This window comes from Bacillus sp. FSL R9-9492 (assembly GCF_038007365.1).
Classification (GTDB): domain Bacteria; phylum Bacillota; class Bacilli; order Bacillales; family Bacillaceae_G; genus Bacillus_A; species Bacillus_A mycoides.
The window spans coordinates 57,672-115,342 of the sequence record NZ_JBBOXC010000002.1 but is presented as its reverse complement, the minus strand read 5'-3'; the positions used below and the strand labels follow the sequence as shown (position 1 = coordinate 115,342).

General features: G+C 31.3%; 47 protein-coding genes and 7 pseudogenes (2 of these 54 cut by a window edge). 42 read left to right on the top strand and 12 right to left on the bottom strand.

Annotation, left to right across the window (positions count from 1 at the left end):
- The 10 genes and pseudogenes from MKY70_RS28955 to MKY70_RS28910 form a co-directional block, all read left to right on the top strand.
- A protein-coding gene (locus MKY70_RS28955) for a nucleotide sugar dehydrogenase (RefSeq protein WP_215589363.1) crosses the window boundary here: on the top strand, window positions 1–1,142 show its 3' portion. 187 nt of this gene lie to the left of the window's left edge; 1,142 of the gene's 1,329 nt are visible here — the last part of the coding sequence; its start codon lies beyond the left edge, outside the window; the stop codon is at window positions 1,140–1,142.
- 8 nt (window positions 1,143–1,150) lie between these two features.
- Window positions 1,151–2,308, top strand: a complete 1,158-nt coding sequence (locus tag MKY70_RS28950) for a DegT/DnrJ/EryC1/StrS family aminotransferase (RefSeq protein ID WP_215601356.1) — start codon at window positions 1,151–1,153, stop codon at window positions 2,306–2,308.
- A gap of 6 nt (window positions 2,309–2,314) precedes the next feature.
- Window positions 2,315–3,238, top strand: coding sequence for an NAD-dependent epimerase/dehydratase family protein (locus tag MKY70_RS28945; protein ID WP_341026605.1), 924 nt, complete (start codon window positions 2,315–2,317; stop codon window positions 3,236–3,238).
- Window positions 3,213–4,454, top strand: a complete 1,242-nt coding sequence (locus MKY70_RS28940) for an aminotransferase class V-fold PLP-dependent enzyme (protein WP_215601349.1) — start codon at window positions 3,213–3,215, stop codon at window positions 4,452–4,454. Before MKY70_RS28945 ends, MKY70_RS28940 begins: the two co-directional genes overlap by 26 nt.
- Before the next feature lie 11 nt (window positions 4,455–4,465).
- Window positions 4,466–5,347 carry a peptidoglycan bridge formation glycyltransferase FemA/FemB family protein gene (locus tag MKY70_RS28935; RefSeq protein WP_215601348.1) on the top strand — a complete coding sequence of 294 codons (882 nt, stop codon included), beginning with the start codon at window positions 4,466–4,468 and terminating at the stop codon, window positions 5,345–5,347.
- Between the two features lie 3 nt (window positions 5,348–5,350).
- Window positions 5,351–6,040, top strand: coding sequence for a WbqC family protein (locus MKY70_RS28930; RefSeq protein ID WP_002204149.1), 690 nt, complete (start codon window positions 5,351–5,353; stop codon window positions 6,038–6,040).
- A 6-nt stretch (window positions 6,041–6,046) separates the two neighbouring features.
- A complete protein-coding gene (locus MKY70_RS28925; RefSeq protein WP_016102741.1) occupies window positions 6,047–6,724 on the top strand; it encodes a PIG-L deacetylase family protein in 678 nt (225 codons plus the stop codon).
- A gap of 11 nt (window positions 6,725–6,735) precedes the next feature.
- Complete coding sequence (locus tag MKY70_RS28920) at window positions 6,736–7,671, top strand: endonuclease (protein ID WP_201055276.1); 936 nt, start codon at window positions 6,736–6,738, stop codon at window positions 7,669–7,671.
- A 131-nt stretch (window positions 7,672–7,802) separates the two neighbouring features.
- Window positions 7,803–9,176, top strand: coding sequence for a M28 family peptidase (locus tag MKY70_RS28915; RefSeq protein WP_341026599.1), 1,374 nt, complete (start codon window positions 7,803–7,805; stop codon window positions 9,174–9,176).
- A gap of 108 nt (window positions 9,177–9,284) precedes the next feature.
- Window positions 9,285–10,558, top strand: a pseudogene (locus MKY70_RS28910) (MDR family MFS transporter).
- A 179-nt stretch (window positions 10,559–10,737) separates the two neighbouring features.
- On the opposite strand, the gene MKY70_RS28905 reads toward MKY70_RS28910, so the two are convergent.
- A complete protein-coding gene (locus MKY70_RS28905; protein WP_341026597.1) occupies window positions 10,738–11,205 on the bottom strand; it encodes an RsfA family transcriptional regulator in 468 nt (155 codons plus the stop codon).
- A gap of 740 nt (window positions 11,206–11,945) precedes the next feature.
- On the opposite strand from MKY70_RS28905, the gene MKY70_RS28900 reads away from it, so the two are divergent.
- A complete protein-coding gene (locus MKY70_RS28900) occupies window positions 11,946–13,595 on the top strand; it encodes a S8 family peptidase (RefSeq protein WP_341026594.1) in 1,650 nt (549 codons plus the stop codon).
- Window positions 13,596–13,807: 212 nt separating this feature from the next.
- On the opposite strand, the pseudogene MKY70_RS28895 reads toward MKY70_RS28900, so the two are convergent.
- The 3 genes and pseudogenes from MKY70_RS28895 to MKY70_RS28885 form a co-directional block, all read right to left on the bottom strand.
- Window positions 13,808–13,933, bottom strand: a pseudogene (locus tag MKY70_RS28895) (DUF3221 domain-containing protein); the annotation flags it as partial.
- 259 nt (window positions 13,934–14,192) lie between these two features.
- Window positions 14,193–14,966 (bottom strand): cardiolipin synthase, encoded by a 774-nt coding sequence (locus MKY70_RS28890; protein WP_341026591.1) that lies wholly within the window; start codon window positions 14,964–14,966, stop codon window positions 14,193–14,195.
- Between the two features lie 23 nt (window positions 14,967–14,989).
- The gene (locus MKY70_RS28885; RefSeq protein ID WP_001011319.1) at window positions 14,990–15,517 is read right to left on the bottom strand and encodes a matrixin family metalloprotease; all 528 of its coding nucleotides are present in this window, start codon (window positions 15,515–15,517) and stop codon (window positions 14,990–14,992) included.
- Window positions 15,518–15,653: 136 nt separating this feature from the next.
- On the opposite strand from MKY70_RS28885, the gene MKY70_RS28880 reads away from it, so the two are divergent.
- Window positions 15,654–16,433, top strand: a complete 780-nt coding sequence (locus tag MKY70_RS28880) for a hypothetical protein (RefSeq protein WP_341026589.1) — start codon at window positions 15,654–15,656, stop codon at window positions 16,431–16,433.
- 135 nt (window positions 16,434–16,568) lie between these two features.
- On the opposite strand, the pseudogene MKY70_RS28875 reads toward MKY70_RS28880, so the two are convergent.
- Window positions 16,569–16,739, bottom strand: a pseudogene (locus tag MKY70_RS28875) (TetR/AcrR family transcriptional regulator); the annotation flags it as partial.
- 14 nt (window positions 16,740–16,753) lie between these two features.
- On the opposite strand from MKY70_RS28875, the gene MKY70_RS30915 reads away from it, so the two are divergent.
- The 6 genes and pseudogenes from MKY70_RS30915 (at window position 16,754) to MKY70_RS28850 (ending at window position 21,032) form a co-directional block, all read left to right on the top strand.
- On the top strand, window positions 16,754–16,873 hold the full coding sequence (locus MKY70_RS30915) for a MucBP domain-containing protein (protein WP_320620207.1): 120 nt from the start codon (window positions 16,754–16,756) through the stop codon (window positions 16,871–16,873).
- 157 nt (window positions 16,874–17,030) lie between these two features.
- Window positions 17,031–17,378: a YxeA family protein gene (locus tag MKY70_RS28870; protein ID WP_002090450.1), complete on the top strand. Its 348-nt coding sequence runs from the start codon at window positions 17,031–17,033 to the stop codon at window positions 17,376–17,378.
- A 233-nt stretch (window positions 17,379–17,611) separates the two neighbouring features.
- A complete protein-coding gene (gene mntA / locus MKY70_RS28865) occupies window positions 17,612–18,019 on the top strand; it encodes a type VII toxin-antitoxin system MntA family adenylyltransferase antitoxin (protein ID WP_002090452.1) in 408 nt (135 codons plus the stop codon).
- Window positions 18,009–18,422 (top strand): type VII toxin-antitoxin system HepT family RNase toxin, encoded by a 414-nt coding sequence (gene hepT / locus MKY70_RS28860; RefSeq protein ID WP_000787545.1) that lies wholly within the window; start codon window positions 18,009–18,011, stop codon window positions 18,420–18,422. Before mntA ends, hepT begins: the two co-directional genes overlap by 11 nt.
- 512 nt (window positions 18,423–18,934) lie before the next feature.
- Window positions 18,935–20,671, top strand: a complete 1,737-nt coding sequence (locus MKY70_RS28855) for a methyl-accepting chemotaxis protein (protein ID WP_341026586.1) — start codon at window positions 18,935–18,937, stop codon at window positions 20,669–20,671.
- 159 nt (window positions 20,672–20,830) lie between these two features.
- Window positions 20,831–21,032: pseudogene (locus tag MKY70_RS28850) on the top strand (small, acid-soluble spore protein, alpha/beta type).
- Between the two features lie 148 nt (window positions 21,033–21,180).
- Here the strand turns inward: MKY70_RS28850 and MKY70_RS28845 are convergent.
- Complete coding sequence (locus MKY70_RS28845) at window positions 21,181–21,573, bottom strand: hypothetical protein (protein ID WP_341074711.1); 393 nt, start codon at window positions 21,571–21,573, stop codon at window positions 21,181–21,183.
- 1,392 nt (window positions 21,574–22,965) lie between these two features.
- Between MKY70_RS28845 and MKY70_RS28840 the strand changes: the two genes are divergently transcribed.
- Window positions 22,966–25,335 carry a putative mucin/carbohydrate-binding domain-containing protein gene (locus MKY70_RS28840; protein ID WP_341074710.1) on the top strand — a complete coding sequence of 790 codons (2,370 nt, stop codon included), beginning with the start codon at window positions 22,966–22,968 and terminating at the stop codon, window positions 25,333–25,335.
- An 862-nt stretch (window positions 25,336–26,197) separates the two neighbouring features.
- A complete protein-coding gene (locus MKY70_RS28835; protein ID WP_137058562.1) occupies window positions 26,198–26,671 on the top strand; it encodes a hypothetical protein in 474 nt (157 codons plus the stop codon).
- Between the two features lie 329 nt (window positions 26,672–27,000).
- On the opposite strand, the gene MKY70_RS28830 is transcribed toward MKY70_RS28835, so the two are convergent.
- Complete coding sequence (locus MKY70_RS28830; protein WP_341074705.1) at window positions 27,001–27,213, bottom strand: hypothetical protein; 213 nt, start codon at window positions 27,211–27,213, stop codon at window positions 27,001–27,003.
- A gap of 101 nt (window positions 27,214–27,314) precedes the next feature.
- Between MKY70_RS28830 and MKY70_RS28825 the strand changes: the two genes are divergently transcribed.
- Entirely contained in the window at window positions 27,315–27,503 is a 189-nt protein-coding gene (locus tag MKY70_RS28825) for a hypothetical protein (RefSeq protein WP_201033450.1), read from the top strand.
- 314 nt (window positions 27,504–27,817) lie between these two features.
- Here the strand turns inward: MKY70_RS28825 and MKY70_RS28820 are convergent, their stop codons facing one another.
- Together MKY70_RS28820 and MKY70_RS28815 are read right to left on the bottom strand one after the other, a co-directional pair.
- The gene (locus MKY70_RS28820; RefSeq protein ID WP_341074701.1) at window positions 27,818–28,231 is read right to left on the bottom strand and encodes a hypothetical protein; all 414 of its coding nucleotides are present in this window, start codon (window positions 28,229–28,231) and stop codon (window positions 27,818–27,820) included.
- Between the two features lie 656 nt (window positions 28,232–28,887).
- Window positions 28,888–29,283: pseudogene (locus MKY70_RS28815) on the bottom strand (tetratricopeptide repeat protein); the annotation flags it as partial.
- 91 nt (window positions 29,284–29,374) lie between these two features.
- Here MKY70_RS28815 and MKY70_RS28810 point away from each other — a divergent pair.
- Window positions 29,375–30,082, top strand: a complete 708-nt coding sequence (locus MKY70_RS28810) for an IS6 family transposase (RefSeq protein ID WP_241139207.1) — start codon at window positions 29,375–29,377, stop codon at window positions 30,080–30,082.
- A 514-nt stretch (window positions 30,083–30,596) separates the two neighbouring features.
- Here the strand turns inward: MKY70_RS28810 and MKY70_RS28805 are convergent.
- Window positions 30,597–31,049 (bottom strand): DUF5065 family protein, encoded by a 453-nt coding sequence (locus tag MKY70_RS28805; RefSeq protein WP_241139186.1) that lies wholly within the window; start codon window positions 31,047–31,049, stop codon window positions 30,597–30,599.
- A 762-nt stretch (window positions 31,050–31,811) separates the two neighbouring features.
- Between MKY70_RS28805 and MKY70_RS28800 the strand changes: the two genes are divergently transcribed.
- From MKY70_RS28800 to MKY70_RS28785, 4 genes and pseudogenes are all read left to right on the top strand, one after another.
- Window positions 31,812–33,794: a methyl-accepting chemotaxis protein gene (locus tag MKY70_RS28800; RefSeq protein WP_241139185.1), complete on the top strand. Its 1,983-nt coding sequence runs from the start codon at window positions 31,812–31,814 to the stop codon at window positions 33,792–33,794.
- A 1,055-nt stretch (window positions 33,795–34,849) separates the two neighbouring features.
- On the top strand, window positions 34,850–35,557 hold the full coding sequence (locus tag MKY70_RS28795; protein WP_149191291.1) for an IS6 family transposase: 708 nt from the start codon (window positions 34,850–34,852) through the stop codon (window positions 35,555–35,557).
- A gap of 331 nt (window positions 35,558–35,888) precedes the next feature.
- Window positions 35,889–37,014, top strand: a pseudogene (locus tag MKY70_RS28790) (IS3 family transposase).
- Between the two features lie 336 nt (window positions 37,015–37,350).
- The gene (locus MKY70_RS28785; RefSeq protein ID WP_341026545.1) at window positions 37,351–39,033 is read left to right on the top strand and encodes a helix-turn-helix domain-containing protein; all 1,683 of its coding nucleotides are present in this window, start codon (window positions 37,351–37,353) and stop codon (window positions 39,031–39,033) included.
- 111 nt (window positions 39,034–39,144) lie between these two features.
- Here the strand turns inward: MKY70_RS28785 and MKY70_RS28780 are convergent.
- Window positions 39,145–39,270 (bottom strand): annotated as a pseudogene (locus tag MKY70_RS28780) (zinc ribbon domain-containing protein); the annotation flags it as partial.
- Between the two features lie 226 nt (window positions 39,271–39,496).
- On the bottom strand, window positions 39,497–40,450 hold the full coding sequence (locus tag MKY70_RS28775) for a helix-turn-helix transcriptional regulator (RefSeq protein WP_088031227.1): 954 nt from the start codon (window positions 40,448–40,450) through the stop codon (window positions 39,497–39,499).
- 102 nt (window positions 40,451–40,552) lie between these two features.
- Here MKY70_RS28775 and MKY70_RS28770 point away from each other — a divergent pair, with 102 nt between their 5' ends.
- The 16 genes from MKY70_RS28770 to MKY70_RS28695 form a co-directional block, all read left to right on the top strand.
- Window positions 40,553–41,341, top strand: coding sequence for an ABC transporter permease (locus MKY70_RS28770; protein ID WP_201050416.1), 789 nt, complete (start codon window positions 40,553–40,555; stop codon window positions 41,339–41,341).
- A gap of 16 nt (window positions 41,342–41,357) precedes the next feature.
- Entirely contained in the window at window positions 41,358–42,152 is a 795-nt protein-coding gene (locus MKY70_RS28765; protein WP_088031225.1) for an ABC transporter permease, read from the top strand.
- A gap of 28 nt (window positions 42,153–42,180) precedes the next feature.
- Window positions 42,181–43,167 (top strand): ABC transporter ATP-binding protein, encoded by a 987-nt coding sequence (locus MKY70_RS28760; RefSeq protein WP_088031224.1) that lies wholly within the window; start codon window positions 42,181–42,183, stop codon window positions 43,165–43,167.
- Between the two features lie 1,463 nt (window positions 43,168–44,630).
- On the top strand, window positions 44,631–45,611 hold the full coding sequence (gene sbnA, locus MKY70_RS28755; protein ID WP_176280902.1) for a 2,3-diaminopropionate biosynthesis protein SbnA: 981 nt from the start codon (window positions 44,631–44,633) through the stop codon (window positions 45,609–45,611).
- 19 nt (window positions 45,612–45,630) lie between these two features.
- A complete protein-coding gene (locus tag MKY70_RS28750) occupies window positions 45,631–46,584 on the top strand; it encodes a PLP-dependent cysteine synthase family protein (protein ID WP_241139182.1) in 954 nt (317 codons plus the stop codon).
- A gap of 17 nt (window positions 46,585–46,601) precedes the next feature.
- Complete coding sequence (locus MKY70_RS28745) at window positions 46,602–47,369, top strand: acyl-CoA dehydrogenase family protein (RefSeq protein ID WP_149191287.1); 768 nt, start codon at window positions 46,602–46,604, stop codon at window positions 47,367–47,369.
- Window positions 47,370–47,388: 19 nt separating this feature from the next.
- On the top strand, window positions 47,389–48,783 hold the full coding sequence (locus MKY70_RS28740; RefSeq protein ID WP_341026539.1) for a class I adenylate-forming enzyme family protein: 1,395 nt from the start codon (window positions 47,389–47,391) through the stop codon (window positions 48,781–48,783).
- Entirely contained in the window at window positions 48,783–50,114 is a 1,332-nt protein-coding gene (locus tag MKY70_RS28735) for a nucleotide sugar dehydrogenase (protein WP_340814541.1), read from the top strand. The genes MKY70_RS28740 and MKY70_RS28735 overlap by 1 nt, the downstream gene beginning before the upstream one ends.
- Window positions 50,107–51,090 carry an NAD-dependent epimerase/dehydratase family protein gene (locus MKY70_RS28730; RefSeq protein WP_149191284.1) on the top strand — a complete coding sequence of 328 codons (984 nt, stop codon included), beginning with the start codon at window positions 50,107–50,109 and terminating at the stop codon, window positions 51,088–51,090. The genes MKY70_RS28735 and MKY70_RS28730 overlap by 8 nt, the downstream gene beginning before the upstream one ends.
- Window positions 51,044–52,195, top strand: a complete 1,152-nt coding sequence (locus MKY70_RS28725; RefSeq protein ID WP_341074698.1) for a glycosyltransferase family 4 protein — start codon at window positions 51,044–51,046, stop codon at window positions 52,193–52,195. Before MKY70_RS28730 ends, MKY70_RS28725 begins: the two co-directional genes overlap by 47 nt.
- Window positions 52,158–52,901, top strand: a complete 744-nt coding sequence (locus MKY70_RS28720) for a sugar phosphate nucleotidyltransferase (protein WP_088031216.1) — start codon at window positions 52,158–52,160, stop codon at window positions 52,899–52,901. Before MKY70_RS28725 ends, MKY70_RS28720 begins: the two co-directional genes overlap by 38 nt.
- A gap of 3 nt (window positions 52,902–52,904) precedes the next feature.
- The gene (locus MKY70_RS28715) at window positions 52,905–54,056 is read left to right on the top strand and encodes a DegT/DnrJ/EryC1/StrS family aminotransferase (RefSeq protein ID WP_088031215.1); all 1,152 of its coding nucleotides are present in this window, start codon (window positions 52,905–52,907) and stop codon (window positions 54,054–54,056) included.
- 3 nt (window positions 54,057–54,059) lie between these two features.
- Entirely contained in the window at window positions 54,060–55,880 is a 1,821-nt protein-coding gene (locus MKY70_RS28710) for a beta-galactosidase trimerization domain-containing protein (RefSeq protein ID WP_341026534.1), read from the top strand.
- A complete protein-coding gene (locus tag MKY70_RS28705; protein WP_149191280.1) occupies window positions 55,846–56,901 on the top strand; it encodes an alcohol dehydrogenase catalytic domain-containing protein in 1,056 nt (351 codons plus the stop codon). Before MKY70_RS28710 ends, MKY70_RS28705 begins: the two co-directional genes overlap by 35 nt.
- Before the next feature lie 3 nt (window positions 56,902–56,904).
- Entirely contained in the window at window positions 56,905–57,156 is a 252-nt protein-coding gene (locus MKY70_RS28700) for an acyl carrier protein (protein WP_341026531.1), read from the top strand.
- Window positions 57,153–57,671, top strand: the 5' portion of a protein-coding gene (locus tag MKY70_RS28695; protein ID WP_241139179.1) for a nucleotidyltransferase family protein. The gene runs 117 nt beyond the window's last position; only the first 519 of its 636 coding nucleotides appear in the window; its start codon is at window positions 57,153–57,155; its stop codon lies off the right edge, out of view. Before MKY70_RS28700 ends, MKY70_RS28695 begins: the two co-directional genes overlap by 4 nt.

Genomic DNA, 57,671 nt, shown 5'->3' with positions numbered 1-57,671 from the left:
GAACAAGTTATATCAGTGATATTCAGGATACTGAAATTCAAGACGCTTTACATACAAATAGATTTTTTATTAGTACAGAAATGAATTATATAAATGAATGTGATGTTGTTGTTATATGTGTTCCTACTCCTTTAGAAAAAGATAGTAAACAACCAGATTTAACATATATTCATTCAGCAGTTAATGAATTAGTCAAATACATTAGAAAGGGTACATTAATTATTCTAGAAAGTACTACTTATCCAGGTACAACAAGAGAAGAGATTTTATATAAATTAGAACATGAAACTAATTTTGAAATTGGTACAGATATTTTTGTAGCATACTCCCCAGAGAGGATTGACCCTGCGAATAAGTCATTTTCAATCCAAGATATTATTAAAATTGTAGGTGGAGTTACGCCTAATTGTACAGATTGTGCTGCAGCCTTTTATAGTCACCTAATTAAGGGGATTCATAAGGTTAGTAGTCCAGAAGTGGCAGAGACAGCGAAGTTATTAGAAAACACTTACCGTTTTATAAATATTGCTTTTATTAATGAAATGACACAAATATGTAATGAATTAAACATTAATATTTGGGAAGTAATTGATGCCTCTGGGACTAAGCCGTTTGGATTTCAAAAATTCTATCCAGGTCCTGGTGTAGGAGGACATTGTATTCCAATTGATCCTATATATTTTAAATGGATTGCAAATAATAAAGATTTAGCAACAAAAATGATTGATGTAGCACAAGAAATTAATGAAAATATGCCTAAGTATATTATTAAGCGGGCATTACAGTTGCTACAGGATAAAGATGGAAAGAATGTTCTTATAATTGGCGTTGCATATAAAAAAAATGTTAACGATGCCAGAGAATCGTCAGCTTTGGATATTATGAATGGTTTAATGCTAGAAGGGTATAACGTCGATTACCATGATCCATTTATTGAGGAGCTAATTGTGGACAATCATAAAATAAAAAAATCGATAGATTTAACTACGAATGCATTAAATAAATACAATTTAATTATTGTTCATACGGATCATGATTGCATTAATTTTAATTTGCTCAATGAGGAAAATTGCTTAATTTTAGATACAAGAAACATATTTAAAGATGAGTCAATATATAAAAAAAATATTATATGTTTGTAGGTGATTATATGGTAGAATTTATTCCTTTTTATCGACCAGAAATAAATGATGAAGATGTTGAGGGAGTTATTCGTGCTCTTAAGTCTGGATGGCTTTCAAAGGGGCCAAAAGTGATAGAGTTTGAAGAGAGTTTAAAAGAATATCTAAATACTGGACATGTAGTAAGTTGCAATTCAGGGACTGCCGCATTGCATTTAGCATTATTGTCTTTGGGAATTGGAGTAGAAGATGAAGTAATAGTTCCAAGTTTTACTTTTTGTTCTAGTGTAAACGTTATCATGCATGTAGGTGCAAAACCAGTATTTGTAGACATAGATGATGAGGATTTATGTCTTGATCTCCATGATGTTAAAAGAAAAATTACTAAAAAGACTAAAGCAATTATTGCAGTTCATTTTGCTGGATACCCAGCCAAATTACAAGAACTTCAAAAGCTATGTAAAGAACACGGGTTATTTTTGATAGAGGATGCGGCTCATGCATTAGGAACTAAATATGATAATACTTTGATTGGTACACATGGAGATATTATTTGTTTTAGTTTTTATGCTACTAAAAATATAACAACAGGTGAAGGTGGAGCGTTAGTCACTAAAAATGAGGAGATTGCTGAAAAAGCTAGATTATATGGTTGGCATGGCATCACCAAGAATGCATGGAATCGTTATGGCGAAAAAGGAAGTTGGCGTTATGATGTTCTATTACCTGGATTTAAGTATAACATGATGGATCTACAAGCTAGCTTAGGTATTAGTCAGTTAAAAAGAGCTGATGAAATGATTGAAAAACGAAAGAGAATAGCGGAAATATACCAGGAAGAATTAAAAGAAATCCAAGAGTATATAACATTACCTAACTATGTAAACAATCCAAGTATAAAACATGCATGGCATTTATTTGTTATAAAGATTAATCCTAATTCTCCTATCAGTAGAGATCAGATGATTCAAGAAATGAAAAAGAGAAATATTGGGCTTAGTGTGCATTTTATTCCCGTTCATATGCATCCATATTATCAAGAGAGATTTAATGTACAATTACCCAAAACAGAAGAGGTATTTGATCAAATTATTTCATTACCATTATATAGTGCACTTACAGAAAATGAGGTTGAACATATCATTACGTCTTTAAAAAGTTTATACCAATTAAAGGTAGGGAGGTAAATATTTATGAAGATTGGAGTTATTGGTGGCGGTGGATTTATTGGTAAACATGTTACAAAGGAGTTAATAGCAAGAGGTTATGAAGTAATTATATTTGATAAATTTAAACCAAGTATGGATGTTCCATTTGAAGAAATTGATATCTTAGATATTGCTACATTAAGAGAAAAGCTTATTAATGTGGATGGGGTCATCCATTTAGCTGCATTAGTTGGTGTTGATAATTGTCGTTCAAATGAAGAAGATGTAGTAAGGGTGAATTTTGAAGGCACGAAAAATATTGTAGAAGTTTGTATAGAAAATGGAATAGATAAGTTACTATTTTCTTCTAGTTCTGAGGTGTACGGGGATGGTGTGAGTGTTCCGTTTAAAGAAAATGATGTTAAAATTCCCAAATCAGCTTATGGAAAAGCTAAATTAATGTCGGAAGATTTTTTGAAAGAATATGCTAATAATAGTTTTAAAGTCAGAGTGGTACGTTATTTTAATGTATACGGTTCACAACAAAATGATAACTTTGTGATTTCTAAGTTTTTAAAACAAGCTCATAACGGCGAAAATATGACTATTTATGGGGACGGACAGCAAATTAGATGCTTTAGTTATATTAGCGATATTGTTAATGGAACGATATTAGCATTTGAATATGAAGGAGAGAATTTTGCAGATTTTAATATAGGAAATAACAAGCCTATATCTATGGGGGAATTAGCGGTAAAAATCAATGAATTAATGGGAAACAAAAGTGAAATTGAATTTCTTAATTTAGGAGATGAGGGAGTAAGAGATTCTAATATTGAAATATTCAGAAGAATCCCTTCGGTAGAAAAAGCTCAATTATTATTAAACTATCAACCGGTTATTTCATTAAATAAAGGGTTAGAGATAATAATAGAGGAGAAATATGGAAACACAGTATCTATATCCTAAAAACCCTAAAAAAATTAAGTATCCAATATATCCTTCTTTTTGGAGTGTATTTGATCATATATATTTTTTGAAAAATATATATAGATCCAATCATTCTAATCTAAAAGAGAGTCTACAAAGCCTCTACCCTAATTCCGAAATTATATTAACTAATAGTGGTTCTTCGGCATTAGTAGCAGGGTTAAAGTATTTAAAGATAAAAAAAGAGGATGAAGTAATTTTATCAAATTTTAATTGTCCTAATGTAATAGAGGCAGTATTAACAGTAGGAGCAAAACCTGTATTAATTGATTTGACTACTGATTACTCACTTTCTCTTAATAAAATAAAAAAATATTCAAATGAAAATACAAGAGCAATTATTCTTACACATGTGTATGGATGTCATGAAGATTTAGAAGTTATTAATTGGGCCAGAGACAATGATATTTATACAATTGATGATGCAGCACAAGCAATGTTCTCTTATCAAAATGAAAAATCAATTGGTAGTTTAGGTGACATTGGAATTTTAAGTTTTGGGGGAACTAAACCCATCCCGAGTATAGGGGGAGGAGCGTTACTTCTTAATCGTACGGTAAATGACTTGTGTGACATGGATGAAGAAAAGAAGGCAGAAGTGTTTTTAGATTATAAAAACCACCTCAAAACGCAATTAGCTTTAAGAATCAAGAAGAATAGGCTATTGAATTTATTTACTGATTATTGGGAAAATTTAGGGGTTCTTCCTTCCTATAATAATAGCAAATTGGATTCTTTGCCAGAGGAAATGGAAGTTATATATCCAAAAACAATGTCCACATTACGTTCATTGCTAATTGATAAACACTTAAAGAGAATGAAAAAGATTTTAGAAATTAATATATATAATGCTAGTTTGTGTTATACGATGCTGCAATCAATTGAAGAAAAGTACGGGGTAAAGATTATATTTTCAAATCAGAATGTTTATTTGAACTATTTCACTATTATTTTCAAAGAACCATCTGATAGATATGAGTGTTCCGTATATTTGGCGGAAAAAGGAATACAAACTTGTTGGAATTATCTACCTCTAAGTGAAATTCCTATCTTTTCCAAGTACGCCACAGAGTCAAAAAATATAGAATTTTTATGGCCTAGAGTATTATCAATACCTTTTAAATATCCTTTAAGGAAAAAAGACCTTAAGTATATATGTAGTCAAATTCTAATATATTTAGAGAAAAAGAAGTAAAAGGTGATTATATGGAAATCGAAATATGTACTGACGCCCAATATTGGGATACTTGTATGGAAGAATATAATGGATCTGTATTCCATTGTTATGAATGGGGAAAATTAATGGAATTATTACCTGGTGTTCAATTTTTTCCAGTACTAATAAAAACAAGGAATACAATAGTTTTATCTCCTATATATGTACAGGATGGTAGGGTACTGGGAAGTTTAATTGGTTATGGAGGCCCTGTAATCATTGGCCAAGATAAAATAGATTTTTCATTTTATGAATCGATAATAAATAGGAAGTTTGAAAATAAAATTCAAAAACTTTTATTACCTAGAACCATAAATCCTTTTCAAAGTTATAGTGATGAAAAATGGGAGTATAAAGAAACTTATATGTTAGATCTACCAAATAATTTTGAGGATTTGTGGACATCGTGTTCAGGAAAAGCTAGGACAAGTGTTAGATATGCACGTAAACAGAATGTTGAAATTCGGCCTATAGCTTTAGAAGAATTAGATGAATTTTACAATTTATATCAGGAACATAATAACAGTATAGGGGCGAGTTATTCATTTAGTAGAGAGTTTTTTTATTGTTTATTTATTAATTTAAAAGAAAGAATCCTTTTCTTAGGAGCATTCTTAGAAGAAGAACTAATTAGTTCCAGTATATTTATAATGGATAAACAAGTTTTATATTACTGGATTAATATTAATAATATCAAAGGGAAAAATACACAATCTTCATATTTGCTACTAAATGATGCGTTTGAATTAGCAATTCATAATAAATTAAAGTATGCGGATTTAGGATATTCGCATAATAAAGGAATTGCTAGACCAAAGATATACTGGGGAGCAGTTTTGAAAAAATGTTTTTGTTTAAAAGAGAGGATTTAAACTATGATTATTAGTGGCCACCAACCAAGTTATTTACCTTGGTATGGTTTTTTTGAAAAAATTCATAAATCGGATGTGTTTGTATTTCATGATATAGCACAATTTGAAAAGAAAGGTTTTTTAAATAGAAATCGTATTAAAACTTCCCAAGGAGTATCCTGGTTAACGGTTCCGATGCAAATGAAAAATTATAAAGAAATCCCATTGAATAAGTTAAAGATAGACAATACACAAGATTGGGAGCGAAAGCATTGGAAGACAATAAGAATTAATTACTCTAATGCGCCCTATTTCAATGTATACAAGGATTATCTAGAAAATTTTTATTCAGAAAAATGGGATAATCTAAATAGTATGAATATGAACTTTATTCATTTTATTATTCAAGAATTAAATATTGATACGGAATTATATTATGCATCAGAGCTAGAGGGGATTACAGGGAAAAAAAGTGATTTTGTATTAGAGCTTTGTCAAAAGTTTAATGCCAATACTTATTATTCTGGAAGTTTAGGTCAAGATTATTTAATAGAAAGTGATTTTGAGCATGAAAATATAGAAATCATATACCAAAGGATAAGAGAGTATTCTTACCCACAGTTATTTGGAGAGTTTATACCGCATTTATCTATGCTAGATGTTTTATTAAATTGTGGTCCAGAGGAAACAGAAAAATTTATTAAAGGAGTTTAAAATCATATGAATGTACTTGTATTTGCTGCACATCCGGATGATGAAATTATTGGTGTTGGTGGAACAATAGCAAAACACGTGGAACAAGGTGATGATGTACATGTTGTAATCCTTGCAGAGGGGAAATCTTCGAGATCTAAAGAATACAGAGAACTAGATTTAGAGGTTAAGAGCCTGTCTTATAAAGAAACGGAGGGGGCATGTACTACACTTGGTGTAACAAGTTTTGTGAGGTTAGATTTTCCTGATAATCGTCTTGATACATTGCCATTACTAGATGTTGTAAAAGAAATTGAAGAGCACATTAATAAAATAAATCCTACGATTATTTATACTCAATATGGCGGAGATATAAATATTGATCATACTGTTGTTTATAGAGCAGTGATGACAGCTACACGACCTCTACCAAATAGTAATATTAAATGGGTGTTTGCATATGAAACCTTATCTTCTACTGAGTGGAATTATAATGAGAAAGATAAGTTTCTTCCTAATTATTTCGTAAATATTGAAGAACATTTGGAGACGAAATTAAATGCGATGAAACATTATGAATCGGAGTTAAGGGAATTTCCTCACCCACGTTCAATAGAAGCAATGAAGCACAATGCTTTTGTATGGGGAGCAAAGTCAGGATATAAAGCGGCTGAGGCATTTATGTTAGTAAGAGGAACATGGTAGGTGAAGAGAATATGTTAATACCGCAGGTACCATTCTTTGGATTAGATAGCAAACAAATAGATTTAAAATGGGTTGAACAAGGTTATGGATTAGAAGCAAATATTTTTGATGGAGAATCTTTACATGATAAGTCATATACAACAAAGTTTTCAGATGTACTTTCTTTTGTTCAAACACTTAATCCATCTTTATTAACCTTGCATTTTCCAACTGATAATGCAGACTATTTAAATAGTGAATTTATAAAAAAACAGTTATATGAGTTTATTAATCTTGCTATAAAATATAACGCAGCAGGTATAACAGTTCATGCTAATCAATTTATGAACATAGCAGAATTTCAAAAGTATAATCTTATTGATAATAGAAAAAGAATTATAGAGTTCTTTAAAATGATAGATGAGGAAATAAAAGGAACCAATATATGGATAGGTGTTGAAAACTTACCCATCATTGGAAACTTAGGTGATGACTTTGATCCTATATTTGTATACCCAGAAGATTTTAATGACTTGGTAAATTTAGATTTATCTAATGTTGGAATAACGTGGGATATATGCCATTGGTCTATCACTTATCTTACACGTCTAGGTATTTCTAAATTATTAAGACAAGAGGAAATTGAGTATAAAGACTTTCATAAGTATATAAATTTAATGGATCATATCAAACATTTACATTTTAGTTCTTTTAAACATTTGACGATTCCTTATAGTGAGGTACGCTGCTTTGAGGGAGAAAGTCCGACTAATGGTTCTATTAACGAAAATTTATTACATGAAACTTTATTAAAAGTAAATAATCAAGTTTCAAGTAGAAATATAGGAATTGTATTCGAAGTACAGGAGACTGATTACACAAATAGAGTGAAATCATGGGAGACTCTTAATTGGTTCCAAAAGAATATTACTGGCATACAAGCAAACTCGAATTTTTTAAAGATATAAAAAGAGTTACTGCTTTAATATCATAACAAGTAATTTGAGTTAGAGATGATTTTAATGAACCTTTTCTTCTAAATAAGTATGTTAGGAGGGAAGGTTTTACTATTAATGTTTCCTAATAAAAGGGAGGACAAATGAAAAAATTAACTATTACCCCAAAAAACATTGTAAGTTTTGGAATTCTATTTCTTTTCTTTTTTAGTAATCCATATGGAGAACCAGTAAAAGTAAATGCTATGGTTAATAATAATCTGTATTCTCCTGTGACAGAACAAGTTCGTGCTAATCGTGCCATTGAGCATATACGTTTTCTTTCTGAAAAAATTGGTCCACGGCCAAGTGGGACTATGCAAGAACATAGAGCAGCTAAATACATTGGAGATACATTGCAGAAATTAGGATATGAGGTTGAGTATCAAGCATTCCCTGTACCTAATCAATATATTGGAAGTATTTCTTTTAGTATGTATGGGGAAAAAGATTGGCAGGTTGGGGCAGCATCTAATGCATTTATATCTACAAATCCAGTGGTTGGCTCGGTAGTTTTTATAGGAAAAGAAACCAATATTAATAGTTTATCTGAGTCGATCCAGGGGAAGATAGTATTATTAGAACAAGCCGATACTATTGAAAAATATAATGAACAGGTTGAGCATGTAGCGATAAAGGGAGCAAAGGGTGTGTTGTTATATAGTACGATTGGGGATAGAGGGAACTATGGAGAAGCTTTTAATCCAGTTTTAAAAAAGAAACAATCGATACCTGTATTTGGGCTTGCCTATAATCAGGGGATTAGAATGAAAGAAAAGTTATTACATAATCACAATGTAGTCAGTTTAAAGGCAAAGCAAGAAGTAAATTTACGCTCATCAAATGTTATTGCGAAAAAAAAGCCTAAACATACGACAGGTGATGAGGAAGTAACAATAATGAGTGCTCATTATGATAGTGTTATTGGGGCACCTGGAGCAAACGATAATGCTTCTGGAGTAGGGCTTTTATTAGAGTTGGCTTACAATTTTAAGGATATAGAGACTAATAAAGAAATTCAATTTATTGCTTTTGGAGCGGAAGAAAATGAATCTTTAGGAGCTTATCATTATGTTAATCAGTTATCTGCTAAAGACAAAACACGTATTCGAGGAGTGTTTAATGCAGATATGATTGCAACAAGTTATCATCAGGCTAAGGATTTATATGCAATGACGTTAGATGGCTCTCAAAATGAAGTAACAAATACTGCTGTAGCTACTAGTAAAGAATTGAGGAAATCGGTTGTGTTAACTGGAAAGTTTGATTCTAGTGATCATGTACCATTTAATCAAGCTGGAATTCCCTCTGCTTTATTTATATGGATGGATGTAGAGAGTTGGGATCCTCTTATTTATCATGTTGAAAGGGTTTTCCATACACCTCAAGATACCGTTTTAGAGAACATCTCGGCTCAACGTATGCAAGATGCACTGGAGATTATTGGTACGAGTTTATATTATTTTATCAAAAGATAAGTATTTTTATGAATTGGTAGCTTATTTTGCTAAATTTAGATTTTGGTAAAAGTGTTATAAAGCTCTTTACGTAATAAAAAATATACAGTGAGCATAGGTGAGGTATATATGAGAAGTACATGGAAAGAGTTCAAGGGGATGGACCTTAATGTATGGATTCGCTTTATTGGAGAAGCTTTAAATGGTATTGCAATGATGATGTTAATGCCATTTTTCGCATTATATTTAAAGGATAAAGTAGATTCTTTGCTTGAGGTAGGTGTGATCATAGCTTTATCTCCAATTGCAGCAAGTATAGGCTCGTTAATTGGAGGACATATAGCAGATACTTATGGCCGGAAACCAACTATGGTACTCTCTATGGCCAGTAATGGGTTATTAATGCTGTTTTTTTGTTCATAGATGGTTTTATAGCATATGCAATCTTATCTATCGGTTTAGGGTTATGTAACTCTTTTTTTGAACCAGCCGCATCTGCAATGGTTACGGATGTAACAGAACCAGAAAAAAGAACTGAGGCATATGGATTACTTAGAATGGCTCATAATATAGGAGCAGCGATAGGTCCTATAATTGGCGCAGCAGTTGTAGTTGTATCAAAAGATGTCATCTTTTTGATTACTTCTGGAACCATGCTGTTTTATACAATATTAATGGTACTGTTTTTAAAGGAAACAAAACCTAAAAATGTCATGATACATGAAGAAACACCTGAAAATTCAATAAGATCCACATTAAGAGTTGTTATAAGGGATAGGATATTACTTTTCTATATAGTTACAGGAATCATTATATTTATGGGATTCTCGCAATCGGAAGGTATGTTACCGCTTCATTTTAGTAATGAGAAGACAATGATTTTTGGAAATAGTAATCCATTTCCATATTTAATGACGTTAAATGGCCTATTAGTTGTTTTTTTTCAATTTCCCATTTCAAAATGGTTAACTCACAAATCGATTGGGAAATCAATGCTATATGGCGCAATTCTTTTTGGTATTGGTCTTTTGGCAATAGGATGGTTACCAAAGTGGTTTCAAGTAATAAACACAAACGATTTAGTTATTTTAGTTTCATTATTAATAGCTTATACAGTTTATACTTTAGGAGAAATGATTATGTCACCTGTCCAAATGACATTCGTTGCTAATTTAGCTCCAGAACATTTGAGGGGTACTTATATGGGAGCCGCTAATCTGCAGTGGATTACAGGTAATATATTAGGGCCTCTTTTAGGCGGTTTATTACTGGAGCATCTTCTAGGGCATATATTATTTACAATCTTAGGTGTGGGATGTGTTATGTCTGGATTTGTTTACTTATTATTAGATAAACTTGTTGAGAATAGAAGCAAACAGATACCTATAAAACAAACATCTTAATTTTAAAAGTGTTATCGAGTTGAAAAAAATTTCTATTTTATGAATTAAGTAAAGCGCACGTTTATTAACAATAAACGTGCGCTTTGCTTATTATCATTTATAATGTATTGAAATTAATTCATACATAGTAATTTTGACAGGCTACGGTTTTAATATGATAAAAATTAATTTGATTCTTCTTAGTCGACTACAATCAGATTTCTTCTCTTATCGATATGGTTAAGTAACATACGATACTCTTCTTCGTATGTAGTTAACCGTTGGAGAAGGGATTTATTCTCTGCCGTTAAATATTCAATTTGCTGTTGTAAATCGTTCACTTCACTCACTGCTTTATAATTTTGTAGAAAGATAATAATGTCATCTAATGTAATAGATAAAGAGCTTGTTTCTTTTGTTTGTTGGATGGGAGACTTGTTATTTCCAGTTTTTTGATTTTGTTTAGCCTGTTGTATTTCTTCTTCGTATTGTTTTCGTACGCATGAGTTCCAACGAAATCCGCAAGCAGCAGGTGTCCTAGCTAATTGCTTAGCTACCTCTTTAAATGCAGCTAATTGTGTTCCACCGTCACGAATATTCTGAAGTACTATTGTTGCGAGAAGTAAATCGTTATCGTTAGTCCAGGAATCTTGTCTTGTAATTACCATACTTCAATCTCCCTTATATGTTTTTTATTATATATATGCAATTAATTAAAGAGATAGAAGACTAACCCTTCTTAAAGTGTAAAGGTTTATACGTGAACTACTCACTATTTAGCTGACACCTGAAGTGGGAGCTTCTTGGGAAGTATTTTACTAGCCATTTATGTTTACCATGCTAACAGGGTAGCCCCTACCCTAAAAATAGTATTTGTACATTGGACTTGAATACGACTACTTACTTCGCTTGGTTTTCACATATTTCAGTAGCTTAGGGTGATTGAACGTTGAAGATTTTACGTTGTAGACGAATTTCCTACAACAAACTCATATCTTCAGTTTTCATAGGGCGATCTGTATAAGTTTATTTTTACATTTTAGATGGTTATTTCACAGACACTTTGGTGTAAGTCAACCGAAATTCATCTCCCACTTATCGTTGGGCTACGCCCTTCACACGATTGAAGTGAGAGAATTCTTTTTGGAAACCAATTTAAGATGCAAATTTGCATGAAAAATAAGGTTGACTATCCATTAGTGCTGTAACTATAATCGTTACAGGAATATAACTAGGGTAATAGATTTGTTTACATGAATTATTTGTATTAATGATGTATAACCAAATATATAAAAATGAATGGAGTTGAAAATATAACCCTATATATCTGTTAGTAAAAAAAGAAGTTAGGTAACAAATAATTCGTTATAACTAAATATAATAATGTTAATTAAAAGAGGTGCACGTTTTGAAAATAATTAAGGGAATTCTAGTATCTTCAATTGCGTTAACAGCATTTAATGGAGTAGGCGGTATACTACCTAGTGAGAAATCAAAAGTTGCCTACGCAGCTAGTTACAATTATTCAAATAAGCAATTGAATTCTAATGCACATAAGCAAGTTACTAAACAATTAATTTTAAAATTTAAAAATGAAACGAATTTACCATATCAGGATGGGATTGAAAAATTTATTAAAGAAGAAAAGCATGACCCTCAATTAATCGGAATTTTAGCCGAATACCCAAATGTAACTATAAATCGACTTTTTAGTTCTTTAAACCCTACAGAAATTAAAAATCTAGGTAAAGAAATAAAAGACTCCGATCATATTTCTTCTAATTTGCTAAATTATTATATTGTAGAAGCCCAAGGTGATGTTGATGTGCAAACATTACTTACAAAATTCGAGAAATCCTCTCTTATTGAAACTGCATACCTACAGGAAGAAGAAGCGCCACCAGAAGGGCAGTTACCAAATTTATCTGTTAATCCATATGATGAGCCTAGACTTACAAGACAAGGTTACCTCGAACCAGCACCATTAGGAATTAATGCACCTTATGCGTGGAGTATTAAAGGTGGAGATGGAAAAGGAACGACTTTTGTAGATATGGAGTATGGCTGGTTATTCAATCATGAGGATTTAGTGAACCAGAATATCGAATTGATATCCGGACAGAATAAGAGTGAACACCATGATCATGGTACCTCTGTCTTAGGGATTGTTTCTGCAGAAGATAATAACATAGGTGGAATAGGGATTGCACCAAAAGCTAAGGTAAAGGTTGTGTCTCAGATTAGAGATAACGGTAGGTATAATACAGCTGATGCTATATTAAGTGCGGTTAACAATATGCAAGCCGGAGATATACTTTTATTAGAAGCACAAGCAACCTACGATGGATATGGAGATAAGAATTATCTTCCTGTAGAAGTAAAACCGGATATCTTTGATGCAATTCGTATGGGAACAAATAAGGGGATTATTATCATCGAAGCAGGTGCAAACGGCGGAAATGACTTGGATCAATTTAGAGACCGTAATGGTAAACAAGTTTTAAATCGTAATAGTCCTGATTTTAAAGATTCAGGGGCAATTATGGTTGGGGCAGCTTCTGCAAGGGTCCCTCATAAACGTTCATATTTCTCTAATTACGGTAGTAGAGTAGATGTTTATGGATGGGGAAATGCAGTAGACACAACAGATGCAAAACCAAGTGAATTTATGACAAATCTATATACATCTAGCTTTAGCGGAACGTCTAGTGCATCACCTATTATTGCGGGTGCTGCTGCATCAATTCAAGGAATTGCGAAAAATAATCAGGGAAAAGTATATACACCAAGCCAGCTTAGGGATATTTTAAGTGATTCTAGCACCGGAACGAAATCTAATGATCCAACTTCTGATAAAATTGGTGTTTTACCTGACTTAAAAGCCATTTTATCTAAACTTGGTTTTTCACCAAACTTAAGTAATGATTCTTCCATTGTATTTCCTGAGGAACAAGAAATAAATAATGGAAATAAGGGAAATGAAGGATCTACTATTACATTCCCAAAAGAGGATTCAGCTAATAGTGAAGGGAACTCTAGCTTCATTTTCCCAGAATAATTGTAAAGATACCTTTTATTTAGTATGAAAGAATCTTATATAACTAGTTGTTTATAATACTAGTCAGATAGGCTCTTATGTGTAATAGCATAAGAGCCTATCTGTTGTACTTTATAACCATATGAGGAGGAAAGTACTTCTGGATATTTTTAGTGTAGTGAAGTGTCTTATATCTACATTTATATAATATTCAGTGTAGACTCATTATAAATTTAGAAATGAACTATTTTTTCAATTATATGCATAACGGCAATTGGTGGTAATAGTGCAGTCCAACCAACTGCATAAACGTTTAATTTTTCAACTAATTTGTAGTTTTCACTATTTGAAATAGGTAATCCATTGTTATAGAAATTGCTGTATAGAGTGATGGAAATGAATGGTGTTTAAATAATTAGATAGAATGAGGGGCTTATGTTAAGGATTACTTAAAGATAAGCCCTTTCTTTTTTATTATTTCATGACATTCATCCCAAAATTCTAAACGATGTGAAAGTAGGGGTAGTTCAAGATAATTTGGATTTAATTTTTGACAACTTTAATAAATTAATTTTTACTATCGTATGAATTAGGATAAATTATTATAAGTTATGGTTATTACTTAACATTTTGTTTTACTTGATCTTTTAATTCATTAAGGGTCTTACCGCTAATATTGTCAGTAATAGTTTCATGTATCTCATTTTTCAATACAATTGTTTTACCTGCAATTTCTGCCTTGGAAGACATCTTACTTTCATTAATAGTTTCTATGTTTGTTTGAAGGTCAGCTTTGTTATTTTCATCAAAAGTAATTGCAAATGGTTCAATTGCTCCGTAGTAGTTTCCAAATAATTGATCTTTCTTTAAAAACATCATATATTTTTTATTAACTTTAGGTTCGATATATAAAGGATCCTTATTTTGAACCTCTTTAGTAGTTACCTTAGTAGCTTGTTTTGTAACTGTGCCATCTGGTGCAACAACTGCATTAGAATCTTCAAGTTTTACGGTTTCAGCGAAACGATGATTGATTTTTATTTGTTTATTTTCATTCACACCTTTAATTGTTTCGGAAATGTTGAAAGTATATAGATGTCCTTCAACATAGTTTTCTTTGTCCTCTTCCGATGGATTACTTGGATTACGTGCCATATTCCACTTAGAGTCAAGACCTTCATATTCACCGATTACAACTAGATCGGCTTCATTAATCATTTGATTTAAATCACTTGTAGCAGGGAAATCTTTACTGAGAATGACAGTTTCAGCATTCTTATCTTCGCCAGCAACATTGGAGAAGTGACTATTATATGCTGAATATCCTCCAAAACCAATCACTGCAGCCAAAGGAATTGCAATTACTATAGTTTTTGCTTTTTTACTTAACATTAAGAAATCATCTCCTTTTTCTGTTAATAGATTGCATTTACACCATTCTTATCGTCAGTTTGAGGGACATGCATAGTAGTACGATTACGATTGCTGTTCATAATTGAAGTGCCACTGTTGTGACCTATTCCTATTGCATGACCAAACTCATGTACTCCTGTACTTTTAGCAACATTAGATTTTGTAATATTTGTATTCCCTGCATTAATATCACCAGCGAATTTCGTTACTTTTTTAGTGGATGTATTATAAGTTGTGTTCATTCTTCCATAATAAGTAGAGGAACTTTCAAACCAAGAGTTTAATTTGTTCACAGAAGAAGAAGAAACTGTAAAGTTAATACGAGAAGCAGTGTACCAGGCTGAATCTGCAGCTTGCCAACCGGATTTAATGATACTGGAGCCATCGTCTAATCTGTCTCCCCACTTATATGTAGCTGATTTTGAAGGTAGCTTCCATCCTTCTTTTACATAAGCTTCTGAAACTCCAACGCTGGAAAAGACAAACACACTACCTAATAAAAATGCAGTAATCCCTTTTCTAAAATTCATATTATCCCTCCAAAGATTATTTTTAACAAGAGAATTATAGCATCATTATCTTGTTTTGAATTAATATTTTTTAAAAATTCGGAATATTTATATTGAGAAAATGGTATAAAATATCTTTTAAGGAGACGTTATTATAATGTATAAACATAAAGTAATAAAATGGAGTCTATGTTTATTAATATTTACTTTTCTAATTATTATTGGTAAAACAATTTGGTCAAATACAGACATAGCAGAAGTGTCTAATGTTTCATCGAACTCTGAAACTATAGTATTAAGTAAGACATTCAAAACTACAAATCATTTAAGTGAAATGGTAGAAGAAGCAGATGTAATTGTACTAGGTAAATATGACGGTTTACACTCTAAATGGAATATGGCAAACAATTCATCATATGAGATTCAAGATGAAGATGTCGAAGGCCATCTGTTTAATTTTCATGTCAAAGAAATTTTAAAAGGGGACTCTGTAGAGGATAAAATTTTAATAAATCATAGATACTCAGAAAGCCTCGTATTAGAGGAAAGTAATGAAGTTATTGATGACAATGGAATAATTCTGAAAGGTGCTACGAAAGTGTTTACAAAAAAAGTAAAAAATAAAGATCCGTTGTATATAAAACCTAAATCTGGTGACACATATATGGTTTTTTTAAAAGAGAATAGTAAACTTGGAAATTTTTATCCAGCTTTAGAACCTTTTATGATTCAGTTTGATTTAAGGGATATTGCGCAACTAAAAAGCAATTTAATAAATTGGGATCAAAATAAAAATAAATATAAATTTGAGGTAAAGGTTAAAGAGAAAACTTTTTATATTGAAAATGAAATAGATTCAACCATCAAAGATAATATTAGTGGAAAAAAATTAAAGGGTATTAAGGATTTTGTGAAGAAGTCTTCAAAAATGAAATAACATTTTCACAGGCTATAAATCTACCCTGCATTAAAGGAAAGAATTTGCTTAGATTTAAAATAATAAATTGCATTATGAAAAGAAAAGAGCTCAAAAAAAGAGTCTAATCTTTTTTTGAGTTTTCTTTTGCATTCTTTATGCAGAATATGAATTAAGAAGATGTCTTATTTGCTCTATAAAATAATGATGGTGTATATTATTTTTTCATACTTGACTAGCCATAATGGCTTCTTTCATTGAAGAAGAAAGGAAAGAAGCAAGTGACATAACATCTATAACATTTTTAATTTCATTTTTTTCGATTCCTTATTTAATAAGTTATTCCAGGCTACAAGTTGATAGAAAAGCCGAAAAACGCCAAAGGTAAGTATGTAGAAGGAGCAACGGAGGTCATTTACGTATATGAAAAGGTGGAAGAGCTGAATGTCCCAATGGATTAGAAAGACTCAGCTAATCCTAAGTAACCATTAAAGGATGAGTATCTGAAAAAATAAAAGCCTATATTACGAAAATGTAATATTAGTGTAATGTTAATGGATTTTGGTAGTAAGAAGATTAGGATATAATTTTTGTGAGAAGAAATATGAGGTGAATAATATGAAACGAATAATGCTTATGTTTAGTGTTTTTGTGATGTTTACTGTGTTTTTATCGGGATGTAACTTAAATCGACTTGGTACAGATAAATATTATGTTCAAATTACTAAGGATGGCGAACAATTAAAAGAGAAAAATGTTAATGGTGATACGACTTACCAATATAAATTGTCTGGAATTGATAAGGACGGTAAGGAAAAAGAAATGGAGTTTACAGCATTAAAAAATCTTCGTAAAGAAGCATTTTTACTTATATATTACTCTGAGGAAAAAGGTGTGAAATCTTGGGAAGAGGTTAAGAAAGACGAACTCCCTACAAAAGTAAAAGAAAAATTAAAGGTGAATTAACATATAAAAGACGCCATTGTTAGAGAAATATAGCCCCTATTTGTTTAGAGTTTCAAAAGCAAAAGACTGACAGTTATTGTCAGTCTTTTGCTTTTACAGGGATAAGCACGTAATTTTGAGGTGCTTTAAGTACTAAGAAGGTTTAATTTTGTTTATGTATTTGTTGTAGCTTAATGGATTTTGTAATGGTTATGATATAATAAAATTCAAGTATAATAAGGGGGATTAATTAAATGATTTTTCAAAGCATGATAACAGCTATTATAGAAAAATTACAAGAGACGGTGAATCCCTATTGGATAATTGTGTTTGGATCAACGGCTGAGAACAGAGAACGGGAAGATAGTGATATTGATATAGCTTATTTAAGTGACACAACTTTAGGGAACTATGAACGTTTTTTATTAGCACAGGAGTTAGCTAACATTGTTCATAGAGATGTTGATTTAGTTGATTTATCCGAAGCTTCTACAGTTTTTCAAGCTCAGATTATACATACAGGAAAGACAATATTTTGTTCTGATGAAGAACGGAAAATCATTTTTGAAATGAAAACTTTAAAAATGTATTCAAAATTGAATGAGGAACGCCAGATAGTATTCGATGATATAAAGAAAAGAGGGTCTATATATGAAGAATGAGGTTATTTTAAATAAAATTTCCACAATAGAGCGCTGTATAAAAAGAATCCAAGATGTATATGGAAATGACCCTGAAAATTTGGAGGATTACACAAAGCAAGATTCAATAATATTGAATATACAAAGAGCTTGTGAAGCGAGTATTGATTTAGCAATGCATATTGTTGCTGGGAAAAAATTAGGACTACCCCAATCTAGTCGAGAGGCTTTTGATTTATTGGTTACAGCAGGGTTACTTAGCGCAGAGCTAGCAAATAAGTTAAAGGCGATGGTGGGATTTCGAAATATTGCTGTTCATGATTATCAAAGTGTAAATTTAGATATTGTTCGTCAAATTATTGAAAAACATTTAACTGATTTTAAACTATTTACGAAAGAAGTTATGGGGATATTGGAATTTTAGGGAGACACGTTTTAGAAAGATTGCTATATAGGTGAGGAGAGATTGCTATGCTCTTTTCTAATTTTAACATAACAATTTAGTTGTTTGCCTACTTGATTTAAAGATGAAAGAAGCAAGTATTATATGGCTGCACAGTGGAAAGATACTCTTTAAAGAGTGTCTTTCTTTGATTTACTGCGTTTACATCTAAAACACTAATGTTTCTTTAATTAACTCTGAGTTTTATGTGTAAATAAATCCTTAAAAGCAAAGATATTTATTATGCTAAATTGTCAGCATTAAAATATATATAGGTTTAAGTTTTAATTATTTCAAAATAAATCTAAGGCATAAAATAGTATAAAGAAATATGAGGAATTACCATAAAATAAAAAGCGGACCAGATTATCCGTTTTTTATTTTATCAGGAGAGAATCCTGAATATTACTTTATGCTAATGAAATGAATAGAGTGTCTTTTAAATGTATTACTACTTTGTTTTTTTATTATGGAAAATTAGAAAGGTGATTTTAATGAAAAAATATTGGCATAAACTATCGTTACTTCAAAAAAATGTATTACTAACGGTATTAGTAATTTTGACGCTTGTGGGAAGTATGGGGGCGCTAAGTTTTAATATGTTTCAAAATAGTATGATGTCTATATTTGAGAGGCAGTCTTTTGAAACAGGAGATACAGTAATAAATCAATTAGACGTAGAAATAGTGAGAGATGTAGCAAAAGATCCCACAGCACAAAGAGTGAAGAAAGAAAAATTAACTGAGCAATTAGATAAATCTATCAAAGATTTGAAAAGTGTCGGCCAAACATATGTTACAGGGGCCAAGCTAAATGATGAAGTTGAATTACAAATAGTAGGTTTGGATACAGAATTAGCAAATGTAGTTTCTGTAAAACCAGGTGACTATTATGAGCAGCCTACTCATTGGATGAAGACATACGATAAAGTAATGAAAACGAAACAGGCACAAATGACAGAAGTGTATGAAGATGAATTAGGTTCATGGGTAACAATTTTAGAGCCAATTATAGATGAAAATAAAAATATTATTGCAATTGTTGCAGCGGATTTGGACGCTTCTATTATTCCTATTACAAAGAAAAACTTTATGGTGCAAGGTTTGCTCTTTATTATAATTTCATTAACAATCGCAATTACGATTCAAATATTTATCTCACGCAATTCTCTATCACCCTTAAATGATTTACAGGAAGGGTTACGTAAAGTTGGAGAAGGGGATTTAAGTATTAAATTGAATGAAAGATCTGATGATATAGGGATAACTAATACTTATTTTAATAACACTATTGAAAAGTTTAATAGGATTATAGATAAAGTAAGGGAGACTGCTGAACAGGTTTCGACATCTTCACAGGAATTGTCCGCAAGTACAAAAGAGAATAGCATGGCATTTCAAGAGATTGCAAGTTCTATGACAGGATTAAAATTAGGAGCAGATTCTCATGCACATGTAGTGCAGAAATGTTTAGGAATTGTTCAAGAAATGGAAAGTAAGATGGAAGAAATTACAGGAATTACAAAACAAGTTGCGAAAGCTTCGGGAGACATGGAACAGTATTCTGTAGAAGGGAAAGATCTGATAAAGCAAATTGTTAATCAAATGAAAATAATCCGGGATACAGTTCAAGATGTTTCTTCTAGTATTTATGCATTAGAAGCACAATCTAAGGGAATTAGTGAAATTCTTACTGTAATTACAACCATTTCAAATCAAATGAATTTATTAGCTTTAAATGCTTCTACTGAAGCCTCATGTGCTGGAGAGATGGGTAAAGGATTTTCAGTTGTTGCGGATGAGGTACGTATATTAGCAGAAAAAAACGAGATATCTGCAAGGGATATAGCTAAATTAATTGGTGAAATCCAAGTTGAAGCAGAAGAGGCTGTAAGATCCATGCAAAAGAGTTCAAAAGAGGTTGAATCAGGAATAACACTTGTTCAAAATAGTGGTGCTTTCTTCGGAAAAATTTCAGAATCTGCACAATCTGTTACAAATCAAATTAAAGCGACTTCGAGTAATTCAAGTGATATTTTAAAAAATAGTCAATCCATTGTTCAAGTTGTAAACGAATTATCACATATTGCAAATACATATGAGAGTAGCAATGTTGAGATAAGGATAAAAGAGCAAGAAATGTATGTAAAAGATATTGCAGAGCTAGCAAATTCTTTAAATTGGCTCTCCAAAGAATTACAGGAGTTAATAGGAGGGTTCAAAATTAAGTAGGATAGAAGAAGGTGTAGGTATGACCTATACCTTTATTTATTCCCACATAAGGGATGAAAACTTAGATATATATGTAAAATAGTTAACAGAATAATTCTTTTGCATATTCTACTGGAAATAGAGCGTGATATTACCAATTTCAGTGGAGGTGTGTTAGAAATGCAAATTCGCGAAAATAATAATTCAAATGAAATCCTGATAGCAGCTGCAGCAAGTGCCATTGAGAATTGCTCAGGAGTTTGGTGTTACACTTGGAGCGGATTCAACAGCACGAGCAAATAAATCAGTAGGCGGAGAGATTACGAAACGTTTAGTTCGTATGGCGCAAGAGCAGTTATCTGGTCAATATAAAGTTCATTAAGGGTGGTTTTTGCCCATCCCCTCGAAAAGGGGGAATAAGAAAAAAGCAAACTTCCCTTTTAAGAAGATTTGCTTTTTTCTAAGCTATATTCGTATTCTTTGACTCTTCTATATTTGTTATGGTAAGCACTTTTATAAATACAACGTATTTATTGATTAACAAAAATATAAAATCCTTTTTCCCATCGATCTTTGAGCCATTGCAATTCTTCTTTCATATTGGGAACGTATTCATTTGTTAGTTCCATCAATTTATAGGTTTCCACTAGTTCCAAACATCGATTTGGACTAGTAAGAGAATGTATAAAGAGCATATCACGTTTTGTTACCGAACCAAAAGAGATCCCTTCACGGCTCACCGATAATAACTCTTGAATTTCCTCTTGATCCATATTTGTTTTCTTTAGGTAATTATTCATATCAATGAATGTGGTGTAACTCCATTTCATATTGTCATAATCATTTTCTTGTAGGATCATTTCACGATAAGATTCCATATCATGTATGAGGAAATTACGAATCGCGTCTATAGAAAATTGCATGTACCAAACTTCCTTTACTGTATAGGGTATGTGTGAGTTTTGAGGTTCCTTTAAAATCAGAACCGTACCTCAATAAGTCTTCAAGTGTTAATAAAAGAAAACTATAAAAGCTGAGGGAATAAAGATTCAACACCAATGATTATCAATAATTGAAATGCTAATGATTATAATAAAAAAGAACCTTCAATAGGTTCTTTTTTATAGTTAGTAAATATGTTACCAACAATAGATGGTAATAAAGATAGAAATTCAGACACTTTTTATTAATTGGCTAAGTTTTCTTAGGAAGAAATCTTTTTCTCATGACTGATCGCTAGATATAACAGGACATATCATTTATTAATTTGGGTGGGTGATTTAGCTTTTTGAGTTTACCACGCTAAAATGTAAATTTTGCTTAGGGACAAAATGTTAAAGTTCTACATTCTTAATTAACAGAAAGTTCAGTCGGTAAAAATCCCATTGAATCTTTTATCAAGTAACTCATATTTCTTTGGCCTTATTTTCATGGTATTACCGAACGTTTATATGTCTCTAAGGGAAAGAAATACTTTAAGTTTTATTACCATCTAATGTTTGATTAAGATGGTAACATGAAAATAAAACGTTTACAACTAGAAAATAAAGAATAAATATAAAAATTCGACTTTTTTCGACATGATGACTATGAGAGAAAGAATCTAAATTAAGTAAATCTTATATTTAGAGGGGGTATTTATCTTATAAATAATGGTTAACACATTTGCAAATGTTTCACGAGTAATTAAAAAAGTCGAATATAAAATTATATTGTGACAATTTTAAACGAACATACTTAATAATTCATACTTAGACTAATAAATTAATTACTAATAAATTAAATACGCTATATTTAATGGAGTATAATATAGGATATTTAACTATAATATTCCATATTATATATAATTATAAATCATTTAACATATTTGTTGCAGGGAATTTTGACATAAGATATTTTAAATATTAAGCACAGAAACATTTCAAAGAAAAAGAGCTATTTTAAAATGTACCCTAAAAACGTTTTTCCTAAAAAGTAGTAAGATTTTTTAAACTGTTTCTGTGCCTAATTAGATGAAAATAATATAATAAAATTGTTCGGTTGTTTATAAGTGGATTTTCAATATTTTTGACGTATTTCAAATAATTTTCATTTATTTTTTATATAAAGAGGACATTTGTTGTGTTGTTTGAAAAGAAGGGCATAGGCGTTAACAGTTCATTTGTATATAAAAGATAAACAGTTGAGTGTATAATAAATGATCTTTTAAAATACTTCATGTATACACACAAGTGTTGTTGAGTTATTTATTCAAAGTATAACCCAAAATAATCTGTAAATTATTATATATAAAAATAAAGATAGGAGTATTCATTATGAAATTTATAAAAGGGATATTTGTTTCTACGATTGCACTTACAGCTTTTACAGGATTAGAGTTCATTAAATTTCATGAAAATCCCAATGTAGTGTATGCAGATTCGAAAGATTCTGTAAAAAATACAAGTCAATATGAGGGAGATATTAAAGAAGGAGATCAAATTATTTTAAAGTTTAAAAGTGAAGTGAATTTCCCGTATACGGATGGACTTGAAGCACAAATAAAAAACGAAGGTAGCGATCCGGAATTAGAAAAAGTTTTCTCTGAATTTCCACAGCTAACATTAAAGCGTTTATTTACATCTGTGAATCCGAAAGAGATTGAAAATATTGATAAAGATACGAGGGAAACTGAAAAAAAATCATCTTCTAATTTACTAGATTATTATATTGTAGAAGTGCCTAATAAAGTAACAGCTGAAACATTGATGGACAAGTTTAAGAAATCTCATCTTGTTGAAGAAGTATATATGCAAGAAAAACCAACTCTTTTACCAGAAATACAATTACCTACTGTATCGCTTAACCCTTACGACGATCCAAGATTTTTAAACCAGGGATATCTTAAGGAAGCACCATATGGGATTAATGCATCTTATGCATGGAGCATTAAAGGTGGAGATGGAAAAGGAACTACTTTTGTAGATATGGAGTATGGGTGGTTATTAGACCATGAAGATTTATTAAATCAAAAAATTGAGCTTATATCTGGTAGAAATATAGATCAACACGTTGGTCATGGAACCTCTGTCCTTGGAATTGTTTCTGCTGAAGATAATAAGGTTGGTAACATAGGAATTGCACCGAAGGCTAAGGTTAAAGTAGTATCCCAAATAAGAGGTGATGGGTCATATAATACGGCTGATGCGATAATAAATGCTGTACATAATTTACAAGCTGGGGATATTTTATTATTAGAGGCACAAGCTTCTTATGATGGATATGGAGATAAATATTTACCTGTTGAAGTACAGCCAGCTATCTTTGATGCAATACGAGCTGGAACGGATAAAGGAATTATTGTGATAGAAGCCGGGGCAAATGGTTCTAATGACCTTGATCAATTTAGAGATCGGAATGGAAAACAGGTATTAAATCGCAATAGTCCGGACTTTAAAGATTCAGGAGCTATAATGATTGGAGCCGCATCGTCAACTGTTCCTCATAAACGTTTATGGTTTTCAAATTATGGTAGTAGAATTGATGTTTATGGTTGGGGAGAAAACGTAGATACAACTCGTGCTGAGCCTAATAGGATTACTAAAAATCTCTATACAACTGGCTTTAGTGGTACATCTAGTGCTTCTCCAATTATTGCCGGAGCAGCGACTTCAATACAAGGTGTGGCTAAAGAACATTTAGGTCGTCCATATAAACCAGCTGAATTAAGAACTATACTTAGTAATCCAAATACAGGTACCAAATCTCAAAATCCGTTAACAGATAAAATTGGTGTTTTGCCAGATTTAAAGTCAGTCTTGTCAAATTTGGGATATAGCCCAGATATATCGAATAATGCTAATGTTTTAGAGGGAAACCAATTTGTATGGTCAATGAAAGGAATAGGAGATTTTGAATTTGCAAAATTAGATTTTAATAAGACAAAAGAAGAAATGCAAATTCAATTAAAAGCAGGTGTACCACATCATTACTTTGATAGTACATATGCGAGTGTGAAAGTCCAAAATCCATCTGGAAAAGTGGTATATAATAAAGATATTTATGGAAACAGGCAACAAAATGCTGAAACACAAAAAATTCAGGTGAAAGTCGGAGACTATATTGAATTTACACATTTAGAGGGTGGAAACCGTGCGACTCTAATAAATGTGGATAAAAATATACAAGAGAGCTTTGGTAAGAAGATAGTGTATCAAGTTACAGTTAATGGTCTTAAGATAGTTGATCAAATTAGTAGCCCTAACCCAGATATAGAAGCTCCTACACAGCCTCAAGGATTACAAGCAACCAACATCACTGCAAATAGTGTAGAGTTAAAATGGAATTCATCAACAGATAACGTAGGTGTGAAAGAATATCAAGTATTACGTGACGGGAAATTCATTCAAACGGTACAGGGAACCACATTTACTGATAGTAAACTGACTGCTAACATAGAATACAAATATACTGTGAAGGCTATAGATGCAGCTGGAAATCAGTCTATTCAAAGTAGTGTTCTTAGTATAAAAACAAAAGAGCAAAATACCTCTTATGAAAAATGGGATCCGAGGAAAGCATATACAAAAGGGGATAGAGTAGAGTATCAAGGGAAAATCTATGAAGCTGTTCAAAGTTACCAAGGAAATGGAGATTCGAATTGGCTATTCTCGTTATCCTTATGGAAAACAATTTCAATAAGTTGATGATATCGTCTGATATAAATATAGTCTATTTGAGAGAATAATTATTTCATAACTAGCTAAATAATTTTTATCTCATAAGAAGAAGGCACCTTTTAGGTGCCTTCTTCTTATGAACTATATTATCCCTTAATAGTGAAGTTTCTCATTTTAAGTAGTTCTTTAAGATATTGAGTGGAAGGTATTTTAAAATGCTAAATAGTATCAATATCAACATTTAAAATGTTTGCTTTTTGCTAAAATATCATATTTTTGTAAAAAAACTTACATTATAGTATTAATATTTAGGATTTTACAATAACAAACTGTATATTCCATAAAATGGAATAAATTAAATGTTATTACATGAGAGCAAAGGAATTATTCTAAAAATAAAGATACATTTTTATTTTTAAACTGTGTAGAAAATTAATTTTCAGCCAGTATGTTAGTTGGGATTTTTAATATTGCTAGAAACAGAAATTTTATAGATTTGGAAGAAGATTCATTTGATACAGGGCTTGATAATAAAAGGGCAAGCAAACTAATGTCTATTTGACTTCTTACTACTACCTTAAGAATAAGTAGAATTCAACCCTACATGACAATCTTTATATACATAAAAAAAGATCTATGACCTGAACATGTCAGTAAACTACTCGATAAATTACTTAAATCTGAAAGTAACACAAGTAAAGATTTTTTATCTTTCTCCGACAGAACGTTAAGTCGAGAGTAATTCAAGTTTTATTATCACGTTACAAAACACTACAAACCAAAGTAGTATGTGGAAGTGAATATTTACCACTAATTACACAAAAGAAAATTATGAAAATGTTTTAAAAATTAACGGCGAATATTTAATGATTAATAGGAGGAATTTTAAATGAAAACATTTGGGAAAATATTGTTAACAGGAACTTTAGCTCTTGGTGGATTAACAGTAATGAACGTGGAAACACCTAAAGCTCAAGCAGAGGGAGCGAGCGAATTTTGCCGATATATTTGTGGTCCTAAAGAAACATTGAACGATTTTACAATTCAACTTTCAGATACGGAATACAGAATGGGACAAAATATTATCCTACGAGCAACAAATGATAACACATATGATGTAACATACAAAGCAACTGTAGAAAAACAATATGCTACTGGCTGGGGTTATGTTGAAACTGACTTCAATTATCAATCAATGTTGCCTGCTGGAACAAATGAAGATTTCAATGTTTGGACTTTTGACGGTAACAGCGCAGGTAATTTGAATGAGGCAGGAACATATCGCATGAAAATTGAAGTAACACATGCTGATGGGAAAACTGACACAGTTTACACTGCGCCAATTACATTATTAGCACAATAATAATGTAATTGGCAGGAATTTAAAGTGTAGTATTGATAGTGAAGCTATCGATTTTATAAAATGCTGGATTGATCTTAGTAGTAAATGTTCCTTTTATAAAAAGATGTTACCAAAGTTGATTAATCTTATTTACCTTATAAGAATTATAAGGTATGATAAATGTAGGTGCAAAGATGCACTATTTGAAAAAGAGTGTAAGACAAAAAAGGAATCTATAAAAGATTTCTTTTTTTTATTGCTTGTAGGTTCGCTTCATAAAAAAGAACAGCTAGCAAAAGCTAACTGCTCCAATCATGAAAATGAGATTGTATAGAGTATTGACGGAATATTTATTTTAAATTCAATTTCTTTAAAGTAAACATTCCCGTTGATATAATGGCTGCACCAACTACAGAACCTAACCAGTCTCTCCAACCTAAGGTATTAAAAGGTGTATCTGTTAAGCCTATAATTAAGAAGATAGCAAACGTCAATACACCGAATGCTAAGCATCCCCAAAATGTTTGTAAAGATTTTATCATCTTCTTTCGAAAATTTATCATATAAATCATCCTTATTAGTATATATTATTTTTATAAATAAATTATCAAATGTATAAAGATTGATATTACATATCCTATAATATCATTATTAAAAAAAATAGATGGAACGAAGGGGAAACGTATCAGCGAGTACTAATGAGGTTCTTTCTCCGACATTGCTTGCTAAAGAAAAATTAATAGGGTATAGAGACAAAGAGCCTAATAATGCATCATATAATGCAGATGAATTTGGAGTGAATAGCGTTGTATATGGAAACCATAATTTAATTGACAAAGAAGGAGTAGACTAATTTGAATGTACACCTAAACGTACAAATGTAGCATATTTACTAGATAATGATGGAAATGAACTAAATCGATCAGCGAATGCTACTAATATCTCTGAGAATATTGATTACAAAGTAAAAACGGGGTTAACTTATTATATAAAAGTACAAGCGGTGGAACGTAATCATCCTGAGGGTGATTTTAATTATGTTTTAAGAACTTATGGAGAAGAAAAATATTAAAAGAAATATAGGAGGATAATGGAAAAAGGCTTATTCTATTAATGGAATAAGCCTTTTTATTTTATTTTTTATAGAGCATAAACAAGTTATTACAATTAATTTAATTTAGAAAGAGCAAATTTAGCTGTAAAATTCATTTTTTTCATGAACGAAGAATTTGCACCTGCTTGGAATTGTACTGAAATATTACCATCTTTTTGTGCTGTAAATATGCGGCCATATGGCGAATTAGCATTGTATGTGCCAAGTACTTGGTTATCTGCGTCAAAGACTGTATAAGAGATTGGGAATCCTGAATTTGTTACAAAGACAGTAAGTTCTTCACCCTTTTTAAGATTAAAAGATTCCTTTTGAGACACTTCATAAGAACTCATAGAGTAATATTTTGTAATCTCTTGAATTTCTAAATTCGTAGATGCTGCACTCGCTTTTGTTGCTTCTACCCCTGGAAAATTCATACCTGAAAGTACTGCAATTCCTAATGCGCCTGCTAAAATGACTTTTTTCATAACGTTAAATCCTCCTTTAATATTTTTGAAATTTGAAAGGTAAATGAAAATATCACCTACTGAAACCATTATAGTTACAACGATAATTATTATCAATACGAAATACTATGCAATTTTGCATACATGAAGTACAGCAAAAGGCCAATCAATTTAAATTTTGAATTATTCTTAAAAGAGGAAGTACATATTTTTAAGGTTCTCCGTAGGAATGTAGTTAATTTTTGCTCCTTATGGCAAAATGCATAGTTGAAATTTAATAACAATGTAAGATAGGTGAGAGAAAAAGCCTTAGATGAGGCGTAATAAAGGCAGCTTTTAAGGTAAAACAAAATTAAATGAATAGGGACTAATACGAATAAATGGCACTTTAAGAAGAGAAAATAGAAGAAGGCATGTATATGTATCTTGATGAATCTCATGGTGTTTTTTGAGAAGCATGTTTTTTACGTAAGGACATTAAAAGATGAGTAGTTTTTAATAGATTTTTAAGGGGAAAATATAAGAAAAAGGAAGGTGTAATCCTTCCTTTTATTATCCAGTATGTCCATGTGAATATTTGATAATATTTACCGTACTTTGAGTACCTGTTGAAGAACTCGATCCAAAAGTTACTGTGACAACAATTAAGATACCAAGTAAGCTAACCGCTAATTTTCTCATTTTAATGCTCCTTTTTTATAGTTTTTTTCACTGGCTTTGCTAGCTTCATAAAAGTAATAGCTTGCTTTTACATGATTATTTTCTTTGTAAAATTGGGTTGCTAATTTTTTAGTATATTCATTTATATATTCATATAGTTCTTCGCGTTCAAAATAGGAAATTCCTTCTAAAATAGCTTTTTCTACATCAATTGCACAACTATTTAGGTTCATTTTTTTCAAAATATTAAAGTGATGTATATAACTTTCAATACCTAACTGAGTGGAAAGTTGTAGCCCTTTTTCGATTAGCTCTTGAGCTATTTGATTTTCTCCTAATTTATAATGTTCTCTTGCCTCAATAAATAAAGCTTTATAATCACTGGCTAGCTTTTGATTAACCTCAGATAAATGGTTCTGGTGCGAAAACTTCAAGATAATTGCAGGTAATCTCTAAATCTTGGACATACTGATACTATTACTCTAAAAAAGGTGCGTGATCAGTATGGAAAAGCGAAATTTATTCAAGTGGAAGCATTATCATCATGATATTATTTTGCAAACAGTAAGATGGTACCTACGGTACAACTTGAGCTTTCGTGATTTGGTGGAAATGATGGAGGAACGGGGCTTATCCGTTGCTCATACAACGATTATGCGTTGGGTTCATCAGTATGGTCCTGAATTAGATAAAAGAATCCGTCGTCATCTCAAGCAAACCAATGACTCTTGGAGAGTCGATGAAACATATATCAAAGTGAAAAGTCAATGGATGTACCTGTATCGTGCTGTCGATTCGAAAGGAAATACCATCGATTTTTACCTAAGCAAAGCAAGAAACCACAAGGCTGCAAAGCGATTCTTCAAGAAAGCTTTGCAGTCTTTTCATATTTCTGAGCCTCGTGTCGTGACAGTAGATAAGAATCCAGCTTACCCTATAGCAGTTGAAGAATTGAGAAAAGAAAAAAAGATGCCATTAGGCATCCAACTAAGGCAAGTGAAGTATCTCAATAACATAGTGGAACAAGATCATCGGTTTATTAAAAAGCGAGTTCGTTCGATGTTAGGATTGAAATCCTTTCGCACAGCTACATCCATTCTTTCTGGAATAGAAGCTATGCATATGGTGAAAAAAGGGCAACTTGTTTTATTGGACAAGTCTGTCCAAAATCAAGTGAAGTTCATCCATCAACTATTTGGAATTGCTGCTTAAGACTAGATTTCACTAGGAAACTTTTCGCATCTTTATATCTTTCCTAAGTATTTGCACCAGAACCATTTTAGTGGCCATTTATTTTTTAAAGTTTGGATTAGAAAGAGACTCTGATAAAAACAACATATTAAGTGATATCAATATAATCTGTAGATAGTATTGGAAAATAGGCAATGCTAATTAAATTATTGGTTTTTGAATATAAAAAAAGTGAGAAGAATGGCTATCATTCTTCTCACTTTCAGCAATTAGGGTCGGCATATACATAAATATGCGTTTGTGTGGATTGATGGATGAAAAATCCACATAGACAGTATAACAAAATAATTAAGGCTCTTCACATGCAATATTGCATGCGAAGAGTAGGTAGATATAATAGTTAACTTATTTCAATAGTTTTTAAAAAGTAAAATGTGTTCATATTTAAAGAGTTAAACTTCAATTGAAGGTGGTTAAGACCTTAATTCATCATAGCTACATGATTAATTGCTTCTAGCTACTAAGTAGGAAAGAGTTAATTAATTTGAAAATGATTTGAGTAGGTAAATTCACCGCTATACTTAATAACTGTAATATATGTCCCTTTAGTATATACGTTTGTAATTGGTGTTCTCCAAATTTCTAACCCGTTGGGAGTGGTAATAAATTCTGGTTCAATTGTTATAAATCGTTGTAATGAGCCGTCAGGGTGAATCTTGAAAATCTTCATTTTGGCACCAACATGCTCTCTACCAAAACGTTGTGTTAAGTAAAAAGTATCTCCTGTTATTAGGTGTTCAATATTCCAGTCGGGTTGGTATGTACTATTTTCAGCTCCCTCTAATTCATTAACGGTTTTAAGTCCCCATTCATCATTAAAAAGATCAGAATATGCAGCTTCAACTTGTTTAGTTGGTGCAATCATTTCAATGCTAGTAATACCGCCTAATAATAGGCTTCCAATTAATACGACTTTACCTAGTTTCATTAAAATTCCTCCTATCAATTTTCATGAAACAATTCAATATAAAAAATGTGTCACATTGTTTCATTATCCAAAATACATATTGGTTCCTGCGGTTATATATTCTAATGCTAGTATTTTTCTATATAGATGGTAGCAAATTAAAATTCATACTAAATTATTTGTAATATATGAAGGTGCATATAATGGGAAATTCATATATTTTTTTATTTTAATATTAAAAACTCATGTATACATGTTACAATATAGTCCTCCAATTTATTTTATTCTTCTATTTAGAATTTATGGTTCAGTAATCCAACAAAAAAAAGCGGCTGTAGTAAATAGATGTATGAATGAAGTGAAGCAGTTAGAGTGGTTTAAAAAGCCATTAAGTAGAATTATCCAGGGGATATATTCACTTAGTTAAGTTTTAGGGGATTTCTTATGGTAAGGATTTCATACAATTTAAATAGGCCTAAATTAAACCTTTTATCCAATCAAAACTAAAAAACATTTTAATAGAGTGAAGTATATATTTAATACGGTTTATTTGGAATAATTCTTAGTTTTATATTTACTTGAAATAGAAAAATAACATATTTGTAAGGGGGATAAATAAAACGCCGCTTGTGAAAGCTATATCGCTATCTATGAAGATACATGCAAAAGAATATAGTAGTAATTTCATTTCAAATGATACCATAAATAATTGTAGAAAAAGATAAAGGAGTAAACATTTAAATAAATAATATGAGTTGTAAGAATGAAAAGGAGAAGTAAATCGTGTTTAATATAAAAAAAAGATTGGAACAAATAAAGCTAAAAACGAAGTTGTCTATGGCATTTATTGCAATATTAATTATACCTAGTCTTATCGTAGGAATAACATCTTATGATGAGGCGAAAACAGATCTTAATGAAACAATTCTACAAACAGCAAAAGATAATGTAAGTATTTTAGATAAGATTGTTGATGATGAATTAGAAAACAAATATATAGATGTAACTTATTTTGCAAAATTACTCACACAAGGCAATTATAATCCTGATCAATTACAAAATGTACAGAGTAAATTTGAACAATATATACAGTTACATCCAGAGATAGAAACAATTTATTCCGCATCCAGTAACAATCAATTTATTCATGCGCCTGTTGGAGAAATACCAGAAGGATTTAATCCGTTAGAAAGTAGTTGGTATAAGGATGCAAAAAAAGCGAATGGAGAAATTATTGTTTCATCTCCGTATAAATCAAAAGCTACAGGAAATATGGTAATAGCGATTGCCAAACAAAATGCAGATAAAAGTGGTGTCATTGGTATGGACTTAAATATTGATGATATCGTAAAAACATCTAAAATGATAAAGATAGGAAAGCAAGGTTTTGTAGCTATAGTGGGTCAAGATAAAACTATAGTTGTTCATCCAACATTAAAACCTGGTGAAAAATTAGATAAATCTTTAGCAGATGAACTTTATAAGAAAGAAGATGGAGAGATTACGTATAGCCTCAATGGTGAGGACCGAAACATAAGCTTTAAGACAAATAAAAAAACAGGTTGGAAAATAGCTGGTGTAATGCCTACGAAAGAAATTGAAGAAGCTACCAATCCTATTTTTTATAAAACATTTGCTATAATAGGAGCTTCATTATTATTAGGTGGAATTGTAATTTTCTTCGTTCTTAGATCTATTATTAATCCCCTAAAACAATTAGTTGTTTCAGCGCAGAGAATTAGTCAGGGAGATTTAACCGAAAAAATTGATATTCGTTCAAAGGATGAACTTGGTCAATTAGGTGGTAGTTTCAATACAATGGCAGAGTCTTTACGTAATATTATTTCTCAAATTAACACATCTGCAGGACATGTAGCTGCTTCTTCTGAGGAACTAACTGCTAGCGTAGAGCAAGCAAGTGTTGCGACAGAACAAATTACGAAAGAAATGGAAGAAATCTCAAATAGTGCAGAGGTTCAAAATAATGAGGTTGAATCTGGAGCTAAATTATTAGGCGAAGTAACGCGAAATATTCAGTGTGTAGCTGATAATGCTTCTGAAGTATCGACTTCATCTCTATACACAAAACAAAAAGCGAATGAAGGGGAACAATTAGTAGAACAAACTGTAACACAAATGCAGTCTATACATCATTCTGTCTCCCAGTCAGATAATGTAATAAAATTATTAGATAAAAAATCACAGCAAATAGGCACTATATTAGAAGCGATTCAAAATATTGCTGAACAAACAAATCTATTAGCACTAAATGCGGCGATTGAGGCGGCTAGGGCAGGAGAACAGGGACGTGGATTTGCAATTGTTGCGGATGAAGTTGGGAAATTAGCGGAACAATCAGGACAATCTTCAATGGAAATTGGAAAATTAATTAAGGAAATACAATTAGATGTACATGAGACTGTTAAAGCTATGAATGAAGTAGGAATAGAAGTACAGTCGGGAATTAAGGTAGCGAATGATACAAAACAAAGTTTTTATGAGATTTCAAATTCAGCGAATGATATCGTTTCCAAAATACATGGTATGGTGGACCTATCAAATAAGATGACATCTGATGCAATGCAAGTCGATACATCTATTAATCAAATAGCAGTAGCTGTAAAAGAGAACACCACAAGTATGCAAACTATAGCTGGTTCATCCGAAGAACAACATGCTTCCATGGAAGAGATAAATTCTTCAGCAACTCAATTGGCACAAATGGCAGAAGAACTTCAAGAGTTGATTGGAGGGTTTAAGGTATAAGTGAGCATTTTAAAATATAATTGTGTGAAGTGTTATAAGTCATAGCAAGTAAATGCTAATTATGACACTTGTAAATGAGGACCAACTACTTTAAAAGGTAGTTGGCCTCTTTTCTTGGAGGGAAATTTATTAAATCTATTTAAATGAAAAGTTTAAATAGATTTAATAAAAATTGAGAAAATGACAATATATCCTTTTTTAAAAAGATACAAAGAAAGAGGACGGAAAATCCGTCTTCTTCATCTAATTTCAAATAATATCTGATGATTTGTAAGCCCAGTCAAGGTATGCAGGTTTACCGCCACTACTAAATGATAGTTCAAAATCACCAGCCTTAAAGCCTTGCGGGAAACCTTCTTTATTACTTTTCCACTAGTCCTATGTTTAAGAGAAACATATGAATTAGATTAACCTCGATTTTTGACATATACTTTAAGGTGACTGTATCCTGCAGTAACACTAAATGGTATATAATCACTACTTTTCTGGTGGGCTATTGTAGTACGGCTATTTTCGTCCATTACTCAAGCACTAGCGCCCGTTGGAAATGAAAATGCTGTAAAAACAAAACCAAACATTAAAGCGATAGAAAGTAATACTGAAAATAATTTGTTCTTTTTCATAATTAAATCCTCCTATCTTCAATTAATTCACTTCAAGTATAATGCGTATTCCGAATAATTAGAATAAGTATATTTATTGAAAATATGTATAGTCTTAATTTTTTGGAAGCGTTCTATATAAAATATGAGTGTTGTGATGAAGAAAAATTAAGAGGAAATGATAAAGAACTTCTTTCAGATTCATTGAATCTTATATGTATATTGAATGAGAATGATATTGGTAGAAAGAATTCTCAAAGATGAAGGCTAGCAATTCCATATGCAAGTTTTAGTAATACTTCATATATTAAAATCTATTATAAATATAGATCTTATATATTAAAAAGAAATAAAGATAAAACGGTTCTGGTGCAAAAACTATAAGGCTCATGTAACGAATCTCTGAAACTTGGACATACTGATACTAGTACTTTAAAAAAGGACGTGATTAGTATGGAAAAGCAAAACTTATTCAAGTGGAAACACTATCAGCCCGAACTAATCTTATTAACAGTAAGATGGTACCTTCTGTACAATTTAAGCTTTCGTAACCTGGTGGAAATGATGGAAGAACGAGGAATATCAATCGCTCACACAACCATTATGCGTTGGGTTCATCAATATGGGCCTCAATTAGAAGAGAAAGTACGATATCATCTTAAATCAACAAATGACTCATGGAGAGTTGATGAAACCTATATCAAAGTAAAAGGTCAATGGATGTATTTATATCGTGCTGTAGATTCCGAAGGGAACACCATTGATTTTTATCTTAGTAAATCAAGAGATAAACAAGCAGCCAAGCGCTTTTTCAAGAAAGCTTTGGCTTTTTCGTATGTTTCTAAACCTCGTGTGATAACAGTAGATAAGAACCCTGCCTACCCTATAGCGGTGCAAGAGTTGAAAGAGGAGATCCATATGCCCGAAGGCATACAACTAAGACAAGTTAGATATCTTAATAATATAGTGGAACAAGATCATCGTTTTATCAAGAAACGTGTGCGTTCTATGTTGGGATTTAAATCATATAAAACAGCAACTTCTATATTGAGTGGTGTGGAAGCCATACATATGATAAAAAAGGGACAAATTGATTTACAGAATCAGTCTGTCCAAAATCAGAAAGAGTTCGTTCACCAAGTGTTTGGACTTATAGCATAAAATACGATTCCGTTAAGAATCTACCATCATCCATGTTCTTCTTCATATATTTGCACCAGAACCGTTTATTTCGTATGCAAATCTTTCAATCACCTACACTTGCCCTTTAGAAAAAAGAGACAATCTCTCCTAAAATTGACATTGCATAAGCTTAGCTTGATAGCGATGGGGTAGCACCACACATCCATCAACTTAAGAAGAATAAACGCCACCAAAACAAAAAAATCCCCAAATTTTTCTTGAAAATGAAGTGAAGCCGAATAGTGGTACATGAAAAAAACACCTCCTGAATTCGCATACTAAGTATGCAAATTCAGGAGGTGTTTTTCGTTTGAAGACAAGAGTTCATTACCCAGAAGAAATAAAGTGGAAAGTGATTGAAATGAAAAAGGATGGTTATTCAAATCACACCATTATGGAGAAGCTCGTCATTAAAAACGTTTCCCAAATTAAGACATGGATGAAATGGTATCGTACAGATCAAACGTATCGTTTTCAACAACCTGTAGGAAAACAATATTCTTATGGAAAAGGGCCAAAAGAGCTAAGTGAATTAGAACAACTACGTTTAGAAAATAAACATTTAAAAACAAAATTACTTGTATGGGGAAAGTATCTGGAAATCGAAAGGAGTTGAAACCAGAAACTGTAGTTACTTTATGGAGAGATGTAAAAACAAAAATAACTGTAAGAGAATTATGTAGCGTATTAGAATTACCCCGTTCCACATTTTATCGCTGGTTACAACGAACGGAACGTCTTAAAGATGATATAGAAGAGAAGATAAAGGCCGTCTGTCTTAGGCACAAATTAAGGTATGGATATCGAAGAGTGACCGCCACTCTTCCAAAAATGGGACTGTGTGTGAATCATAAAAAAGTATTACGGATTATGAGACAATATCATATACTCTCAAAGGTGCGGAACCAGTGGTAGCTCCTCATCGATTGGAACGTCAATTTGAAGCATCGGCCCCAAATGAAAAGTGGTTTACAGATGTGACTTACTTATTATTTGGAGAGCGTACCTTGTATTTATCAACGATTATGGATGCCTTTAATCGTGAAATTATTAGTTATGTCGTCAGTGAGTCACAAACACTGACATTAGCGATGAAGACATTAAAACAAGCAATGAGAGGAAGAAAAGTAAAAGATGTCATCCTTCACTCGGATCAAGGGAGTATTTATACAGCGAAGGAATTTCAAGCATGTGCCAAAGAAAACAGCATTATCACCAGCATGTCCCGGAGAGGAAATTGCCATGATAATGCCGTCATGGAAAGCTTCTTTGATCATTTAAAAAGTGAAGCTTTCTACTCACAAAAGATAACAAAAGTATCCAACACAACTGTGCGAAAGATTGTGCTAGAATACATTCATTACTACAATTGTGTGCGAATTCAAGAAAAATTAAAACCCCTATCCTCTAAAGAATATAGGGAACAGATGGTTTAGGTGTTTTGATATGTGTCCCGCTTTCGGGGTTCACTTCAAAAGCAGTGGGCTTTTACTTTAAATATGTTGAAAATCATTTGATATTACGACAGTATGTTTATTTAACGCTAATTTTATGTTAAAAATTAATTTGGTTTTATATAATCAATGTCAGAGATCGCTATCAATATATGTAAACATCTATGATAAAAAAAGGTGATTTTCCAAGATTATAAATCTATAATTTAAAAATCATCTAATAAATCCTCAAATTTTGTTAGGAGGGGAGTTCATGTAGCAATTAAAATTTCACTTTTATAAATCCTCGACTAAAATTTACAATGAAGGAGGGTATACATGGAGAATGTTCTACAATTATTTCGAGATGCAATATTGATATCAGAGCCGCTCTATAAAAATAATGCGGAGTTGTGGCAAAAATGGAATTCTTATTATGAAGAAGTTAAAGAAAATAATAGTAAGATTGTAACCTCGTTTTATTATTCTCCTTCATTTTCAATGCTTGTGAAGTGGCTTGAACAAAAGCGAGGAAGTGGCCTCTCTTCTTTGCAAATATTCACAAGTATAGAGAAATATAAAATTGAAATCAACGAAACTATTGGTAGATTTGTTGAACAAGAATTTCCGAAAGACAACAAAGTTAATAATATAACACCTAAAATTTTAATTGAATCTAATCACAAAAACGTGCTTGAAAACTACCTTGAAGTGAATAACTCTGCAGTTTATTATAAGTTAAGGGATGGAATAGCAAAGAATCAATTTGAAGAAGATGAAAATACAAAATTACAGTCGTATCTAATTGAAACGAAAGATAGTAGTGGAGTAGCAAAACTCTCTTCTCACAAAGATGAAGATTTAAGGTTAGCGAACATTGAAGAAGCAGCTCGATGGAATACATTAATTGATGGTGTAATGAGTAATATGGACGATCTTACCGCAGACTGTTTAGATACAATTACAATACAGTGGTTGAATCAAGCAAAATCTCCAGACGATTTTATTGATTTCAGCTATGAAAATGTACTAGATATGTGTAATATGCCAAAAGCAACAGCAAACGGTATAGAGTATTATCGTGCAGAAGATAAAATTAAAATTGCACAACGGATAGCTGCCTTGGCGAGTATCTTTATTTATTTAAATGATGATAATGAGGTCGTGGTTTTAAATGATCGTGCAGAAACTGGTAAGCAATTTGAAATGAAACGTGAAATAATTAAAAGACTTTTCGTTTTAGATTCTGTAGTTCTTTGGAGAGATAAAAATACCAATGATTACGTAGGTATTGAATCTTGTAGAATAAAGCCAGGTAGCTTTTTATCGATGTATTTATACGAATCTAGTAGCACAACAGCGTTATTATCTAAAAAAGCATTGGAGTATAATAGTTATCGCCACAAATTCCATAAGCGACTCATTCGCTACTTATCTTGGCAGTGGAGAATTCGACAACAGTACAGTAATTTAAAAAGACCATATTCGATTGGTGGAGAAAAAGGACTATTATCTGTTATAGGGATTAATATAGCTAAGGGGCGTCCACACCGTATTCGTGAGCAATTAGAAAATGTGTTAATAGATTTAGAAAAAGAAAAAGTTATTTCACATTGGGCGTACACTAAAGATTTAGATGAGACACAGTTTACAAAGAAGTATTGGTTTGAAAATTATTATTCACAGTTAGGAATAGTGATTTTACCACCAGAAGAATTAATTAATTCTGTGGGGAAAATGAAAACAAGAAAAAATATAGATGTAATACAAGGGGAAAATCAAATTGTAAAAATAAATAGTAAACCTTTGAATACGGATGAGAATGAAAAATTGATTCGAGAGAAACTAGTTTTTTTTCATACTAAAAAGAATATAAAAATGAGAGAACTTTCGGAAGAAATAGATATTTCGCAACCTACTCTTTCCAGATTCTATAATCGAAAAACAAAGCGTCTTTCTGAAAATGCTAGAGACAAATTAAGTCACTGGTACAATAGACAAATTATTATTGAAAAAATGTAAAGAAAGAATATCTATTTTATTGAACTACTCACCACTTAACATCCTCACGGACTGTTTGAAGTGGGAGATTCCTAAGTACGGAAACCTAACGGTTTCTAATTCATTAGGCGATCCCGTAGTTCCTACGGTTAAGAGACGAATTGCTTGGTTTCTAAGATTGAGCGCTGCATTTCGATCTCTATCGTGATGTGCGCCACAAGTAGGGTAATCCCACTCACGAATTGATAAAGTTTTTAATCGGTATAATGAAAAATTTCAATTGTTCATTATACCGATTAAGTGAAACAGTGTAAATGAAATCCCTTTAAGCAAAAGTTTTTTAGAGGCTTGTTTAAGGTTTGTCTCTATGTTTTTTGAAAATTATGTCTTTATAAAAGTATCTTAATTCTAATTGAATTGGACTATATATTAAAATTTATGACTAACAAAACTGATGGAATGTTAGAATATCCTTGTATATACTTTACGCATATTTATTTAATATAGCTGAAGCTTTTTCTTTGATTAGTGTAACTATTTCTATAGGATGTTTAACTTCAACGTCATCTCCCAAACCTAAAAAAAACTCACTCATATATCCAATTTCATTTTTATTTAGGTATGTATCAATTAGACCTGTTCCATCATCAAGTATTTTAATTTTTTCACGTAACCAGATGTTAAAATCACATTTAAGAATACCTTCTCTTGTTAAAATCACATATAATTTTATAAGTTCTTTGGGTTTTTCTTCTGTTTTTTTAAACCATGTATTTAAAGTTAAATTAGAAAAATCTTTCTTTTGCGGGAAGTTATTTTTAACTTCTAGCATCCTTATTCTATCTATTCGAAACAATCTATTTTGTTGCCTATTAAAGCAATATGCGGGCATATACCAATACCCATTAGACGAATAAATACCTATGGGCTGTATAATTCGTTTTGAGAAGCCTCTTTTTGATTCATACTCAATTTGTATCACTTCTTGATCAATAGCAGCATCCATTATATTTTTTAAAAGAGGGGTCTTTTCCTGTCTTGTTGGAGTGATAAAGAGCACCCTTTCACTCATTGAATCAATTTTTTTTTTTAGTTCTTGTGGAAGATAATTATAAAATTTATTTAGAGCGGATTTAGATTCATGTTCAAATGGTATGGAATCATAATATTGTAAAGATTGACAAGCGAAAAACAAGGAGATTGCTTCATTTTCAGAGAATGTAATGGGGGGTAATAAGCCATTTTTATTTATTAAACGATACCCCCCATGAGGACCTCGTTCAGAATAAAGTGGAATTCCAAGGGTAGATAATTCTTCTAAATCCCGTAGAATCGTACGTTTAGATACATTAAATTCATCTGCAAGCTCTTGCACAGTAAATTTATTTTTTGTGTTGATTTGCAGCAATATATTAAAAAGTCTATTTATCTTGCTCATCAGTTTTCATCCTTTTTAAAAATTTTTCTTTTATACATGACAAAAATTGTCACTATTAAATGTTACGATTAAGTTGTTCAAATAAGGAATGGAGGCGAATATATGTACAGTAAATTGATGCGAACTACCTTTAAGAGTGCAACAGTATACAAGTTTAATGTATTAACAAAGATTATAGCAACGCTTATAGCCGTGTTTGCTGTAAGGCAGGTTTGGACCGTCTTATATGAGAATCCCCCAGCGAATGGGGTTAATGTTACTTTAGACGTAATGTTAACATATATGACAATCTCAATTGTACTACAATCCCTATATACTCCTACAATTGTATGGGAAGTAAGTCAAAAAATTCAAAATGGACAAATAGCACAAGAATTTCAACGTCCATGGAATTTTGAGTTTGCAATGCTTTCGCGTTCGTTCGGACTGATTCTTGCGAATATTATGACGGTTGTTATTCCTATTGGAGTTATTACCGTGTTTATTTTCCCAATTAGTATTAGTAGCTCATGGATAATGTGGTGTGCTTTTTTATTTAGTATTTTTGCTGGTATTATAATAAATTTTTGTGTTCAGTTTTTTATTTCTCTTCTTGCATTTGTTTTTGTAGAAGTTTGGGGATTTGAGATTGTTATAGGATTAGCTACTTCGTTTTTATCCGGACAATTAATACCACTGTGGTTTTTCCCAGAGTTTTTGCAAAAAATCGCTCAATTTCTACCTTTTAGAGGAATGTACGATATTCCATTATCTATTATAACAGGGCAAGTTAATTTTCAGAATGTTTTAGGTTTATTGGCTTTTCAAATAATGTGGGCTGTTGGCTTAATAATAATCATCCGTTTAGTTGTTAGATATTTTCAAAGAGTGCTTGTAGTTGCTGGTGGTTAAGAAAGGAGAGAAGTATATGGAATACTTAAGACTTTATTTAAAAATGCAGAAAGCTAATATTCGTTCTAGAATGGCATATCCATTTAATTTTTTCTTAGGCATTATTTGTGTTACATGTTTCGGAATATTTTCTACCCTATTTATATGGGTACTAACAAGAAACTTTCCAAGTATAGCCGGATGGAATTTTTACGAAATTTTATTCATTTCGTCTTTTAACATGCTTTCCTATTCGTTGGGCTTACTATTATTTATACACATTATGGACATTGATCATTATGTAAGAAATGCGGAGTTTGATAGAATCCTTGTCCGACCAATGAACGCACTTTTACAGTTTGCAAGTAAGCAAATTAATATTAACAGTTTAGGAACAGTAATTTATGCAGTAAGTGCGTTAATTTACGCAGGTGTCCATATTAGTGGATGGAGTGCTGTATCAATTTTATATACCGTGTTACTAATTATTTGTGGAACTATAGTTTCTATATCTATCCATTTAATAATAGGATCAACAGCCTTTATTACTTTACAAAGTGGAGGATTGTTTCAAATGTTAGACAATATCTATACGAATGTTGATAACTATCCAGTCACAATTTTTCCGAAATGGGTACAATTTTTCTTAACTTTTATACTTCCTATTGGGTTTATAGGCTTCTATCCAAGTGCCGGTTTATTAGGAAAAGGTTCTTATTTATTAAATGACAATCTTATTTTGATTTGTTTGGCAGTCTCACTTATTTTATCTATTTTAAGTTATATTATTTGGCACGTGTCTATTAAGTTTTATTCGGGAGCCGGTTCTTAATTTTTAAAAAATTTTGGGGGTGTCTGTATTGATTATTGAAGCAAAAAATTTATCGAGAGAATTTACAGTATATTCTAAAGAAAATGGTTCTTTCTTTATGTTGAATCAAATTTTAGGAAGGAAAGGAACTAAGAAAAAGGTTGTAGATAATATAAATATGGACATTGCTGAAGGTGAAATGGTAGGGTATTTAGGACCCAATGGGGCAGGGAAATCTACAACAATAAAAATGCTTTCAGGAGTTTTAACACCTACTTCAGGAGAGTTAAAAGTTCTGGGTAGGGAACCAGGGAAGTATCGTAAAGAAAATGCTAAAGATATTGGCGTTCTATATGGACAGAGAACACAGTTATGGTGGGATCTAAAATTAAAAGATTCCTTTGAACTATTAAAAGCGATATATAAAGTTGATTCTAAGGTATATAAAAAAAGATTAGATAACTTTATTGAAATATTAGATATGGAGGAATTTATAAATCGACCAGTCCGACAATTATCTTTAGGGCAGAGAATGAGAGGAGAAATGGTTGCTACACTACTGCATTCACCACCAATTTTATTTTTAGATGAACCAACTATTGGCTTAGATGTTTTGGCTAAAAATAAGATACAGGAGTTTCTTAAATTTTTAAATAAAGAAGAAAAAACAACGGTATTAATAACATCTCATAACATGGACGATATTGAAAAATTATGTGACAGAATTGTTCTTATTGATCAAGGAAAGATTATGTTTGATGGTGCAAAAAATAATTTAAAGAAAATGACCACAAAAAAAGATACGTTAATCGTGGAAATTGCGCTAGAAGACATGAATAAGATACCATCTTTGATTCCTCTAAAAAAAGAAGATAATAAAATGTACTTTGAATTTAGTGATCATGAAGAAGTACCAAAGATTATTAATGAATTATCTAAACAATTCAGGTTAATTAAAATAGAAATTGAAACACCTGAAATAGAGCAAGTATTAAGGGAATTATATGAAAATAAACAATATGGGATGGTTCTTTAACGTACTGTTAACAACAAAATTACTATTAAATAATGGAATGATAAGAGTAGATTATTATATTATAAATATGCCAAGCGGCAATATATTATGAGAGGAGGGAAAGACATGACAGATTCAAATACAAAAATGTTTGTTGGTGGCGTAAAGATTTAATATTGTTCTAATTTTTCAGGTAGAACTATTCAGATGTACTTTTTTAGTACTTCTGGATGGTTCTATTTTTTTATATAAGAAATTATTATTTTATATTAATGTACAAACATCTTTTAGACGTATTGTATAAAAAAGTCATAAGGAAGGCACTAGAAGTCATTAACATGACGTTAACATGTTAATGATTTTAAAGTAATGGAACAGTACAAGTGTATATGAGATGATAACTATGAAATAAGAAAATAAGAAAATAAGAAAATAAGTATATAAAGGAGGTGATTAATATGACAAACCCAAAAGTTCTTGTTGGAGGCGTAAACGCGTAATATTGTTCTAATTTTTTAGGTAGAACTATTCAGATGTACTTTTTTAGTACTTCTGGGTGGTTCTATTTTTTTATATAAGAAATCATTATTTTATATTAATTTACTAATGTTTTTTAGATGTATCTTCTGAAGAAGATCAGAAGGAAGGTACAGGAAGTCATTAACATGACGTTAACATGTTAATGATTTTAAAGTAATGGGACAGTACAAGTGTATATGAGATGATAACTATGAAATAAGAAAATGAGTATATAAAGGAGGTGGTTAATATGACAAACCCAAAAGTTCTTGTTGGAGGCGTAAACGCGTAATATTGTTCTAATTTTTTAGGTAGAGCCATTTAGACTTACTTTACTAGTATTTCTGAGTGGTTTTATTTTATATGTTCATTAAACCTAATATAACTATGTATTAATACTTAAATGTTATTTGGATATGGTTTATGAAAAAACTTTAAAAGGAATATGTTAGTAGTTCTTAACATGGTATTAACATGTTAAGAACTCTAAATTGATGGGACAGTACAAGTATATATATGATTATAACTGTATAAAGGAGGTGATAAATATACGAGATGGAAAATCAAAAGTTCTTGTGATTAAAGTTATTTAATTGTTTCAGTAATAACAGACATATAGAAATGTTTAAAATGCCTTCTTTTTTACTTTAGTAGTTAAAGCTATGTGAACCATACTTAATTTATTTTATTAATATGCATTATGAAAAGGTTAAATTATTTCCATGTATAGTGACTACTTTTCCTCACTAAGCTCTTACTATAAATTATTACATTGATTATGTTAAACACTTTAATTTCTCCGAAAAATCCTTAGGCCTACTACTAAGGATTTTTTATTTAATAAAAAATTCATACTTTAATGTTTTTTCTGTAAATAACGCAAAATTAACTGTGTATTTATGTCATTACTTTTAATCAATTTGTATTCTTTTATTTAAGGAATAAAAAATATGGAGAAGAAAAAGATGAAAAATTATAAAGTTAACAATTCAATACTAGACTTGGTAGGTAGTACACCATTAATGTTATTAGAAGCATTTTCTGATAATGATGTGAGAATTTTTGCGAAGATAGAAGGGTTTAACCCTGGGGGAAGTATGAAAGATCGTCCAGGATTAAATATGATTAATATTGCTGAAGAAAAAGGAATATTAAAGCCGGGTGGAAGAATTATTGAGTCAAGCTCAGGGAACTTAGGAATTGCTCTAGCTATGATTGGTGCAGTTAAGGGATATCAGGTACATTGTGTAGTCGATCCTAGAATTAGTACGACTAACTTAAAGATTATGCGAGCGTATGGAGCAACAATAGATATGGTCTCTCGACCAGATAACTATGGTGGCTATCAACAAGCAAGGATTGATAGGGTAAAGGAATTATTAGAAGTATATGAAGATGCTTACTGGCCGAATCAATATGACAATAAGGGGAATCCAGAGGCACATTATAAAGGAACAGCTTTTGAAATCTATAATGCGTTAGGAGAAGATATTGATTACTTAGTAATACCTGTTAGCTCCGCAGGATTAGTAACAGGTTGTGGTTTATTTGTTAAAAAGCATATGAAAAAAACAAAAATTATAGCGGTTGATGCAAAAGGATCAACTATTTTTGGTGGCTGTCCTTCTGCTCGTAGGATGACGGGGATTGGTGGGAATGTAACACCTCCTAATTTAAAAAGAGAACTTATAGATGAAGTATTTCATGTGAATGACGATGAGAGTGTTCAAATGTGTGAACAGATTATTAAAAATGAAAGTCTTCTTGTTGGTCCATCTTCAGGAGCGGCACTTTTTACAGCACTTAAGTTAAAGGGAAATATAAAAGGTAAAAAAAATATAGTAGTAATATTTCCTGATAATGGCGATAGATATTTGGATGGTTTATTGGATGTATTTTGTTCAAAAAGTAATCGGAAAGTAAATATTGAAAATCTAGCTTATTAGCAATGAAAGGAAGCTAACAATGGATTATGTAAGATCTGTATTTGATTTATGTGGCGATACCCCAATTGTACAACTAAATAGAATGGCTAAATATCAGAATGTATTTTTAAAGCTTGAAAGCTTTAACCCTGGTAAGAGTGTCAAGGATCGACCTGTTATAGAAATGCTGAAAGATGCGGAGGAATCGGGCAGATTGAGGGCAGGGATGACTATTGTCGAATCCACTTCGGGTAATACTGGCATAGCGTTAGCTTTATATGGGAAGAAAAAAGGTTACAGAGTTATATGTGTAGCAGATGAAAATATCCCGAGAGAAAAGCTTAACTTACTTAAAGCATATGGTGCAGAGGTAGAGATGGTGGAAGGAACCATAAATTTGAAAAATGCAGATTTAACAGAATATCGTATAAAATACATTCGTAATTTAATTGCAGATAATAAAGATTATATTAATTTGAGTCAATATGATAATGTGATGAATCCTCATGCTCATGAAATACATACTGCAGAAGAAATATTAAAACAAATTAATCAAGATATTAAAGCGATAGTTATTAGTGTTGGCACAGGTGGAACAATAACGGGTGTCTCTAAAGGTATCAAAGATAAAAGGCCAGATTTGCTAATATATGGGGTGGAGCCAGTTGGATCTACTTTATTTGGTGGAGAAAAAGGCCCATATTTACAACAAGGTCCTGGAAATTATTTTAAGCCTAAAATATTTAATACAGTACATGTAGATAATCATGAAAAGGTTAATGACTATAATGCCTTTAAAACAACAAGGGATTTAGCTACTAAAGAAGGTTTATTATTAGGAGGATCTTCGGGAGCTGTAGTATATGCTGCTATCAAAATTGCCGATCAATTAGAAGAATCAGGTGGAGTTTTAGCAGTTTGTCCTGATAATGGGACCAAATATTTAGACACAATTTTTAATGATGAATGGCTCAAAGAACATAATCTGTTTTAATCAAGGAGGTGAGTTCAATGATAATGAATAAAAATAAATCTAATATGGTTCAAATGATTGAGTATTTTTGTAATAGAAATACTACTGATGTTGAGCAGATTATTAAAATGGTACATGAAGTTGGGTATGATTTAACTCAAATAGAGAATGTTAATTTTTTATTTTCAACAGGTGTAAATAGACATCGGTATATAAGTATAGTAGAAAAGAATGCTAATCTTGAACAAAGTGTAAAATTTATACACCAGAATTTAATTTATGAAATAGAGTCTAGTTACATTACGCAGCGACTTGAATTGACTCATTATCAAATTGTGGTAATAGAGATCAATCTGAAATATGCGAGAATATTAAAGGAATTAGAAATAGATAATGAATCAATACTTTACCAAAGAATAAATTATTTCCTTATACCAGTATTACAATTATTATCTTTAAAGCAAGTACTAGAAATTTGTATTGACTACTCGAAAAAACGCGTTGCTTTTGATGTACCTATTCATAAACATCAATTAGTGGGCCAAACATTAGCAGATAGTTTTACAGAGTATACAACCAATAAATTATTATTAATAGAACTAGCAAAGAAATTAGATAAGAAATTAATTACCATGAAAGAATGTGTTAGATCAATAATATTTCTTATAGAGAGTCAACAAGAAATTGTAGATAAGTTAGTTCCTACAACTGGCGCATATGGATTAATTGAAGAAGCAGGTATAAATAGCAGGTTTTTAGAAATTCATGGAATTGGTTCTGTATTCCACTACATTAACTACGTATAACTAAGAGGGTTTGATAAATGTGGGTTATATTAAAACTTTGTTAAAAAAACAAATAGCGTTAAAAAAAGAAGCAGCAGTTATCAATGAAGAATTTATATATTCTCCTACAAAGGTAATAAAGGAAATGAACGTTATTAGTAATAACTTTAAGCATTTCAAAAAGGGAGAAAAAATTGGTTTAGTAGTAGATCATTCTTTACGATCATTGATGATATTGTTAACAATTATAGAGCAAGAATATAGTTTACTACCATTGGATAGTAAATGTACAGTTTCTGAAATAGAAAGAGTTAAAAAAATTACAGAAACAAGTGTATGGATTATACCAGATACCTATAACTATGAATCTATATCAACCAGTAGCTGTTACACTTACTCGGAAGTTTATAGTGAACAATTGAAAAGACCAAATAATAACTATGAAGCAGAAAGTAAATCCTTATATATGCTTACTTCTGGAACAAGTGGTATTACTAAAATTGCCAAGATTCCTTACCATAGTTTATGGAGAGGTGCGGAAAGCTATCGAGATTGGTTTGATATTAAAAATACCGATACTATAATTTCAACCGTTCCATTAACTCACTCATACGGTTTAATAGGTGCATGTTTAACTTCAATTTTTAGTCAAGCTACTCTGTATCTATGTAAAAACCCTACCCCCAGAAAAGTCATTAATGCAGTTCATGCATCAAAATCTACAATTTTATTTGGAGTACCTGTATTTTATAACATACTTACTCAAGCCCAAAAAATAACAAAAATAGATTTAGAAACGCTAAGATTAATAATTTCATCAGGAGGTCCTCTAGATAAGATAGTTAAGAGGAAATTTTTCCAAAAGTTCGGTCTGCCTATTCAACAAGTATATGGAAGTACAGAAACAGGTGCCATAGCAGCGACACATCCTGTTAGAAAATCAAGTTTAAATGCGGTGGGTTACATATTACCTCACGTTAAAGTAGAAACAAGTAATAATGGTTGTTTAAAAGTGCAAAGTCATACGGTTTTTAATGGATATTTAACTGAAGTTGGTGAGCATTCGTTTGTTATTAACAGAACATTCGAAACAGGAGACTATGGATATGTTAAAAATGGAGAGGTTTTTTTAAAAGGACGGGCAAAAACATTTATAAATGTTGGAGGTAGAAAAATAAATCCAACCGAAATTGAACGTGCTTTAGTAAATCATCCTTATATTACAGATTGTAAAGTTTTAGGAGAAGTGGATACATTATATGGAGAGAGAATTGTTGCCTATGTTCAAGCACAAAGTGAGTATCTAACTATTGAATGTGTTAAAGAATTTTTAGAAAGAAGATTAGCAGAATATAAGTTACCCCACCAAATTAAAATTGTACAAGAAATTTCGAAAAGTTGGAAGGAAAAATATATAGAAGGGGATAGATACTAATGAGATACGTAGAAGAGAAAGAACAAAACGATAGTATTTGTATAATCGGATTAGGTTATGTTGGTGTTACACTAGCTAGTGCATTTCTTGCTAAAAAACAGAATGTTGTAGGTATTGAGGTGAAAAAAGAAGTTAGGGATCAATTGAGTAGAGGGGATATACATCTATTTGAACCTGGAATAGAAAGTATATTAAAAGAGGAAATTAATAATAGACTTACAGTTCAACAATATATTCCGGATAATTTAAAGAGTGTAATTATTTGTGTAGGTACTCCGTACTCACAAAAAGATAATAAGCCAGATTTAAGATATCTCAAGGAAGCTATTGAGGCTGTAAAAGATAAAATGACATCCGATACTTTAATAGTTATTCGAAGTACATTACCAATTGGTGTCACTAGGGAATTTGTTTTACCTATACTTCAAAATAAAATTAAAAATCCTAAAGTTGTATTTGCACCAGAAAGAACAATTCAAGGTAAAGCATTAGAAGAGTTATTAAATTTACCACAGGTTATTGGAACATCCAATGATGAACATTTTGAGCAAGCTAAACGGCTTTTTGAGAAGCTAGGCGTAGAAGTAGTCAGGGTACGATCGTTTGAAACAGCAGAGATGCTGAAGTTAATGTGCAATGCACATACAGATATTTTATATAGCTTTGGGAATGAGATGTCCAATATTTCAACAAAATTTAATATAGATATACATGAGATGATAGAAGCTGCAAATCATAATTATCCTAGACCAGATATTGCGACTCCGGGTTATGTAGGGGGATCATGTTTAACTAAAGACCCTTATCACTTAATTTATTCTGCTAAACAAAAAGGATATATGCCGCATTTAGTAAAAGTAGCAAGAGATACAAATGAGAATTTGCTTAAAGGTATTATGTTACAAATAAATGATATTTTGGAGAGTAAAGGGTTGGATTGGAATACCACTAAAATTTTTGTTTCAGGGTTGGCATACAAGGGACGGCCTGAAACAGATGATTTAAGAGGAAGTGCAATATGGGAGCTCCTTAACCTTTTAAAAGGAAAGAAAGTTAAAGAAATCATGTTACATGATTTTGTGATTGATGCTCAAAAAATTGAAGAGGAATTTGGACTAAAGGCTGTTACATTCGAAGCTGGAATGAAAGAAACAGATATTGTGATTATTTTAAATAATCACCCGCAGTATCAATTATATTCAGATAATATAATTGATACTCATGAGAAGAAACAGAAAATTATTTATGATGTATGGGGTATTTATAAAGAGGTTCTCAAAAATGTGACAAATAAAAAATGTGATTACTTAGGAGTGGGATTTAATGGCTAAAATTTTGGTAACTGGTGGAGCAGGTTTTATAGGTTTTCATTTAGTAAAGTATTTACTATCCCAAGAACATAATGTAACGGTTATTGATAACTTTTTTAGAATTAAAGAAGATGATGAATTTAGAAAGCATGAATCTAAATTTAACTTTATACAAGGTGATCTAACTAAACCTTTAGATGATCTATTAATGGATAAGTCATTCGACTATGTATTTCATTTAGCTGCTATAAATGGTGTTAAATATGCGAATGAAATGCCTGAAAAAGTATTAAGGACCAATATTTTGAGCACGATTAATGTTTTAGATTGGTGTGCAAAGCATCCACCTAAGTCATTTGTTTTTTCTTCATCTAGCGAAACGTATAATGGGTCAAAAGAATGTTTTGATATACCAATCCCGACATCCGAGGGCGTACCTGTAGCAATTAGTGATGTAACTTTACCAAGAAATTCTTATGCGGGTTCGAAGATTACTGGTGAATTATTAACTATTCATTACGCAAATAAATATAATTTTGCAGGGAAAATTGTTCGCTATCATAATATTTATGGACCAAGAATGGGAAAAGACCATGTAGTTCCAGCTTTAATTGAAAGAATTTTCAGTAAAGAAACCCCTTTTAAACTATATGGTGCTGAACAAACAAGAGCGTTTTGCTTTATTACAGATGCAGTGGAAGCAACATATGAGGTGGCTTTACTAGAAGATGAAAAATGTCAGATAGTTCATGTTGGTAACTCAGAAGAAGAAATCGAAATTAAAGATTTATGCAAAAAAATATTTAAGATAGCTAATTATGATGTGGAAATTGAAAATCTTCCAGCACCAGCAGGTTCACCTGCGAGAAGATGCCCAAGTACAGAAGAACTTAAAAGAATAATTAACTATATGCCTAAAGTCTCATTAGAAGAAGGATTGTTCCGAACTTATGAATGGTACAAACAAGAATATAAAAAAAATATTGATGTTGTTTAGAAGTAGTTATCCAATGGTATCAGGTGCTGATAACATGGCAAGTTATACTGCCAAATTTTTATCTAAACACAATGAGGTAGATATAATACTGGTACAAAAAAGCGATGTGCATAAAAAATATAAAATAATAAGAGATGAACTAGGAACAAGGATTTTTATCCCTAGTTCATCATCCCTTGACGATTATATTGATTATTTAGAAAAATTGGAACCAGATTTAATACATTTAGTGGATTTAGTAGATGAAGAGTTTTGTGATGTTGTTCAAAAGTTAAGTTATAAAGCTCCAGTTGTAGTAACTCCTGCAACAGATATTCGCTTATGGGAAAATCGAAGGAAAGGGCTTAATATATGTCGACTTGCAAAAAATATAGTTACTTTAACAGAGTACGAAGAAAAGAATCTTATACAAGAATTGGGATCAAAATATCTCAATAATATTGTTAGGATTTCCCAGGCTCCTGTAATAAGTGATGAAGAAATATTTGATTTTCGGGAAAAATATAATATTTCAATGGATGATCAAATAATTTTATTTCTTGGAAGAAAAATAAAATCAAAAGGCTATCATCTTTTATTGAAAGCAAGTAGTGACATAATAAAGAAACATCCTAATAGTAAATTTATTTTCATTGGACCTCATTATAAAGGATCTAAATTGATATTCGAAAGGTATAAAGATAATAAAGCAATATTAGATTTAGGTCAAGTTTCAGAAAGAGAAAAACTTTCTGCATTACAAGCTTGTAATTTACTATGTTTACCTTCTACTGCAGATGTATTCCCATTGACATTCCTAGAAGCATGGCTGTGTAAGAAGCCAGTAGTTTCAGCTAACTTTCCAGGTGTTAAGAATATCGTTAACCATGGGGAAAATGGGCTGATAACAAATACGGAAATACAATCTATCTCAGCGAATATACAGTTTTTATTAGAAAATAAGTATCTCGCTCAGTTGTATGGGGAAAATGGGTATCAGAAGGTTATCAATCAATATTCATGGGAAAAGGTAACAGAAAATATTCAAGTGTTATATGAGAAAATTATTGAAAGGGAGGTAGAAACATATGAGAGCAGTAATAATGGCAGGGGGGAAAGGGATTAGATTACACCCATATACTAAAATCATCCCTAAACCACTTATTCCTTTGAATGAAATACCAATCTTAGAAGTTATTTTGAGACAACTTCAATACCATGGATTTACACATGTGACTCTAACTTTAAATTATAAGGCTCGTTTAATTCAAACTTATTTTGGAGATGGAAAAGAGTTAGGGTTAAATATTGACTATACAGTTGAAGATAAAGAAATGGGAACAATTGGACCACTAACATTAATAGAAAATTTGAATGAGCCTTTTTTATTAATGAATGCAGATATATTAACAGATTTGGACTTTGGAAAATTTTATAAAGAACATATTGATTCCAATGCAATTGGTACGGTCATGTTATATAACCATTCATTAAATGTTGATTTTGGTGTGGTAGAAAGAAATTCTATTGGTGAGATTACCGATTACCTTGAAAAGCCGTCTCACGATCTACTAATTTCTTCAGGGATTTATATGCTAAACCCTGAATCAATATTTTATTTAAATAAAGATGAAGAAATAGGTGCACCTGAATTTTTAAAAAAATTAATTAAATCGCAAAAAATAGTTAAATCATATATTCATGAAGGTGTATGGATGGATATTGGGACAAAAAGAGGGTTAGACTTAGCTACCGATTTCTTTCAAAAAAATAAAAATCAATTATTGAATTTAAGTAAAGAAAATTTAATAGAAAAAGATAGGGTTGTATAAATTATGGATTGGAAAATACCTTTATATGATTTAACAATTGGTAAAGAAGAAATATCGGCTATAACTAAAGTATTAAAATCTCAATGGATATCTATGGGGGAAGAGACTAAAAAATTCGAGGTTTTATTTTCTGAAAACTTAAATATTAGTTTGCCAGGATTAGCTGTAAATAGTGGGACGGCTGCTCTACATACAGCTATGAAAATTTTAGATATTGGGCCAGGTGACGAAGTTTTAGTACCTTCAATGACATTTGTGGCGTCAGCTAATGCAGTAAAGATGGTGGGGGCTACACCAGTTTTTATAGATTCTACAAGCCACTATGATTTTAATTTAGATCCGGAAGTAATAGAGAGAAAAATAACTTCAAAAACAAAAGCTATAATTGTGGTGCATTATGGTGGTTATAGTGCAGATATGGATAGAATTATGCAGATAGCACATAGTTATGGAATAAAGGTCGTTGAAGACGTAGCACATGGACCATTTGTAAAGACTCCTAAGGGATCTTTAGGAACCATTGGAGACATAGGATGCTTTAGTTTCTTTTCAACAAAAAACATAACTACAGGTGAGGGTGGAATGCTTGTTACTTCCGACTCTAACTTACATGAGAGAGCACGCTTATTTAGATCCCATTCTATGAGCGTTAGCTCATGGGAAAAACATAAAGGGAGACCTACAACATACGATGTTAAGGAAGTAGGTATGAATTATAGGACTACAGATTTAGCATCTGCGATAGGGATTCAACAGATATATAAGTACAAAGAAAATCAAAAAATAAGAGAAGCACTAGCTTCAGAATATAGGATAAATCTAAGACAAATAAAGGATGTGACAATACCTTTTGAATCCGTAAGTGTCTCAAAAAGTAGTCACCATATTTTTCCTATAATATTGCCTGGAAATATAAATAGGGATCTCGTTATTAGTAAGTTAAAAGAGGAAGGAATTCAAACAAGTGTACACTATCCCCCATGTCATTTATTTACACTATATAGACAGACACAAGGAACAAAAATAGGTGATTGTCCTATAGCTGAAGAAATTTCAGATAGAGAACTAACTTTACCTTTACATCCTAACCTGAATGTAAGTGATATTCATAGAGTTTGTTGTGTTTTAGAGCACACATTAAAGGAGAATATATAAGTTATGTATATAGGTTTCAACTATCATCCATCCAAAAGTGGCTGTCAATATTGGCATGAATGGGATGAAGATGAAGTAAGAACTGATTTGTTAAAAATGTCTCGTGAAGGGTTTAATGTAGTCAGGTTTTTCTTGTTTTGGAAAGATTTCGAACCTCATGAAGGAGTCTATGATTATCTTGTTGTAGAGCGGTTACATCAGTTTATTAAATTAGCAGATGAGGCTAATTTGTATTGTATTCCTTCAATTTTAACAATATGGATGAATGGACAAATATTTAAACTACCTTGGGATAATTCAACGGATGTATGGGGAAATATTAAACTTAAAACTAGAGCAGAGTGTTTTCTAGAGTTTATAGGTAAGGAACTAAGAGAGTATAAAAATATTTTATATTTTGACATAGGTGATGAAATAATATATGCAAATGAAAAAGCGGTTTTATCGCTGAAAAGTGAAGAAGCAAATATATGGTTAAGAGATATGATTACTGCATTAAAAAAGGGGAATCCACAAAGTAGTGTAATTATGGCAAGTGATCATTTATCAGTAGTAGGAGAACATCCTTTTGTTTTATCTAATATTTCTAATGAATTGGATGCGGTTGCAATACATGGATTTCCTCTATGGACAAAATTCAATATTGAATCCAATAATTCATGGAAATCATCATTATATGTATCATTTCTAGTTTCAATAGCAAAATTATATGGTAAGCCCTTAGTTGATGAATTTGGTTTGTATGGTTGTTCCGATGATATAAGAGCTGATTATATGTTGACGAGTGGATTAAGTAGTATTTTACATGGAGCAACAGGAATTATTTCATGGTGTTGGAAAGATTTTGAGACTGTTAAAGAGCCTTTTAATTTAAGACCGGGAGAAAGGTTTGTTGGTTTTTATAGCTCTTCTGGAAAGCCTAAAAAGAGTGTATACAGTTTGAAAGAATGTGTAAAAATTTCCAATAAGATACGAGATGGAAAGTTGAGTGAAAAAAAGGTAGGGATTTTTTTAACAGAAGAGCAGTTTGAAGAAAATGATAAGAATTTAGATTTTACACAAAAATCAATATCTCAATTCTACGCGTTTTTATTGCTAAAAAAGACGCAAATCCCAACAGAATTTTGTAGGGAAAATCTAGAACAGTATAAAGCAATTCTATTCCCTTCAAACCTACATTTGACAAATGAAGATTTAGAAAATTTGAAAAAATATGTATACCAAGGTGGAATATTGATCTATAGTACAGGGAATTACTTATACGGACATGGGATATCTGACCTATTTGGAATAGAATTAGAAGATTATACATTAAACAATGAGGATTTTAGAAGTTTTGAATATGAAGGGACTTCATATTACGTCGAATGGGAAAATTTAAAAGATAATCAAATTCCAATTATAAAAGAAAATCAAGCAGAAGTGTTAGCAAGATTTAATGAATCGAAGAAGCCTATTATAACAAGAAATTCATATGGAAAAGGGAAAGTTTACTATATTAATATCCCAATAGAGTCGCTATTAAATAAGCCTTACGATATGGAAAAAGAAAATTTTTATAAAATTTACAAAAATATCCTTTATTCAGAAGGAATTGATGCACCAGCCCAATTCTCATCGCCTTTTGTTGATGTACACATTTTAAATTATCATAACCATAATAATTGCGTTTTAATTAATCATTCTCCAAGAGAGCAAAATGGGAAGTTATTTATTAATAACACCTATATAGATATAAAAATGCAACCTAAGTCAGTAAAAGAAATAAAAGTATTCAAGGATAAGGAGAATGGCGATGAAAGCAGCTCTGTTAAGAGGACCTAGACTCATCCAGATTCAAGATGTTCCAGTTCCAAGTATTTTACATCCTAAAGATGCTGTTATAAAAGTTACTTTAACTTCTATTTGTGGTACAGATATGCATCCGTATAGAGGAGAACTTAATGACTTTATACATAATACAATAATGGGACATGAATTTACAGGAATTGTAGAATCTGTAGGTAATGAAGTTGAAAATATCCAAGTAGGGGATAGAGTTGTCGTCTCTGATATTGTTGCGTGTGGAGATTGTTGGTACTGTCAAAAAGATATGCATTACCATTGTGAACATGTTTCATTATTTGGCTATGGCGAAGTTGTGGGAGAGTATATCCCAGGTGGACAGGCTGAAAAAGTTAGAGTCCCATACGCTGATAAGCTTTTATTAAAAGTTCCAGAGAATGTATCTGACGAAAAGGCTATTTTTGTTGGTGATATATTATCTACCGGATACGCCTGTGCTATGGAGGGACAAATAAAAGAAGATGATTGCGTAGTAGTTATCGGTGGTGGACCTGTAGGACTAATGACAATTTTGTGTTCAAAGATGTTTACAAAGTCAAAAGTCTTTTTAATTGAACCTAATGAAAATAGACATTTAATTGCTAAGAAATTAGGAGCGATACCTCTCAAGCCGAATGAGTTAAATCAAATTTATAATTTTACAAATCAAAGAGGTGCCGATGTGATACTTGAGGCCGTAGGGACAGATAATACACTTCAAACAGCTTTAGATCTAGTACGTCCTAAAGGTAATGTAGTATGTGTAGGAGCGCATCATTCAAAGGCTATGCCATTTAATACTGAGAAGTCTTTTGCAAAAGAGTTATCATTAAAATTTGTGGTTGGGGACCCTTTAAAATATGGAGAGTTACTTTTAGAAAAAATCAAAGATGGGGAACTAGACCCTAGTGTTATTATTTCCCATCGTATGTCTTTTGGGAACATTGAAACAGCTTATAAAATGTTCGAGAGTCAAGAAGCTTTGAAAATTGTTTTAAGTCTAGGAGAATCGAGGGTATGAAAAATGAGTAGAGAAGAGATTTTAACGAAGTTAAAACTCGTATTATCAGATAATAATATTTCTACACAGAAATTAAAGATGGAGGATAGGATTGGCTATGGAAAATTAAAAATTGATTCTATCAAATTTATGAAATTAATGGTTGATTTAGAGAATGAATTTAATATTGAGTTAGACTATCGAGAAACTTTTGATGAACATAGTAATACGATTGAACATCTAGTTCAATATATTGAACATGGAAATAGGTCTTGAAAAAAATTAATAAATCCAAGAGGTTTGGTGCATTAATTTTAGCTGCGGGTGAATCAAGTAGAATGGGAAAACCTAAGCAACTTTTATCAATAAATAATGAAACTATGATACAGCATGTCATAAAACAAGTAGTACAAGCAGGATTCAATCAAATTATTTTAGTGTTAGGTTTTATGGACAAGACAGTAGAGAAGAGCATTTCAATAAAGATAAGAAAGAAAGTTGAAATTGTTCGAAATGATCAATACAAAAAAGGAATCTCATCATCAATAAAAATAGGTATAGGTAGCTTTAAAGGTGACATACCTGTTTTTATTTTCTTAGGAGATCAGCCTATAATTTCTCAAAAATTGATACTTGAGATGAAAACATGCTATCTCAAGTATCAATACGATGCGATACGTAATAATTATAATAATACCCCTGCACATCCCGTGTTGTTAGGACCAAAATTACTTAAAAAAGTCGATGAACTAGAAGGTGACAAGGGATTCAACACTTTAATAAATAAAAAT

Coding starts and splice junctions, on each gene's coding strand:
- MKY70_RS28930 (WP_002204149.1), top strand. CDS start 5,351: ATGATTATTAGTGGCCACCAACCAAGTTATTTACCTTGGTATGGTTTT.
- MKY70_RS28785 (WP_341026545.1), top strand. CDS start 37,351: ATGGAGAATGTTCTACAATTATTTCGAGATGCAATATTGATATCAGAG.
- MKY70_RS28940 (WP_215601349.1), top strand. CDS start 3,213: ATGGAAACACAGTATCTATATCCTAAAAACCCTAAAAAAATTAAGTAT.
- MKY70_RS28730 (WP_149191284.1), top strand. CDS start 50,107: ATGGCTAAAATTTTGGTAACTGGTGGAGCAGGTTTTATAGGTTTTCAT.
- hepT (WP_000787545.1), top strand. CDS start 18,009: ATGAAGAATGAGGTTATTTTAAATAAAATTTCCACAATAGAGCGCTGT.
- MKY70_RS28795 (WP_149191291.1), top strand. CDS start 34,850: ATGGAAAAGCAAAACTTATTCAAGTGGAAACACTATCAGCCCGAACTA.
- MKY70_RS28750 (WP_241139182.1), top strand. CDS start 45,631: ATGGATTATGTAAGATCTGTATTTGATTTATGTGGCGATACCCCAATT.
- MKY70_RS28765 (WP_088031225.1), top strand. CDS start 41,358: ATGGAATACTTAAGACTTTATTTAAAAATGCAGAAAGCTAATATTCGT.
- MKY70_RS28770 (WP_201050416.1), top strand. CDS start 40,553: ATGTACAGTAAATTGATGCGAACTACCTTTAAGAGTGCAACAGTATAC.
- MKY70_RS28855 (WP_341026586.1), top strand. CDS start 18,935: ATGAAAAAATATTGGCATAAACTATCGTTACTTCAAAAAAATGTATTA.
- sbnA (WP_176280902.1), top strand. CDS start 44,631: ATGAAAAATTATAAAGTTAACAATTCAATACTAGACTTGGTAGGTAGT.
- MKY70_RS28830 (WP_341074705.1), bottom strand. CDS start 27,213: ATGATAAATTTTCGAAAGAAGATGATAAAATCTTTACAAACATTTTGG.
- MKY70_RS28885 (WP_001011319.1), bottom strand. CDS start 15,517: ATGAATTTTAGAAAAGGGATTACTGCATTTTTATTAGGTAGTGTGTTT.
- MKY70_RS28845 (WP_341074711.1), bottom strand. CDS start 21,573: ATGCAATTTTCTATAGACGCGATTCGTAATTTCCTCATACATGATATG.
- MKY70_RS28805 (WP_241139186.1), bottom strand. CDS start 31,049: ATGAAACTAGGTAAAGTCGTATTAATTGGAAGCCTATTATTAGGCGGT.
- MKY70_RS28870 (WP_002090450.1), top strand. CDS start 17,031: ATGAAACGAATAATGCTTATGTTTAGTGTTTTTGTGATGTTTACTGTG.
- MKY70_RS28905 (WP_341026597.1), bottom strand. CDS start 11,205: ATGGTAATTACAAGACAAGATTCCTGGACTAACGATAACGATTTACTT.
- MKY70_RS28880 (WP_341026589.1), top strand. CDS start 15,654: ATGTATAAACATAAAGTAATAAAATGGAGTCTATGTTTATTAATATTT.
- MKY70_RS28810 (WP_241139207.1), top strand. CDS start 29,375: ATGGAAAAGCGAAATTTATTCAAGTGGAAGCATTATCATCATGATATT.
- MKY70_RS28705 (WP_149191280.1), top strand. CDS start 55,846: ATGGCGATGAAAGCAGCTCTGTTAAGAGGACCTAGACTCATCCAGATT.
- MKY70_RS28835 (WP_137058562.1), top strand. CDS start 26,198: ATGAAAACATTTGGGAAAATATTGTTAACAGGAACTTTAGCTCTTGGT.
- MKY70_RS28840 (WP_341074710.1), top strand. CDS start 22,966: ATGAAATTTATAAAAGGGATATTTGTTTCTACGATTGCACTTACAGCT.
- MKY70_RS28920 (WP_201055276.1), top strand. CDS start 6,736: ATGTTAATACCGCAGGTACCATTCTTTGGATTAGATAGCAAACAAATA.
- MKY70_RS28825 (WP_201033450.1), top strand. CDS start 27,315: ATGGAACGAAGGGGAAACGTATCAGCGAGTACTAATGAGGTTCTTTCT.
- MKY70_RS28700 (WP_341026531.1), top strand. CDS start 56,905: ATGAGTAGAGAAGAGATTTTAACGAAGTTAAAACTCGTATTATCAGAT.
- MKY70_RS28735 (WP_340814541.1), top strand. CDS start 48,783: ATGAGATACGTAGAAGAGAAAGAACAAAACGATAGTATTTGTATAATC.
- MKY70_RS28925 (WP_016102741.1), top strand. CDS start 6,047: ATGAATGTACTTGTATTTGCTGCACATCCGGATGATGAAATTATTGGT.
- MKY70_RS28935 (WP_215601348.1), top strand. CDS start 4,466: ATGGAAATCGAAATATGTACTGACGCCCAATATTGGGATACTTGTATG.
- MKY70_RS28820 (WP_341074701.1), bottom strand. CDS start 28,231: ATGAAAAAAGTCATTTTAGCAGGCGCATTAGGAATTGCAGTACTTTCA.
- MKY70_RS28915 (WP_341026599.1), top strand. CDS start 7,803: ATGAAAAAATTAACTATTACCCCAAAAAACATTGTAAGTTTTGGAATT.
- MKY70_RS28725 (WP_341074698.1), top strand. CDS start 51,044: ATGAATGGTACAAACAAGAATATAAAAAAAATATTGATGTTGTTTAGA.
- MKY70_RS28890 (WP_341026591.1), bottom strand. CDS start 14,966: ATGTTAAGTAAAAAAGCAAAAACTATAGTAATTGCAATTCCTTTGGCT.
- MKY70_RS28715 (WP_088031215.1), top strand. CDS start 52,905: ATGGATTGGAAAATACCTTTATATGATTTAACAATTGGTAAAGAAGAA.
- MKY70_RS28720 (WP_088031216.1), top strand. CDS start 52,158: ATGAGAGCAGTAATAATGGCAGGGGGGAAAGGGATTAGATTACACCCA.
- MKY70_RS28775 (WP_088031227.1), bottom strand. CDS start 40,450: ATGAGCAAGATAAATAGACTTTTTAATATATTGCTGCAAATCAACACA.
- MKY70_RS28945 (WP_341026605.1), top strand. CDS start 2,315: ATGAAGATTGGAGTTATTGGTGGCGGTGGATTTATTGGTAAACATGTT.
- MKY70_RS28710 (WP_341026534.1), top strand. CDS start 54,060: ATGTATATAGGTTTCAACTATCATCCATCCAAAAGTGGCTGTCAATAT.
- MKY70_RS28745 (WP_149191287.1), top strand. CDS start 46,602: ATGATAATGAATAAAAATAAATCTAATATGGTTCAAATGATTGAGTAT.
- mntA (WP_002090452.1), top strand. CDS start 17,612: ATGATTTTTCAAAGCATGATAACAGCTATTATAGAAAAATTACAAGAG.
- MKY70_RS28950 (WP_215601356.1), top strand. CDS start 1,151: ATGGTAGAATTTATTCCTTTTTATCGACCAGAAATAAATGATGAAGAT.